44 protein-coding genes and 1 other RNA gene are annotated in these 47,311 nt (G+C 44.3%); 38 read left to right on the top strand and 7 right to left on the bottom strand.

All coding sequences use genetic code 11. From position 1 onward, the window contains the following. Positions 1-99: 99 nt before the first annotated feature. The 14 genes from RT269_RS17345 to RT269_RS17285 all read left to right on the top strand — a co-directional run bounded on the left by RT269_RS17345 (position 100) and on the right by RT269_RS17285 (position 13,424). Entirely contained in the window at positions 100-420 is a 321-nt protein-coding gene (locus tag RT269_RS17345; protein ID WP_313184437.1) for a hypothetical protein, read from the top strand. A 400-nt stretch (positions 421-820) separates the two neighbouring features. Next, entirely contained in the window at positions 821-1,963 is a 1,143-nt protein-coding gene (locus RT269_RS17340) for a tyrosine-type recombinase/integrase (RefSeq protein WP_313184435.1), read from the top strand. A gap of 91 nt (positions 1,964-2,054) precedes the next feature. After that, positions 2,055-2,732: an orotate phosphoribosyltransferase gene (gene pyrE / locus RT269_RS17335; protein WP_313184434.1), complete on the top strand. Its 678-nt coding sequence runs from the start codon at positions 2,055-2,057 to the stop codon at positions 2,730-2,732. 266 nt (positions 2,733-2,998) lie between these two features. After that, entirely contained in the window at positions 2,999-3,148 is a 150-nt protein-coding gene (locus RT269_RS17330; RefSeq protein ID WP_025232499.1) for a hypothetical protein, read from the top strand. 168 nt (positions 3,149-3,316) lie between these two features. Next, on the top strand, positions 3,317-3,814 hold the full coding sequence (locus RT269_RS17325; RefSeq protein ID WP_313184432.1) for a VanZ family protein: 498 nt from the start codon (positions 3,317-3,319) through the stop codon (positions 3,812-3,814). After that, on the top strand, positions 3,783-4,103 hold the full coding sequence (locus RT269_RS17320; RefSeq protein ID WP_313184430.1) for a calcium:proton exchanger: 321 nt from the start codon (positions 3,783-3,785) through the stop codon (positions 4,101-4,103). Before RT269_RS17325 ends, RT269_RS17320 begins: the two co-directional genes overlap by 32 nt. A gap of 5 nt (positions 4,104-4,108) precedes the next feature. Beyond that, on the top strand, positions 4,109-6,184 hold the full coding sequence (locus tag RT269_RS17315) for an aminopeptidase (RefSeq protein ID WP_313184429.1): 2,076 nt from the start codon (positions 4,109-4,111) through the stop codon (positions 6,182-6,184). A gap of 215 nt (positions 6,185-6,399) precedes the next feature. Continuing rightward, complete coding sequence (locus tag RT269_RS17310) at positions 6,400-8,217, top strand: methyl-accepting chemotaxis protein (protein WP_313184427.1); 1,818 nt, start codon at positions 6,400-6,402, stop codon at positions 8,215-8,217. A gap of 242 nt (positions 8,218-8,459) precedes the next feature. Continuing rightward, entirely contained in the window at positions 8,460-8,978 is a 519-nt protein-coding gene (purE, locus tag RT269_RS17305; protein WP_313184426.1) for a 5-(carboxyamino)imidazole ribonucleotide mutase, read from the top strand. Between the two features lie 24 nt (positions 8,979-9,002). Further along, the gene (gene purM / locus RT269_RS17300) at positions 9,003-10,028 is read left to right on the top strand and encodes a phosphoribosylformylglycinamidine cyclo-ligase (RefSeq protein ID WP_313184424.1); all 1,026 of its coding nucleotides are present in this window, start codon (positions 9,003-9,005) and stop codon (positions 10,026-10,028) included. Continuing rightward, positions 10,022-10,621, top strand: coding sequence for a phosphoribosylglycinamide formyltransferase (gene purN / locus RT269_RS17295; protein WP_313184422.1), 600 nt, complete (start codon positions 10,022-10,024; stop codon positions 10,619-10,621). Before purM ends, purN begins: the two co-directional genes overlap by 7 nt. Further along, positions 10,621-11,886, top strand: a complete 1,266-nt coding sequence (gene purD, locus RT269_RS17290) for a phosphoribosylamine--glycine ligase (protein ID WP_313184421.1) — start codon at positions 10,621-10,623, stop codon at positions 11,884-11,886. Before purN ends, purD begins: the two co-directional genes overlap by 1 nt. Before the next feature lie 400 nt (positions 11,887-12,286). Next, positions 12,287-12,373, top strand: coding sequence for a hypothetical protein (locus tag RT269_RS30435; protein WP_442913828.1), 87 nt, complete (start codon positions 12,287-12,289; stop codon positions 12,371-12,373). 13 nt (positions 12,374-12,386) lie between these two features. Beyond that, entirely contained in the window at positions 12,387-13,424 is a 1,038-nt protein-coding gene (locus RT269_RS17285) for an aldo/keto reductase (protein WP_313184419.1), read from the top strand. Positions 13,425-13,512: 88 nt separating this feature from the next. On the opposite strand, the gene RT269_RS17280 is transcribed toward RT269_RS17285, so the two are convergent. From RT269_RS17280 to RT269_RS17265, 4 genes are all read right to left on the bottom strand, one after another. Then, positions 13,513-14,382, bottom strand: coding sequence for a helix-turn-helix transcriptional regulator (locus RT269_RS17280; RefSeq protein WP_313184417.1), 870 nt, complete (start codon positions 14,380-14,382; stop codon positions 13,513-13,515). Positions 14,383-14,492: 110 nt separating this feature from the next. Then, positions 14,493-15,326, bottom strand: a complete 834-nt coding sequence (locus tag RT269_RS17275) for a pentapeptide repeat-containing protein (protein ID WP_313184416.1) — start codon at positions 15,324-15,326, stop codon at positions 14,493-14,495. Between the two features lie 182 nt (positions 15,327-15,508). Continuing rightward, positions 15,509-15,916: an arsenate reductase ArsC gene (locus RT269_RS17270; RefSeq protein WP_313184414.1), complete on the bottom strand. Its 408-nt coding sequence runs from the start codon at positions 15,914-15,916 to the stop codon at positions 15,509-15,511. 27 nt (positions 15,917-15,943) lie between these two features. Beyond that, entirely contained in the window at positions 15,944-17,248 is a 1,305-nt protein-coding gene (locus tag RT269_RS17265; protein WP_313184412.1) for an MFS transporter, read from the bottom strand. A gap of 443 nt (positions 17,249-17,691) precedes the next feature. Here RT269_RS17265 and RT269_RS17260 point away from each other — a divergent pair, with 443 nt between their 5' ends. The 8 genes from RT269_RS17260 (at position 17,692) to rd (ending at position 25,135) form a co-directional block, all read left to right on the top strand. Further along, on the top strand, positions 17,692-18,057 hold the full coding sequence (locus RT269_RS17260; RefSeq protein WP_025232512.1) for a DUF2294 domain-containing protein: 366 nt from the start codon (positions 17,692-17,694) through the stop codon (positions 18,055-18,057). A 346-nt stretch (positions 18,058-18,403) separates the two neighbouring features. Then, positions 18,404-20,281 (top strand): DUF4914 family protein, encoded by a 1,878-nt coding sequence (locus tag RT269_RS17255; RefSeq protein WP_313184410.1) that lies wholly within the window; start codon positions 18,404-18,406, stop codon positions 20,279-20,281. A 116-nt stretch (positions 20,282-20,397) separates the two neighbouring features. After that, positions 20,398-21,072: a GntR family transcriptional regulator gene (locus RT269_RS17250; protein WP_313184408.1), complete on the top strand. Its 675-nt coding sequence runs from the start codon at positions 20,398-20,400 to the stop codon at positions 21,070-21,072. Positions 21,073-21,337: 265 nt separating this feature from the next. Continuing rightward, positions 21,338-22,420 (top strand): mannonate dehydratase, encoded by a 1,083-nt coding sequence (gene uxuA / locus RT269_RS17245; RefSeq protein ID WP_313184406.1) that lies wholly within the window; start codon positions 21,338-21,340, stop codon positions 22,418-22,420. A gap of 13 nt (positions 22,421-22,433) precedes the next feature. Further along, entirely contained in the window at positions 22,434-24,047 is a 1,614-nt protein-coding gene (locus tag RT269_RS17240; RefSeq protein WP_313184404.1) for a mannitol dehydrogenase family protein, read from the top strand. A 98-nt stretch (positions 24,048-24,145) separates the two neighbouring features. After that, on the top strand, positions 24,146-24,487 hold the full coding sequence (locus RT269_RS17235) for an arsenate reductase family protein (protein ID WP_313184403.1): 342 nt from the start codon (positions 24,146-24,148) through the stop codon (positions 24,485-24,487). A gap of 34 nt (positions 24,488-24,521) precedes the next feature. Continuing rightward, a complete protein-coding gene (locus tag RT269_RS17230) occupies positions 24,522-24,866 on the top strand; it encodes a cupin domain-containing protein (RefSeq protein ID WP_313184439.1) in 345 nt (114 codons plus the stop codon). Between the two features lie 110 nt (positions 24,867-24,976). After that, positions 24,977-25,135 carry a rubredoxin gene (gene rd, locus RT269_RS17225; RefSeq protein ID WP_013272313.1) on the top strand — a complete coding sequence of 53 codons (159 nt, stop codon included), beginning with the start codon at positions 24,977-24,979 and terminating at the stop codon, positions 25,133-25,135. Positions 25,136-25,235: 100 nt separating this feature from the next. Here rd and RT269_RS17220 read toward each other — a convergent pair whose 3' ends face one another. Beyond that, the gene (locus tag RT269_RS17220) at positions 25,236-27,320 is read right to left on the bottom strand and encodes a sodium-translocating pyrophosphatase (RefSeq protein ID WP_313184401.1); all 2,085 of its coding nucleotides are present in this window, start codon (positions 27,318-27,320) and stop codon (positions 25,236-25,238) included. Positions 27,321-27,719: 399 nt separating this feature from the next. Then, positions 27,720-28,670, bottom strand: coding sequence for an N-acetylmuramoyl-L-alanine amidase family protein (locus RT269_RS17215; protein ID WP_313184399.1), 951 nt, complete (start codon positions 28,668-28,670; stop codon positions 27,720-27,722). Positions 28,671-28,810: 140 nt separating this feature from the next. Between RT269_RS17215 and RT269_RS17210 the strand changes: the two genes are divergently transcribed. From RT269_RS17210 to ssrA, 11 genes are all read left to right on the top strand, one after another. Continuing rightward, positions 28,811-29,773, top strand: coding sequence for a tRNA dihydrouridine synthase (locus RT269_RS17210; RefSeq protein WP_313184397.1), 963 nt, complete (start codon positions 28,811-28,813; stop codon positions 29,771-29,773). A 158-nt stretch (positions 29,774-29,931) separates the two neighbouring features. After that, positions 29,932-31,326, top strand: coding sequence for an amidohydrolase (locus tag RT269_RS17205; RefSeq protein WP_313184395.1), 1,395 nt, complete (start codon positions 29,932-29,934; stop codon positions 31,324-31,326). Between the two features lie 33 nt (positions 31,327-31,359). After that, positions 31,360-32,121 (top strand): MerR family transcriptional regulator, encoded by a 762-nt coding sequence (locus tag RT269_RS17200; RefSeq protein ID WP_313184393.1) that lies wholly within the window; start codon positions 31,360-31,362, stop codon positions 32,119-32,121. 36 nt (positions 32,122-32,157) lie between these two features. After that, the gene (locus RT269_RS17195) at positions 32,158-33,240 is read left to right on the top strand and encodes a BMP family protein (protein WP_313184391.1); all 1,083 of its coding nucleotides are present in this window, start codon (positions 32,158-32,160) and stop codon (positions 33,238-33,240) included. A gap of 11 nt (positions 33,241-33,251) precedes the next feature. Continuing rightward, entirely contained in the window at positions 33,252-34,781 is a 1,530-nt protein-coding gene (locus RT269_RS17190) for an ABC transporter ATP-binding protein (protein WP_313184390.1), read from the top strand. Further along, on the top strand, positions 34,778-35,812 hold the full coding sequence (locus RT269_RS17185) for an ABC transporter permease (RefSeq protein ID WP_313184388.1): 1,035 nt from the start codon (positions 34,778-34,780) through the stop codon (positions 35,810-35,812). Before RT269_RS17190 ends, RT269_RS17185 begins: the two co-directional genes overlap by 4 nt. Continuing rightward, positions 35,813-36,754 carry an ABC transporter permease gene (locus tag RT269_RS17180; protein WP_313184386.1) on the top strand — a complete coding sequence of 314 codons (942 nt, stop codon included), beginning with the start codon at positions 35,813-35,815 and terminating at the stop codon, positions 36,752-36,754. It begins immediately after the preceding gene. A 236-nt stretch (positions 36,755-36,990) separates the two neighbouring features. Then, the gene (locus RT269_RS17175) at positions 36,991-39,249 is read left to right on the top strand and encodes a ribonucleoside-diphosphate reductase subunit alpha (protein WP_313184384.1); all 2,259 of its coding nucleotides are present in this window, start codon (positions 36,991-36,993) and stop codon (positions 39,247-39,249) included. 46 nt (positions 39,250-39,295) lie between these two features. Next, positions 39,296-40,339, top strand: a complete 1,044-nt coding sequence (locus RT269_RS17170) for a ribonucleotide-diphosphate reductase subunit beta (protein WP_100043772.1) — start codon at positions 39,296-39,298, stop codon at positions 40,337-40,339. Between the two features lie 106 nt (positions 40,340-40,445). Next, complete coding sequence (gene nox, locus RT269_RS17165) at positions 40,446-41,780, top strand: H2O-forming NADH oxidase (RefSeq protein ID WP_313184382.1); 1,335 nt, start codon at positions 40,446-40,448, stop codon at positions 41,778-41,780. Positions 41,781-41,963: 183 nt separating this feature from the next. After that, positions 41,964-42,306: a transfer-messenger RNA gene (gene ssrA / locus RT269_RS17160) on the top strand. 628 nt (positions 42,307-42,934) lie between these two features. Here the strand turns inward: ssrA and RT269_RS30430 are convergent. Further along, the gene (locus tag RT269_RS30430) at positions 42,935-43,114 is read right to left on the bottom strand and encodes a TraX family protein (protein WP_442913827.1); all 180 of its coding nucleotides are present in this window, start codon (positions 43,112-43,114) and stop codon (positions 42,935-42,937) included. 285 nt (positions 43,115-43,399) lie between these two features. Here RT269_RS30430 and RT269_RS17155 point away from each other — a divergent pair, with 285 nt between their 5' ends. The 5 genes from RT269_RS17155 to RT269_RS17135 all read left to right on the top strand — a co-directional run. Then, positions 43,400-43,951: an AAA family ATPase gene (locus tag RT269_RS17155; protein ID WP_313184380.1), complete on the top strand. Its 552-nt coding sequence runs from the start codon at positions 43,400-43,402 to the stop codon at positions 43,949-43,951. Positions 43,952-44,281: 330 nt separating this feature from the next. Continuing rightward, entirely contained in the window at positions 44,282-44,503 is a 222-nt protein-coding gene (locus tag RT269_RS17150; RefSeq protein WP_313184379.1) for a hypothetical protein, read from the top strand. Positions 44,504-44,617: 114 nt separating this feature from the next. Continuing rightward, on the top strand, positions 44,618-45,241 hold the full coding sequence (locus tag RT269_RS17145; protein WP_313184377.1) for a hypothetical protein: 624 nt from the start codon (positions 44,618-44,620) through the stop codon (positions 45,239-45,241). 190 nt (positions 45,242-45,431) lie between these two features. Beyond that, on the top strand, positions 45,432-45,935 hold the full coding sequence (locus tag RT269_RS17140) for a MarR family winged helix-turn-helix transcriptional regulator (RefSeq protein WP_313184375.1): 504 nt from the start codon (positions 45,432-45,434) through the stop codon (positions 45,933-45,935). A 4-nt stretch (positions 45,936-45,939) separates the two neighbouring features. Further along, a partial coding sequence (locus RT269_RS17135; protein ID WP_313184373.1) for an ABC transporter ATP-binding protein occupies positions 45,940-47,311 on the top strand: 1,372 nt, incomplete at its 3' end.

Here is a 47,311-nt window from a genome sequence, read left to right as displayed (position 1 = left end):
CTCTGTTACAAGACAAATCCAGGGTGAATGCCCTGGATTTTGTCTACAGTCTGAGAGGACTCCTTTGAGTCCTCTTTATTAAGAAAAGGTGGTGTTTATTTGAATTTCCAAGAAGTTTATAAAAGGATAGCCGAAGATATTAATTACTTATTTACAAGCAAGGAAGATGCATTGAGATATGACAGGACTTTTCGGGCAAAAGTTATCAGCCAGGAAACAAATGATAAATATACAATATTATACAAAAATAAAAAATACATAGCAAAATCCGATATTAATCTGGATATTGATGATTTGGTATGGGTATGTGCGCCTCAAAACAACTGGGATTCGCTTTATATACAAAATACTAATTCAATGAGAAATTATGAGTTTCGGGCAGATGGAATATATTTGAATGGTGTAAAAATTACTAAATAGGTGAAGAATATTAGGCCCTATATAATAATATGTATTAAAAATTATCCAAAGAGCGAACGGTTTAAGCTGTTTGCTCTTTTTGCATACAAAAATGGAAGGTAGGAGATAGTTATAAACACAAAAATATCATCAACAATGGAACGAGCATTGTTAGATTTACAGAGCTTTTGTGAGTATTTGTCTATAAAGCCAACTAAGGCGAGGGAACTGTTACATGACCCCCAAAATGGATTTACTGTTCGGATTGGTAATAGATTGTATGCTCATAAGGGCAGATTAGATTCATGGTTGTTAAATCAAATTATGTAATTGAAAATATATGGTAATTATGCTAAAATCAAGGGTGAATGTTCTAATTTAGATTCTTTCCCTCCGATTTTTGCATAGGAAGGAGTAAGTGATGGGTAAGTCACTCAATGGGAAAGAGCTAGGCAAAGGTATTTTGCAACGTAAGGACGGTATGTATCTGGCAAGGTTTACAAATAGATTCGGAAAAAGACAGATAATTTATGCAAAAACTCAGTCTGATATCTCGAAAAAGTTGAGCGAAGAGCAGTATCATGACGAAAAGCAGATTAATGTAACAAGAAAAGACATGACGCTTGACGAGTGGTACAATGTTTGGTTAAGTACGTGCAAAAAAAACTGCAGAAATTCAACCAAGGAAACCTATGCGACACGTTACAAGCGTATAAAAGATGAATTGGGTTGGAGAAAATTAACTAAACTTAATCTTATCACTATGCAAGAAGCCATTAATAAATTAAATTCTGATAACGAGCGAAGCAATTCTAAGAAAATATTGGTTGATATACTTAATAAGGCATTGGATAGTGATTTAATTGTAAAGAATGTAGCAAAACAGATAAATACGGTCATAACCAAAGAAGATAAAAAAGAAAAAAGAGTGCTGACAAGAGAAGAAACTGAAACATTCTTGTCTATGGCAGAGGGGCGTTTCTATTACAATCTATTTGAATTGGCTCTTGAAACTGGTATGCGAATTGGTGAGTTATGCGCACTACAGTGGTCTGATGTTGACTTAAAGGGAAAAGCTTTAAGCGTACAACATACCCTATGTTATTTCTGTAAAGATGGTAAATATGTGTTCGAAATGCATGATACGAAAACTAACAACGGTAGAAGGGTTATTCCTCTGACAGCAAAGGCAATACTTGCTCTGAAAAGACAGATGGCACAAAAACAGGAAATTATGCTTGCCGGGAAAGAACCCCTAAGTGGTTATGAAAATCTTGTATTTGTTACGAGGAATAATCAGCCTACACAATTATTTTTGGTCAAAGAGTGTCTTGGTGTCATTATAAAAAACATACAAAAAGTGAATGCTAATTTTAAGCATTTCACACCGCACACCCTGAGACATACTTTCGCAACACGGGCAATCGAAAATGGAGTACAACCGAAAACGCTACAACGAATTCTTGGACATGGAACTCTTAAAATGACGATGGATTTATATTGTCATGTGACTGAGGATACGCTATTTGCAGAGATGAAGAAAATGGAACAGAAAGAGGCATGATTTTTAAAATGGTACAAAAATGGTACAAAACGCCTTAATCACTACATAGAAAAACGCTGTAAAGCGCATAAAATAAGGAGAAAATGACAATATGGAACAGTATAAGCAGGAATTTATTGAATTCATGGTAGACAGCAATGTCCTTAAATTTGGCGACTTCACATTGAAGAGCGGAAGAAAATCCCCGTTTTTTATGAATGCAGGTTCTTATGTGACAGGAGCACAGCTTAAAAAGCTGGGTGAATACTATGCAAAGGCCATCCACGATAATTTTGGAGATGATTTTGATGTTCTGTTCGGGCCGGCTTATAAGGGAATCCCCTTAAGCGTTACCACCGCCATCGCTTTTCACGAGCTGTATGGAAAGGAAATCAAGTACTGCTCAAACAGAAAAGAGGAGAAGGACCACGGCGGTGATGCAGGGATCCTCCTGGGAAGCCCCATAAAGGCTGGAGACCGGGTGGTGATCATTGAGGATGTGACTACTTCCGGAAAATCCATTGAAGAGACCTTCCCCATTATTAAGGCTCAGGGAAATGTGGAGATTTTAGGCCTTATGGTTTCCTTAAACCGCATGGAAAAGGGAAAAGGGGACAAAGGAGCTTTGGATGAGATCCATGAAAAGTATGGATTTAAAGCCGCCGCCATCGTTTCCATGGCAGAAGTCATTGAATATCTGCATAACAGGGAGTATAATGGAAAAGTTATTATTAATGATGGTATAAAAGAGGCCATTGACGCTTATTACGAAGTCTATGGCATAAAATAATCCCTTTCAGGGACTTTTATGCCCAGAGAACATGGGCGATAGAGGAACACCCTGCGGGTATACCTTAATGCCCAGAGAACATGGGCGATAGAGAAGAAACACCCTGTAGGTATACCTTAATGCCCAGAGAACATGGGCGATAGAGAGGAAACACCCTGCGGGTATACCTTAATGCCCAGAGAGCATGGGCAGGAGAGAAGAAACACCCTGCGGGTATACCTTAATGCCCAGAGAATATGGGCGAGAGAGATGAAAGGAGACTTGGTATGGAAAGAGTTTATAAAACGATGAGAAATATTGGAGCTTTAAGCATAGGTGTTGGTATTGTAGTGACAGTTATCGGAATTGCCGCCGGGACCATATCAATTATAAACGGAGCGTTCTTGTTGAAGAGAAAATCTGAAATTACATTTTAACTGTTATTATAGGAGAGGATGCTGGTGGAAAGGTGTGGCTTTAAGCAGCCTCTCTCTTTTTTGCGCGAGTAATGAGCGGAATGAATATGTTTGCATATTCATTTAGCGAATACCGCGGCAGCTAAGGAAAACTTGTTTTCCTTAGCGCCGCCTATAGATGGAGCTGTTATGATTAGAAATGCGACAAAACGGCAGAAGATGGGTTGGGTAATCTTTATATTTTACCTGATCTTTTTGGCATACTTTTTATTTTTTTCCGATTATTTCGGCAGGGGAAGCCATGCACGGCAGGAATATGCATACAACTTAACCCCGTTTAAAGAAATACGGCGCTTTATTATTTACCGCCATGTGGTCGGACTGAAGTCCTTTCTGCTGAACATTGTGGGAAACATCGTGGGCTTTATGCCCTGTGGTTTCTTTCTTCCGATCATCAGCCGCAGGAGCCGCTGCTGGTTTAATACGACGTTGTTAAGCTTTCTGTTCAGCTTATGCATTGAAACCATCCAGCTTATTTTCAAGGTGGGCTGCTTTGATGTAGATGACATGATACTGAATACGCTGGGGGGTATCCTGGGATACATCCTTTACAAAATTGTACAGTATACAAGAGTAAGAATAAGGAGGAAAAAGCGTGCAAAAGCAGAAAAAAGTGTCCTATATTAGGAAATCCTTTGCAAAGAGAAGCTTTCTATGCCTGGGACTTGCGGTTGGGGCACTTGTACTTGGAATTATTGGAATCATCAGCTCTGTAATGGCGGAAGGGCAGGCACAGCTTAATGTAGCGGCTGTTTGCTTCTGCAGTCTGTTGATTTCATTATTTTCAATGGTTTATGGTGTTTTCTCTTTCTTTGAAAAGGAAAAAAAATACATACTGTCTAAAGTGGGAATGGGGATCAGTCTGAGCCTTATCATTCTTTGGGCAGTTCTTATCATTATAGGAATGAAGGGGTAAGGATTATGGATTATCAAATGATGTTTCAGCAGGAAAATGAGAATATTAAGGAGCGCTTTGAACTGTCTATGGAGCGGATCGGCCATATGGTATCGGAACAAACCGTGCCGGAACCGTATCGTGATTATTTTGCCAGGACAGCATCCTTTATCACCATGATGGGGGAGTATCTCCGGCTCATTGAGTCCGGAGACCAGAAAGCAGCTTCAGCAGAGGTTTTAAGTGAATGGAACCAGAAGCTTTACCAGGATATTTTACCCGGTCATTATGAGGAGAGCTATGCAAACCCGGCGTATGCCGTATCAAAGCTGGGAGAGGGCTATGGCCAGCTTCTTTCGTATCTGTATAAGGAGATCCGGGGAGACATTGTTTTTGTCCACGAGTGGAGGCTTACGGATCTAACCATATTAAATGAAACGCTTATTGAAATTTACAACATATTTGAGGAGGAAATCCCTGAGGTTTCCCGAATAAAGGAAGTGATCTACTGGTTTGTCAGCGATTATACGGACCATACGGTTACTTTCCGGGTCAGAGAAGGGCTTGACCCGACGCTTTCCTTTGCAACGGATATCATCCGGGACAATGATTTAAATGATCTTCGGTATTTGTATTACTTTGGCGAGTATATTTCCGATTCAGAATTAAAAACCGCAGAGTTCTTAAATTCCCTTCCGGAGGAAACGGTGCGCCTTATGGCGGATACCTACACAGAAGGGTACCGCAAAGGCTTTGAGGTAATGGGAAGGGATTTAAAGAAAAAGGGAGCGGTGCAGATCCGCTATGAGCTGGGCTTTGAACGCATGGTGAAGTATGCCATGGAGAATTTTGAAAAGCTTGGCCTTCAAGTGATCCTTTGCCGTGCGGCTGTCTGGACAGTCAATACCAATGCCGGCCGGAAGAACGGTTACTACAGCACATCTCCCAACAGACAGTATGTTTACGATCATCGGTACGACGATGCTCTGTATCTGAATAAAGCGTTTAAAGACCGGAAAGCGGCTGTTTTGAAGGTGGCTTATGAAACCTACAAAGAACAGGCAGCAGCCTTTGCCGGCCCTGCGGTAATGGAAACCTTTGGAAAAGAAGGCTTTGAGCCGGTAAATAAGCCGGAAGCCAGCCGTCTGGATGCCAGACAGGAAAAGCTTTCAGCGGAAATGTCTAATGAAACCTCAAGAATTGTCAATCAATACGTACCAGGAGATGAGACCAGCTTTACGATTATAGCTTTCCCGGTACCGGAAATCGGAGAAGACTTTGAGAAGATATTTGAAGAGACCATTGCCATCAACACCCTTGATTACGAGAAATATAAGGCAATCCAGCAGGCGGTTATCGATGTTCTCGATGAGGCTGATTACGTGGAGGTAACGGGCAAGGGAAACAACAAGACCCACTTGAAAGTGGCCCTTCACCCGTTAAAAGACAGGGATAAGGAAACAAAATTTGAAAACTGTGTGGCTGATGTGAACATTCCTCTTGGAGAGGTGTTTACGTCCCCAAGACTTACGGGAACGGAAGGAACTTTGGCTGTCAGTACGGTATATATTACGGATTTCCAGTTTAAAGACCTTGTCATGACTTTTGAAAATGGTATGATAAAGGACTATTCCTGCAGCAATTTTGAGGATCAGGAGGAAGGAAAAGCACTTGTAAAACAGGTGATCTTAAAGAACCACGATACCCTTCCCATGGGAGAATTTGCCATAGGAACCAATACCACGGCTTATGCCATGGCACGTAAGTTCGGAATTCTCGATAAACTGCCTATCCTCATTGTGGAAAAGATGGGCCCCCACTTTGCAGTTGGTGACACCTGTTACAGCTGGGCGGAGGACAGCCCTGTTTATAATCCTAATGGGAAGGAGATCATCGCCAGAGATAATGAGGTTTCCATTCTCAGGAAAGAAGATGTATCAAAGGCCTATTTCAGCTGCCATACGGATATTACCATACCTTATGCGGAACTGGATAAGATCGAGGCTGTCACGGCTTCCGGAAAAAGGATTTTAATTATTGATGACGGCAGATTCGTATTAAAGGGCACAGAGGAATTAAATATTCCAATGGCAGGTCTATAATTGTTTAAAATAACGAAAAATATCCAAATATTTAATAAATTTTATTTAAAAAGCTTATAAAATAAAAGAACATGCCGATATGATATACAAAGGTTTAAGGTTGAAAGAAAAACTTCTTTCAACCTTGAATTTATGAATCAACGGAATATGAAATCATATCCCTTTGATTCATTCGTATACAAATATAGGATAGATAAAGTGAATGGAGGACAAAGGTGAAGAATTTAAAGATTGGTAAAAGAATTGGACTTGCTTTTGGAGCTATCCTCGTGCTGTTCTTATTAGTTTCCACAATCTCCGTGATAAGCCTAAGGCAAAATAACGGTAAGTTTGTAGAATTTTTTAACAACGGACACCAGATCGATGTACGGACACTTGAGATGAGACGTGATATTCAGTCTGCGGCTAAAAATGTGGGATATGCAACCATGAGCCTTGATTTAAAGACTACAGGGGAATATATTGATGCTGCGGAAGCGGATCTTCAAACGTTCCATGACAAGATACAATTTTTAAGGGAAAACTATCAGGGGGACCAGTCCCTGGTGGACAGCATCGAAAATACCTTAAATGAGGCTCAGCCTTATAAGGATCAGGTATTTGGTCTTGCAAGGGAAAATAAAACCAGACAGGCAGCGGATATATTCTTTGAATCGTTAAACCCTTATTTCACCAAGGTTCAGGAGGATCTGGTAAAGATCAGTGACTTCGTCGAGGGAGACGCCGATGCCAATTATAAGAACGCCCAGCAGATGGCGGGATTCACTCAGACGGTAGTGGTCGCTTTACAGCTCCTTGCTGTATTAGCTACCCTGGGCCTTTCGATTTTCACCACTAGGAGCATTGTTTCGCCGGTCAAAGAGATTGAGAAGGCGGCAGAAGAGATGTCAAAGGGAAGCCTTCATATCCAGTTAAATTACGAGTCAAAGGATGAGCTGGGCGTTCTGGCCGACAGCATGCGGACCACCATTTCCAAGATTGGAAACATAATTGACGATATCAGCAGCTTGCTGACATCATTGGCAATCGGTGATTTCCGGGTCAGCTCCAAGCACCAGGAACAATATGTCCAGGATTATGAGCCTATTCTTATGGCAATGCACGGAATCAGGAATAATTTAAGCGAAGCCCTTTTCCGCATTAACCAATCGGCGGATCTGGTAGCCAACGGATCGGAACAGGTATCCTCCGGTGCCCAGGCATTGTCCCAGGGATCAACGGAACAGGCTTCTTCCATTCAGGAGCTTGCAGCTGCTATAAGCGATATATCAAATCAGATAAATGTCAATGCCCAAAATGCAAAAGAGGCTCGTTCTACATCAGAGGAATCAACCAGGAATGTGGAAAAGAGCAGTGAGAAGATGTCGGAAATGAACCAGGCAATGATGGAGATCAGTAATAAGTCCAATGAAATCGGAAAGATTATAAAGACCATTGAGGATATCGCATTCCAGACCAATATCCTGGCATTGAATGCAGCCGTCGAAGCCGCCCGTGCCGGCGAAGCCGGAAAAGGCTTTGCAGTTGTGGCGGATGAAGTACGTAACCTGGCAAGCAAATCTGGAGAAGCCGCAAAGAACACCACGCTTCTCATCGGAGAAAGCATGCATGCCGTGGAAAACGGAACCAAGATTACTGCTGAGACAGCGAAAGCGATGCAGGCAGTCGTGGAAGGAAGCAGGCGCATTAACGCAATTATTGGAGAGATTGCATTGGCTTCTGACAAGCAGGCGGTGGCAGTTGATCAGGTGGCACAGGGAATTGACCAGATTTCCTGCGTGGTTCAGACGAACTCTGCCACAGCAGAACAAAGTGCTGCGGCAAGTGAAGAACTGTCAGGCCAGGCCCAGATTATGAAGGGACTTGTTGAAGGCTTTGACCTTTATGAGGGCGAGGAGGAAAAGGTGAAATCCTCAAAACCCAGAGATTCCCGGGCGGAAAAGCCGGTTTATGGAGAATCTCATGACGTCCCGGTTGTTAACATTGATCCGGTTTATTTTGAAGAACCCTCATTTGGAGGCGGAAAGTATTAAACATACATTGTCAGGCGGGAGACCGGAGAGAGTAAGATATCTTTCCGGTTCTCCCGCCCTTTTTGTACTCCCCATGAGCGATGGCAAAATTTTTAGAAAACCATTGACGAAGCAGAAAAAAACTTGTATTATAATTAATAAGTAAAGATAAAATAATAAGCTTCAATTATTAATTTATCTAATAAGTTGTATTACTGTAAATAATGAATCCTCATATCAAACAAAATAAAGGAGAATTTACTATGGCAAATGTATCGATTGTTATGGGAAGTGATTCTGATATGCCTGTTATGGCTCAGGCTGCAGATGTTTTGAAAAAATTGGGAGTGGAGTTTGAGATGACGGTGATCTCCGCCCACAGGGAACCGGATATATTTTTCGAATATGCGAAGACGGCAGAAGCAAGAGGCGTAAAGGTCATAATTGCAGGCGCAGGCAAGGCAGCTCATCTTCCGGGAATGTGTGCGGCCCTGTTTCCAATGCCGGTGATCGGCATTCCCATGAAGACTTCGGACCTTGGCGGAGTGGATTCTCTTTATTCTATTGTCCAGATGCCTTCCGGAGTTCCGGTTGCCACCGTTGCAATTGGCGGAGGAACTAACGCTGGAATCCTTGCAGCTAAGATTTTAGCGGTCAGTGACGAGGAGCTTTTAGGAAGGCTTAAAGAATACTCGGAAAACTTAAAAAATGAAGTAGCAGAAAAAGCGGAGAAATTAGATCAGATCGGCTATCAGGAATATTTATCCCAGATGAAGAAGTGAGAAAATCGGAGGCGAGGAGAAAAAATGGATTATAAGAATGCAGGAGTGGACATTGAAGCCGGATATAGATCGGTTGAATTAATGAAAAAGCATGTGCAGGAAACCATGAGACCTGAGGTTCTTGGAGGACTCGGGGGATTTTCCGGGGCATTTTCCATGTCAGCTTTTAAAAACATGGAGAAACCAACTCTGGTATCAGGAACCGACGGGGTAGGCACAAAGCTGAAGCTTGCATTTTTAATGGACAGGCATGATACCGTTGGAATCGACTGTGTGGCCATGTGTGTCAATGATATCGCCTGTGCAGGCGGGGAGCCTTTGTTCTTCCTGGATTATATTGCATGCGGCAGGAATTACCCGGAAAGAATCGCAGAGATCGTCAGCGGAGTTGCAAACGGCTGCAAGCAGGCCAATGCTGCTTTGATCGGCGGTGAGACAGCGGAGATGCCGGGGTTTTATCCTGAGGATGAATACGATCTGGCCGGTTTTGCAGTCGGTGTGGTGGATGAGAAGGATCTTATTACCGGGGCTGATGTGGGAGAGGGGGATGTACTCATTGGAATCGCCTCCTCCGGCATTCACAGCAATGGCTTTTCTCTGGTGCGCAAGGTGTTTGACATGACAAAAGAAAGCCTGGATACCTATTATGAAGAACTGGGAAAAACTCTTGGCGAAGTGCTGATCACTCCTACAAAAATTTATGTTAATGCATTAAAAAGCGTAAAAGACAGCGGAGCAGTGATCAAAGCCTGCAGCCACATTACCGGAGGCGGTTTTTATGAAAACATTCCCCGTATGCTTCCTGAGGGCATCCGGGCGGTGGTTGAAAAGAGCAGCTATCAAGTGCCTGCCATCTTTGGTCTGCTGGCGGATAAAGGCGGTATTGAGGAAGAGATCATGTACAATACCTATAATATGGGAATCGGAATGATTCTTGCAGTGAACCCGGCGGATGTGGATACGGCTATGGAAGCAATCCGAGGGGCCGGGGAGGTTCCCTATGTGATCGGCCACACGGAAAGAGGAGAAAAGGGCGTGGCCTTATGCTGAAAACCGGTATATTGGTTTCCGGCGGGGGAACCAACCTTCAGGCAGTCTTAGATGGGATAGATTGTGGAAGAATCACCAATGCAGAGGTAACGGTGGTCATCAGCAATAACCGGAACGCATATGCCCTGGAAAGGGCCAGAAATCATGGAATTGAGGCTCTCTGCATATCTCCTGTGGATTTTCAGGAGAGGGAGGACTTTTATGAAGCGCTTCTTTCAAAGATTGACCAGTACGGCCTTGATCTGATCGTTCTGGCCGGATATCTGGTTGCGATTCCGGTATCCATGATACAAAAGTACAGGAACCGGATCATCAACGTTCATCCGTCCCTTATCCCGTCTTTCTGCGGAAAGGGATATTATGGGCTTAAGGTTCATGAAGCTGCCCTGGCCCGTGGGGTGAAGGTTACGGGAGCAACGGTCCACTATGTAGATGAGGGGATGGATACGGGGCCGATTCTTTTACAGAAGGCGGTTGAGGTCCGGAAAGGAGATACGCCGGAGACTTTGCAGCGGCGTGTCATGGAAGAGGCGGAGTGGCTGATCCTTCCCCAGGCCATACAGATGATTGCGAACGGACAGGAGGAATCGTAATGAAGATTTTGATCATAGGCGGAGGCGGGCGTGAACATGCTATCGCATGGAAAATCTCCAGAAGCCCTAAGGTTGATAAAATATATTGCGCCCCTGGAAACGCAGGAATTGCAGAGATTGCAGAATGCGTGGATATAGGAGTCATGGATTTTGACAGGCAGGTGGTATTTGCCAGGGAAAAGGAAATCGATTTAACCATCATAGGACCGGATGATCCTCTGGTTGCCGGAGCTGTAGATGCATTTGAAGCAGCCGGCCTAAGGGTGTTCGGCCCGCAAAAACGCGGGGCTTTGCTGGAAGGTTCCAAGTCATTTTCCAAGGATTTAATGAAAAAGTATGGAATTCCTACAGCGGCATATGAAGTCTTTGATTCTCTGGAAGAGGCATTAAGTTATGTGAAAACAGCTCCAATGCCCATTGTGTTAAAGGCTGACGGCCTTGCTTTGGGAAAGGGAGTCCTGATCTGCAGTACAAGAGAAGAGGCGGAACACGGGGTCAGGGATTTAATGCTTGATAAGCGGTTTGGCTCCGCAGGAGACCGGATCGTGGTGGAAGAGTTTATGACGGGCCGGGAGGTATCGGTGCTTTCCTTTGTGGACGGAAAGACTGTTAAAATCATGACATCTGCCCAGGACCATAAGCGGGCAAAAGACGGAGACCAGGGCCTTAATACAGGTGGGATGGGAACTTTTTCTCCAAGTCCGTTTTATACGGAAGAAGTGGATAGATTTTGTAACCAATATATTTATCAGGCGACCGTGGATGCCATGAAAGCAGAGGACCGGGAATTTAAGGGTATTATATTCTTCGGACTGATGCTGACGGAAAAAGGCCCCAGAGTATTGGAATACAATGCCAGGTTTGGTGATCCTGAGACACAGGTGGTGCTTCCTCGGATGAAGAATGACATTGTAGAGGTTTTTGAGGCTTGCATTGACGGAACTCTGGATCAGATAGACCTGCAGTTTGAAGATAATGCGGCAGTCTGCGTGGTATTGGCATCAGAGGGCTATCCGGAGAAGTATGAAAAGGGGTACCCCATTGCCGGGCTGGAAGCATTTAAGGGACAGGAGAAATATTTTGCCTTTCATGCAGGAAGTAAGTTTGACGGCAGAGGAACAGTGGTGACCAATGGCGGAAGAGTGCTGGGAGTGACGGCAGTCGGAGAAGATTTAAGGGAAGCCAGAGAAAATGCCTATCAGGCGGCGGAATGGGTATCTTTTGAGAATAAGTATATGAGGCGGGATATTGGTAAAGGAATATAGGTTATTTTTCGCGGCTTTGGATGGAAATTGAAAGAAGCGGATTAGCTGTAGTGGCAAAGCGAAAGTAAAGCTTGCATTGGTGGAACGAAAGAGCTGTTGCGAAAAGAAGAATAAATATCTTCTTTTTTGCAGCAGCTCTTATACATTTTATGGTATTTTTAGATCCATAACCGGTCGCATGGAAATTTTTTTCCTTAGTTGTTCACTAAAATCTCAGTTAAACAGAATACTGGGGAAAAGACAGAAAGTTAAAAAATAAATGGAGAAGTATGAAAAAATATGATATGATTTTACCAGTGTCCTAGACAAAACAGAAGGATTTTGAGATGCCGGAAGACTGCGTGACGGTCAAGGCCAAAAGCTTAGACAGATTGCACAGTCTTGTGAAGATGTCCTATATATGCCTAATAAGTCCAGAGAAGAGGAAATGACCGTCAAGGCAGTACCTTATTTCTTATGGAACAACAGAGGCAAAGGGGAAATATGAGAGTGAGGTAACGATGAAAAAGCAAATATTAAAAGGAACGGAACTGGAACTTAGCGCCATGTGCCTGGGTACTGGAAATTTTGGTAGTAAGCTGGACTGCAGACAGTCATTTGAGCTGATGGATAGGTTTAAGGACATAGGGGGGAGCTTTATCGATACCGCAAATGTATACTGTAAGTGGATTCCCGGAATGAATAATTCCAGTGAACAGTATATAGGCGCATGGTTGAAGTCGAGAAGGGCCTACAATGATGTGGTGATTGCCACAAAAGGAGGGCACTATGATTTTTCTGCACCGGATGTCTCAAGGGTGAACCGGACGGATGTTGTTCATGATTTGAATGAAAGTCTGAGAACCCTGGGTTTGGATCACATCGACTTATATTGGCTGCACAGGGATGACGAAAACAAGGACATAGGTGAAATCCTGGAAATAATGGAAGAGCTTGTCAAAGAGGGAAAGATCCGGTATTATGGTGCTTCTAATTACAAAAGAAAACGCCTGGAGGAGGCCAGAAAATACGCAGCCAGTCATGGACTTAAGGGATTTTGCGCAGTGTCAAACCAGTGGAGCGGTGCCTGCATAAATCCGGGAAAAAATTTAAACCATGATGAAAGCATTGTGATAATGGATATGGAAATGTACCGATGGCATGAGGAATGGCAGGTTCCAATGGTTCCTTTCTCCTCATCTGCCTATGGGTTCTTTTCAAAGCTTAAAAAAGAAGGAGTCCCCATACCTAAGGGGGAGGTGACCAGGGAAGATGTCATGCAGGCATGGAACGATAGTACTATGCCTGAGAAAATGAAGGAAGCCTATATGAATGAAAGAAATTTAAGATTATACGGAGTATTATGCCGCGCAGCAGAAGATTATGGCGTGTCCGTATACTCCATGACCCAGGCATATTTCTTAAACAGGCCTATCCAGGTATTTCCTGTGGGAGCGGTATCTGGGACGGAACAGCTGGCGGACTTTTCGGCTGCTGGGGAACTGGAATTAGACGATCAGTTAATCAGGACATTTGAAGCGTTTGGCGTAGAAATATAAAACCATTGCCCTGCTGTATCACTGAATGATTCTCAGCTTATGACTAAAAGCACAAGACGGCTTGTTTAAGCCATCTTGTGCTTCTTTGTCATTTGATTGGCAGAAGTTCAATGTAACCTCTTGTGCCGACAGGCTCAAGCTGGATGCGGGGGGTTGATGAATCCCACTGTGCGTCAATGACAGCCGGATCGTATTTACTGATGGCTGTCTGCACATCTTCAATGGCCTTACAGTAATCCTCTTCAGCAAATGGCTCTCCTTTAAACATCAGGTATTTTGCGGCAGGAAGCACAATAACATCAAATCCATCAGGAACAACTCCATCATAAGTCACAGGCACTTCGGCTCCCTGCACATACTCCGAGGTACCGGGGGCAATTAATTTTGCAGGCAGCCACATACAAACCGGTTCGCCGCTGATGGATTTGATACTTTGCAAAAGCCCCCACACATCACAGCCAACCTCCTCACAATAAGCAAAATAGTCGGCAGCTTTTATCCCTCTTTTGATAAGTACCTTTCGTTCCGGCTTTTCAATCACCTGCACAAATACACTTTTTACAGTTTCCATCTGTTTCTCCTTTCTGAGTGTTCGATATTTGACTCCATAAGGCGTGAAAAGATAGAGCGGAACGGGGCTTTTCGCATACTCCCTGGGATTGCACCCAAACTCACGGAAAAACGCCCGCTGATAGCCGTCTACGCTGCCAAATCCTAGTTCCAAAGCAGTATCTAAAATTTTACAGGATTCATCCCGCAGCTTGATTGCTGACTTGGAGAGCCGCAGGCGCCGGATATAATCGGCTGGCGTCATGCTGGTATGCTGCAGGAACAGACGATAGGAGTACCACGGCGAATAATAGGAAACGCTTGATAAAGCAGTCAGTGTGATACTTTCTGATAAGTGCCCTGCAATATAATCCTGCATTCTCTGAACAGCCTCGATTTTTTCTCCCATTTTTTCACCACCTTATGCTCCTTATCTTACATTGACAGCGAGAGAAACTTCTCGACTATTTTTGCTAATCTGGTATAAGTTTACCACGTAACCATATCGGAAAAACCGGCTCATTTTTCCCATGTTGCCGGGCGGGTTAAATTTATGGGAATTTTTGTATTCGAATTTCCGATTGCGGAATTGATCTGCATTTGTGTTAAAAAGATGCTTTTACTCAAATCGGCATTTTTTATGTTTGCGTCACGGAGGTCAGCACCTAAAAAGTTCGTCTTCCTTAAGCTGCATCCTGATAAGTTTGCAGCGATCATGAATGACATACTGAAATTCTTTCTGTCAAGATTTGCTTTCTTGAAATTTTTCCCTAAATAGTTTGAACCGTGAAATTGATTTGATGAAGCAATTGGTGAAATATCCGAGCTTATCTGTTTCAATACGCTGTTCACGTTTGATCTGTATTCTGAGAGATCCAGCATTGCCATATGATCCATGGGCTGCTGTACCATTTGTTCATTTTCGGAGATAAGCAAATCAATCGTTGATTTTAGAAGTTCATCTGATGTCAAAGTAAATGCCTCAGCCAGGTACCATAGCATCTGATGCAGCTGATATACGATCATAAATATCTGAAAGAGTTTATCTTTCTGTTTAAAATTTGCTTTCCATGTTCCATCTGGTAAATATAGCTGAGTCGTTCTTTGTCCAGCTCCGAAACAGTCATAGGCCAGACAACCTTTGTAATTTTTGCCGGCCAGTTTGGAGTGGATTTTGCAGTAAAAATCTGAATCCAGATATTTGCATGGAGTTCCAGCTTCTTTATTGGCAGGAAAACCATCTGTTTTTGTGCAGTACAAAGCAACACAGCATAAGCCGCTGCATTTTTTACAATCAATTTTCAGCTTTCTTATCAAATCGTCATATTTATTATCTGCTTTATCCTTCGTCATAAGATCACCTCCTTAGAATTATTGATTAAATTCCTGCTATTAATAATGAGTAAACAATTTTTCCTTATCATTATCTTACCATATATGGAAGAAAATTTTAACCAGCTTTCACAGGCATGGACCGTATGATTGCCGAATGCAATAAAATAGCCGGCAAGTGCCAAAGCACCTGCCAGCCTCCTTTATAAAGTTCCGTTTTGGATACGATCTCTAAGGTTTAAAATTTTATCCCGGATATGGGTTATTGTTTCTAAAAATACAGTATCATCCATGCCGCTGGGATCGTTAAGTTCCCAATCTTCCCGGTATTTACAGGGCAGGAACGGACACTTTACATTACAGCCCATTGTTACAACAATATCAACCGGAGGAATCTCAGATAGGAGCTTGCTATGCTGGGTTAGCTCCATATCAATTCCATAAAGTCGATTCATAAGCTGTACTGCGTCCTGGTTGATTTGCGGTTTGGTCTCTGTCCCGGCAGAATAGCTTTCAAAGGTATCTGAGGCAAGGTGCTTGCCAAGAGCTTCGGCTATCTGGCTTCGGCAGGAATTATGAACGCATACAAACGCTACTTTTGGTTTATTCATATATAAACTACCCCCTGGTTTTATTTATTATAACGATTCCTCCAGTTTCCAAATATTTCTGTCCGCCCGAAACGGAAGACATGATAATGCACCCAAAAACCCGATCACAAAAAATAACATCGCTGCGCCGGAGCCTTTTCCTGTCCCAAACAGTGGGGTCCACAGACTGCCAGCCGTCTGCCCTGCCATAAACGGTTCAAACACCCGGTCTACCAAAATACCGCCGCAAAGATATCCCAGGGGAATGGTGAAAAACTGCAGGGTATTCCTTGCTGAATAGACGCGGCCCTGCATTTCAATAGGGATTTTTGTACGGAAAAGGACATCCATATTGGCGTTCATAACAGGGATAAACATCCAGCCAAGGATCGCGGCAAAACACCATACAGGAGTACTCCTGCCAAAAGCAAGGATAAAGTTCTCGGTACTCATGGAAAAAAGCAGGCAATTACAAATCACGCGAACCCGGCTTTTAGGCGGAGGCAGGATAGAAACCAAAATGCTTCCAGCCATCGTTGCGATTCCTGTAACGGTATTGATCATGCCAAGGACCAGTTCTCCGCCGCCGGCACGTGACAGTACCATAGCGGGCAGGGCGGCATTGAAGATGGAAGCAGTAAAATTGATAACAGCCAAAAACAGAATCAGATCCAGAATTCCCCGGTTATCTTTAAGATAACGCAAGCCGCTTTTGGCAGACTGCAATACCGTTTCCCTCTCTAAGCCGCGACCTTCTATGACCTGAGGGATCTTGACAAAGCATAACAGCGATAGGAACGCGATGGAAAATGTAATTAAATCGAACAGGATGACAAGACGGATGCTTCCAAAAGAAAGCAGGGCGGTAGCAAGCATAGGTGTCAGTACGGTAACCAACGAATTGGATAAGGAACGCATCCCGCTGACCTTCTGGTAATGCTTTTGCGGGGCCAACAGGCTGATGGACACATCCGACGCCGGCTGCTGTACCGTGTTCATCAATCCATTCAAGGTGTTGATCAAATACAGATGCCAAATCTGGAGTTTCCCAGTTGTCATCAGAATAAGCACGGAAACAGTACACAATGCCGCAAAGCTGTCACTGAGCAGCATCGTAGCCTTTTTGTTCCACCGGTCACTCAGCGCACCTGCAAAAATGCTCAAAAGGACATAGGGCGCATAAGAACAGATGGCCAATAACGAGGTGGTGAGAGCCGATCCCTGCTGTTGATAAGACCAGATCACCAGCGCGAAGTTGGTCATTGCACTGCCCAGGGACGAAAATGACTGTGTAATCCATAAAATCAGGAAATCACGAAGTTCCCCGATGTTTGTTATTAAATTTTTTAACATGACTTTGCTCCTTTTTCAAATAAAATCTTTATGATTTATTGAAAGTGCAAAGTCCAACGGACGAATTCAATCGACTCCGTGCAGTTTCGCCCGTTTCAGACTTTGCACGGAGCAGTGCCAATACAGAGCAGCATTCTTATTCTCCTTTATATCCCGGTTTACGTTTAGAATCAAAATTACCGAGAAGTGATTTTTTATATTCTACCATAAATAATATCAAAAATCCATAATAAAAATGATGCCGGGCATCACTGCTGCCGCAGCTTGTCAGAAGGGGCTTCCCTCCCTATTGACATAGCCTGCCCCGCTTGATCGGGCACAAGTAAGTCCCCGCCCGCAGCTTATACCTTTCCGGCATTGAAGCGGGGAGCTTACTTCATGAGGTTAAAAAAACATTGACAGGCCAAGGTTTTCATGATATTGTATCTGACAGGTGATGTAATATGACAAAAGGTCAGCTGGAAGCTAAAATCAGTGAAGTTGTCAGTAAATTTGAAGTTGAATATATGGGAAGGGGTCCAAAGACGATCCGCACCTATGTATTAAATGATATGATCATAGTCAGGTTGATTGGATTCTTAAGCCCTTCAGAGAAAAAACTGACGGAAAGCGCACAGGGGATTGAGCTGCTTAAGAAAGTCCGGACTTCCCTGTTCGAGGGTGGAAGAGAATATCTTGAGAAAATTTTAACAGATGTCATGGACGTGTCTATTATCAGCACTCACTCGGATATCAGCACGAAAACAGGTGAAAAGATCATTGTCATTACTGTTGATAGGAATTTGGAAGAGCTATATACAGCTAAATAACACCGGAAGACGTCACAAAGTAGAATTCATTCTAAGTTGTAAGTAAGCCGATATCCATAAATTGGATATCGGCTTTATATATATCGTAGGAGGGAGGCGATGAATGAATAGGAGAATATTTTAACACCGAAATAAGAAGGTATTCGGCATGATTTTGAAAAGGGCATTTGGAAAAACAGCAGAACAATCACATGCCTGGAATATTAAAATAGAAACTATGTAATACTTAATAAAATTGGGAAACAAAGGTTGAAGAAGATCATTATAACTACATGGTTTGCGCCTGCCCCACGTTTGGCGCGAACTTTAAATGTGCATAAGGGCTTGCGCAGGAACGGAGGAAAATATGCTGGAATGTTTACGTGATATGAATTTACCCGATTATGTAACGGATATATTGACTGAGTCAAAAGGTGTCGTTATTCCAAAGACCAGGGAAGATTTGCTGACGCTGGCAATGGGAAATTCTGAAAATACCGAGTTTTACATTGAATATGAAGTAGAAGGAAAAGGCAAGGTATTGGAAGCCACTGCTACGAAATGTAAAAACGGAGTCGTAGTCAATTATACGGACGATTACATGAGAAGACGTGATCCTGACTGTCTGTTAATTGCGGATAATAAGCCAACGGATAAACCCAGATACGAGGAGGTTTATCCGTCTGATTTTGAAACCCTGAGAACGGAAACCTTTGACTGGCTGAAAAAGCAGGAGCTGATTTTTTTCCCATTTAAGTCAGGCGGACTTGAGTATGGTTATGATTCAATCCTGATCGCCCCCTTAAACGCCGGTTTTTTCGCTGCCGGACTTGCAGATCTGCAGGGATTTTTAAATATTGACGAGATTTCTTCTGACTTTAATCCAAGAGCGGTTGTATTTCTGGCTCCTCCGTTTCGGCATACCCATTTTGACGGTAAGCAGATCGTGGTTCATAACCGTCTGGAGGAAATTCATGAAGTTTATTCCTATAATTTATATCCCGGCCCAAGCGCTAAAAAGGGCATCTATGGAGTTCTTCTCAATATTGGAGAAGAAGAAGGCTGGGTAACGGCACATGCATCAACGGTAAAAGTGATCACTCCTTATGACAATGAGATCGTCATCATGCACGAAGGTGCTTCCGGCGGCGGAAAAAGTGAAATGATCGAAGACATTCACAAGGAAATGGATGGCAGAGCCATATTAGGAAGAAATACGGTTACAGGTGAAAAGAACTATCTGGTATTAAGTGAAACCTGTGATCTGATACCGGTGACAGATGACATGGCATTATGCCACCCCAAGATGCAGAATGACAGCAAAAAGCTGGTGGTCAAGGATGCGGAATCCGCATGGTTTTTGCGCCTTGATAATATCAAGTGTTATGGTTCCTCTCCCCAATATGAGAAAATACTGATCCAGCCGGAAGAACCCCTTATCTTCTTAAACATGCAGGCAGTACCTGGTGCCACCTGTCTTGTTTGGGAACATACCCTGGATCAAAACGGAAAGCCCTGCCCCAACCCCCGTGTTGTTCTGCCAAGAAGACTGGTTCCCAAAGCCATTGATACTCCTGTGGAAGTAGACGTGAGAAGCTTTGGCGTGCGTACTCCGGCATGTACGAAGGAAAACCCGACATACGGAATTCTTGGTATTCTCCACATACTGCCTCCGGCACTGGCCTGGTTATGGCGTCTTGTGGCTCCAAGAGGATTCAATAATCCAAGTATTATCGATACCCTGGAAATGACCAGTGAAGGAGTCGGATCCTACTGGCCTTTTGCAACCGGTAAAAAGGTGACTCAGGCAAACCTTTTGCTGGACCAGATTTTAAATTCAACCAATACCCGGTATGTCCTGATCCCCAACCAGCATATCGGTGCGTATGAGGTGAGCTTTATGCCCCAGTGGGTTGCCAGAGAGTACATTGCCCGCCGAGGCAGCGCCAAGTTTAAACCGGAGCATCTCGTGGAAGCCCGCTGTCCTCTTCTCGGCTTTGGCCTTGATTCCTTAAAAATTGACGGACAGTACATCAGAAGAGCATTTTTAAGGCCGGAAACCCAGCAGGAAGTAGGCATTCAGGGATACGACGACGGAGCAAAAATCCTGACAGATTTCTTTAAGCAGGAGCTGATGAAATATTATACCGATGATTTAAATCCATTAGGAAAGCAGATCATAGATATGTTCCTGGCAGGTGCAACGGTTAAGGATTATTTAGAAATCATTCCAATGAGATATTAGGATTGTCCGGAGGCCGGAGGTTTCTGGTAACAGCGTACTTGTATACTAGTGCTTGACAATGAGATTGTTTTCGCTTATTCTAAGTATGAACAGAATTTGAGAAAAGAGGTCATGGTATGCGGCTGACAGAACGGTATTCCAAGGAGACAGGAAGGGAATATGCACTCCGGATGTTAAAGGATAATATCATACATCTTGATCTGGTTCCCGGGAGTATGCTGAGCGAAAATGAATTGTCCTCAGAAATGAATTTATCCCGGACTCCGGTGAGAGAAGCCCTGATTGAGCTGTCAAAGGTGAAAATCGTGGAAATTTATCCTCAAAAGGGAAGCGCAGTGACTTTGATCGATTATAAGCTGGTGGAAGAGGCGATTTTTATGCGCAATGTCCTGGAATGCGCAGTTGTGGAACTGGCCTGCAGAACGGCCGGGGAAGAAGCGGTCATGGAGCTTAAAGAGAATGTGAAGCTTCAGGAGTTTTATCTGGAAAATCGTTCTCCGGAGCGGCTTCTTAAGCTGGATGATGAATTTCACCGGCTGCTGTTTCACATAACCGGCAAGGACCAGGTTTATCAGCTCATGGACAGCATTACCATTCATTTTGACAGAATACGCAGCATGTCTCTGATTGCAGTAAAGGATCTAAAGACAATTTCCGACCATCAGGCCATTGTGGAAGCCATTGCTGCTAAGGACGGAAGCAAGGCAAAAGGATTGATGGAAAAGCATTTATCCAGATATAAAATCGATGAAGAAGCTTTGCGAAAGGAATATCCGGAGTATTTTCTGTGATGTTGGCTTTATGGTTTAAAATATAATATTAGCGGTAATAAGAGAAGGAAAGCCTCTATCTCTTATTACCGCTTTTTTGTGATCTGATGTCAGGCCGCCTGGAACGATCAACTTTATACATTATAAACAAAAAAAAAGAAGATATTTATGAAATATGCTGATTGAACTACTAGTATACTAGATATATACTTAAGTCAGGACTTAATAGTCACAAACAATTGCATTTAGAAAAGAATAAGGAGTAAGGAAACGGAGGTATTCAAACATGAAAATGATTATGCGTTGGTTTCCCTTTGGGGATGACAGCGTGACCCTTGACCAGATCCGCCAGACACCGGGGGTTTCCGGTGTGGCCACCTGCCTGCCCAAGGTACCCGTGGGACAAGTCTGGCCCCTGGAGACCTTAAAAGCCCTGAAAAAGGAGATCAATGAGGCCGGCCTTGAGATGGAGGTTATCGAAAGCGTCAATATCCATGAAGACATAAAGAAAGGCCTTTCTACCAGGGATGAGTATATTGATGCTTATGTAAAGACCCTGGAGCATTTAAGCCTTGTTGGGGTCAAATGTCTCTGCTATAATTTTATGCCTGTGATGGACTGGGCACGAAGTGATCTTGCTTATCAGACGGAAGACGGAAGCTATGTCATGGCTTACCGCCATGATGAGGTTTTACAGATGAATCCGGAAAAGATGGCAAAGGCCATGGAGGGAAAAGCCAGAGGATACTCCCTTCCGGGCTGGGAGCCGGAGCGGCTTTATGCCATGGCCCAGGACATTGAGTTTTATCAGTCCATGACACGGGAGCAATATTGGAATAATATGAAATATTTCCTGGATGCGGTAGTTCCTTATGCGGAGAAGTATGACATTAAGATGGCAATTCATCCAGATGATCCGCCATGGCCTCTTTATGGACTTCCAAAGGTCATTACCAATGCGGAAAATATCCGGACATTTCTTGATCTAAACAGCAATCCCTATAATGGACTGACCTTATGTACCGGCAGTCTTGGAAGCGATTTAAGCAATGACATTCCGGCCATGATGCGGGAGTTTGGAAACAGGAAGAGGATTCATTTTGCCCACATCAGGAATGTGCGTCATATTTCAGAAAAGGATTTTGATGAAGCGGCTCATCTTTCTTCCTGCGGGGATTTAGATATGTTTGCCATTGTAGAGGCTTTGTATGAATCTGGCTTTGAGGGATATATCCGTCCGGATCATGGCCGCATGATCTGGGGAGAACAGGCTCGTCCGGGATATGGTCTGTATGACCGTGCCATTGGAGCAAATTACCTGTTAGGTCTTTGGGAAGCCATTGATAAAACCCATAAAAATAGAAAATAGGAGGCATGGATTTATGAAACTGAATCGGTCCTGTTTAACAAACCGGGAAGCCTGGGAAAAGGCTTCCATAAAGCTGCCGGAATTTGACTGGGAAAAAATGAGGTCGACCACAGATAAGTCACCGAAATGGATCCATTTCGGAGCAGGGAATATTTTCCGGGGATTCATCGCAGTTCTGCAGCAGCGCCTGCTAAACGAAGGTCTTGAGGAAAGCGGCATCATCGCGGCAGATACCTTTGATTATGATATTATTGATAAAATATATACCCCCTTTGACAATATGACCATGATGGTCAGCTTAAAACCGGACGGTACCATGGACCGGGAGGTAGTGGCAAGCGTTGCCAGGGGCGTAAAGGCTGATGTGAGCAATGAAACAGATTTCGGATATCTGGTGCAGGCGTTTGAGAACCCTTCTCTTCAAATGGTAAGCTTTACCATCACTGAAAAGGGATATGCCCTTGCCAATTTCCGTGGAGAGCTTTTTCCTGTTGTGGAAAAGGATATGGAAGAAGGCCCGGAAAAAGCCAGCCATGCCATGAGCGTGGTGACAGCCCTTCTTCTTAAACGGTATCTTGCAGGAGGTACTCCTTTGGCACTGGTCAGCATGGACAATTGCAGCCATAACGGAGAAAAACTAAGGGACAGCATCGTATCCATCGCTGAAGCATGGACGAAAAAGGGTTATGCTTCCGAGAGTTTCCTTTCCTGGGTTCAGGATGAAAACATGGTTTCCTTCCCATGGTCCATGATCGATAAGATCACTCCGCGGCCGGCTGAAGTGGTGCAAAAAAATCTGGAGGAGGATGGGATCGAAGATATGGCGCCCATCATCACCAGCAAAAACACATACATTGCCCCATTTGTCAATGCAGAGATTCCTCAGTATTTAGTGGTGGAAGACCGCTTTCCAAACGGACGTCCGGCCCTTCATAAAGCCGGGGTATACATGACGGACCGGGATACGGTAAATAAGACAGAGCGTATGAAGGTTACCACCTGCTTAAATCCTCTGCACACGGCGCTGGCGGTATACGGCTGTCTGTTAGGATATAACAGCATTGCAGCAGAGATGAGAGATGAGGACTTAACAGCCCTTGTAGAGCGGATCGGCTACAAAGAAGGCCTTCCTGTGGTTACAGATCCGGGAATCTTAAGCCCTGAGGATTTTATCAGAGAGGTGATTGAATACCGCCTGCCAAATCCATTTATACCGGATGCCCCACAGAGAATTGCAACCGATACCAGCCAGAAGATCCCCATCCGTTTTGGAGAGACCATAAAGGCTTACCTGGCAGATGAAAATCTGGATGTGCAGACCTTAACTGCAATTCCGCTGGCCATAGCCGGCTGGCTCCGTTATCTCCTGGGTGTGGATGATGAGGGAAATGCCATGGAGATCAGCAGCGATCCCATGCTTTCAGAATTAAAAGAACAGTTAAAGGGAATCAGGCTGGGAGAAACGCCTGAAGGAAAAGAGAGACTTGAAGAGATCTTGTCCAATCCCGTTCTTTTTGGAACTGATCTGGTTAAAGCAGGTCTTTCCGGAAAGATTGAAGCCATGCTTTATGAAATGTTAGAAGGTCCCGGAGCAGTAAGAAAGACACTGCAGCGGTATGTAAAATAATACTATAAAATGGGGAATCCCTGGTTATTGAAACCGGGGGTTCCCTGTGTTATAATTGGCCTGTCAGGAAGAAAGTACCAGAAAGGTGGACAAGGCCCGTGAACATACAAATTTTTGGAACCGGAAAATGTTTTGAGACCAAGAAGGCAGAACGCTATTTTAAGGAACGCGGAATTAAATATCAGTTTATTGATATGAAAGAAAAGGGGCTGAGCAAAGGCGAGTACAATGGGGTCAAGCAGGCGGTAGGAGGACTGGACGCGATGCTTGATGAAGCTTGTAAGGATCAGGAAGCCCTTGCGCTCATCAGATACATTGCCGGTGAGGATAAAGATGAAAAGGTCTTAGAGAACCAGAAGGTACTGAAAACTCCCATTGTCAGAAACGGAAGGCTGGCTACCGTTGGTTACCGGCCGGAGGTATGGAAAAATTGGAGTTAGGCTTATAGAAAGAAAGGAGCAAGGAGAAGACATGATGAAAAAGCCAGAGAAAAATCAGATGTGGGTATTTAATAAGGATATAGAAGGAGTTCAGGCTTCCGAAGGCGTCGTCAGAAAGGTTCTGGCATACTGCGATGGAATGATGTGTGTGGAAAACCAGTTTGAAAAGGGAGCGATAGGAAACCTCCACAGCCACCCTCATACCCAGATCACCTATGTTGCCAGCGGAACGTTTGAGTTTACCATTGGAGATGAAAAGAAGGTCGTAGAGGCAGGAGATACTCTTTTAAAGCAGGATGGCATCGTCCATGGATGTGTCTGCCTGGAAAAGGGAATATTGGTAGATATTTTTACACCTATGAGAGAAGATTTCTTATAAATAACAGGCTTGGAGAAATAAATAAATAGGACATGTGAAATAAATCTATTGATAAAAATGGTATAATATGCTATAAAGAAAGCACAGTGAAGTTAAAGGAGGTGATAGGGATGGGAAAATATGTTTGTGAGCCATGCGGATATGTGTACGATCCTGAAATCGGTGATCCAGACTCTGGTATTGAGCCAGGTACTGCATTTGAAGATTTACCCGAAGATTGGGTATGCCCAGTTTGCGGCGTTGGTAAGGACATGTTTGTTGAAGAGTAAGATTGCGTACATTTGGACGTAAATTAAACCTTCAAGCTGTCGGCAGATGATCTGCCGGGCTTGAAGGTTTTTTTATTTTTTACGGATCAGTGTGTGTCCATTATAATAAATGGAAGGTCAGAACAAGTGACGCAAATACAATGGAAACCATGGAAGTAAGCTTTATGAGAATGTTGATCGATGGTCCGGAAGTATCCTTAAACGGATCACCCACCGTATCGCCTACAACAGCAGCTTTATGCTGGCTGCTGCCCTTTCCGCCATGTGCACCCTGTTCAATATACTTCTTTGCATTATCCCAAGCACCTCCGGAGTTAGCCATCATGACAGCAAGGACAAACCCTGTAACGGTATTGCCGGCAAGAAGAGCACATACGCCTTCCGGTCCTAATAATAAGCCAATGACAATCGGAATGACAACGGCTATCATGGCCGGTGCAATCATCAGCTTTTGTGCCGATTTTGTACACATGTCAACACAGGAAGCATAATCCGGTTCCGCTTTTCCTTCCATAATTCCGGCTATGGTCTTAAATTGACGGCGGACTTCCAATACGATGGATTGTGCGGCTTTGCCTACGGCCTCCATGGTGAGAGCTGCGAATAAGAACGGTAATACACCGCCGATAAACAATCCTACAAGTACTTTTGGATTGGTTATGGTTAAATCCAGGTTTAGATCCGGTTGGATCTGATGTATTTTATCAACATAAGAAGCAATCAGGGCAAGAGCGGTTAAGGCAGCAGAACCGATGGCAAATCCTTTTCCTGTTGCAGCTGTGGTATTGCCAAGGGAGTCCAGTGCGTCTGTTCTCTGTCTTACGGAAGCATCCATATGTGTCATCTCAGCAATGCCGCCGGCATTATCAGCGATCGGTCCGTAAGCATCCGTAGCCAGTGTAATCCCCAAAGTGGATAACATACCGACAGCAGATAAACCGATTCCATAAAGTCCCAGGTTAAAATCACTGGCACCTCCGGAACAATAGTAGCTTACAAGGACAGAAATACTTACGATTATGACCGGTGCGACAGTAGAAAGCATGCCAAGGGATAATCCGCTGATGATGACTGTTGCGGCTCCGGTTTCACTGGATTCTGCTAATTTTTTAGTTGGGCTATAAGTATCTGATGTGTAATATTCCGTAATGGCTCCGATTAAAACACCTGCAATTAGTCCTGAAAGAACGGCGGCATAAAGTCCCATATGACCGGGAAGCATCAGCTTTATTATAAAAAACGCTGCAATAACAATAATTGCCGCACTAATATAAGTACCGGTTCTAAGTGCTTTGAGAAGGTTCTTCTGAGAGGCACCTTCCTCTGTCTTGACAAAAAAGGTACCAATGACGGAAGCGATAACGCCCAGTGCTGCCAGCAGCATCGGTATGGACACGCCCTTGATTCCGTATCCTGCGGCAACAGCAAGAGCTGCTGTTGATACAATAGAACCTACATAGGATTCGTAGAGATCAGCGCCCATTCCGGCTACGTCACCTACATTGTCACCTACATTATCAGCTATAACAGCCGGATTACGCGGATCATCTTCTGGAATACCGGCTTCTACCTTACCGACAAGGTCAGCCCCCACATCTGCTGCCTTGGTAAAGATACCGCCGCCGACCCTGGCAAAGAGGGCCATACTGGAAGCGCCCATTCCAAAGGTCAGCATATTCGCTGTGATTTCCATAATACGTTGTTCTACCGGAAGATGCTGAAACGCTGCGTTTAAAATGAAATACCAAATAGAAAGATCCAGAAGACCAAGCCCGACTACCGTAAAGCCCATAACCGAACCGGCTGAAAATGCCACCTGGAGTCCTTTATTCAAGCTTTTTGAAGCTCCTTCTGCAGTTCTGCAGTTAGCCATAGTTGCGGTGCGCATACCTATGAAGCCGGAAAGACCTGAGAAAAAACCACCCGTTAAAAATGCAAACGGGGTAAAAAAGCTTAGGAAACCGTTAAATGCCATAATAAGTAAAATACAAAAAACAGCAATGAAAAATATGGCAACCCCTGAATACTGACGTCTCAAGTAGGCATTTGCCCCTTTTCTTACAGCTTCAGAGATCCGGACCATTTCTGAGGTACCCTCTGGTTGTTTTTTTACACGAAGGAACATGACCCAGGCAAAGATAATCCCCAACAATGACCCCATTGATACAAAATAAATTGCATCCATTACTTCATACCTCCAGTTTTATATTTTGATGATTTCATTATAGTACCAATTAATATATATTTTCAACAAATAAATGAATGAATTTACTAAAAAAAGGCGAGTTTTTACCAATAATTACGAAGAAATCTGGATTTGATTGTTATTTTTTAACACTTTCTTAACAGCGCTCCTTATATCTGTGATTATTTGGTTTCAGTGGATCTCTAATAATGATGATATTCGATTTCTAATGGATTATTATGGTAATATTATAATTTTATTATTTCTTTTGGACTTGATATTTTTGCAGGAACAGATTTTCCAACCAAAAAGAACTCCCTGCCCTCATGAATGAGGGGCAAGAAGTTCTTGCTGACATTGGCATTTTTCTTTCATTATCAGGTCATTGACTGTAAGCGCTTAGCTTACACCAGGCCCCTTGCTTTCGGAGACAGAGGGTGGAGCGACAGTACCGTCATTCTGGCTGTTGGTATTCTGGGCAGTCTGAGTGGTCTGGGCTGCCTGGACAAATGTAGATTTACCTGCTTTTTGCAGATATTCCATAATTCCTTTTGCATCCGCCTCCCCCAGTGCCTTATACTGTTCCTCTGTTGACAGAAACAGGGTCAAGTCGCTGGTATGGTTTAAAAATCCATGCTCAATGATAAAGCCTCTGATTCCATACATCTGTGAGTAACGGGGAATCGCATAGTAATCGGCCTGGCTTCCGTCGGGGAATAAGGTTCCGTTTTCCGAATCCCGGAGAATCAGTCCCCGGTTGTTAAGTCCCAGATTATTTAACTGCTTTAGGATGGTACTTGCGGCTTCCTGGGACTGGAGGGCCAGTTCGTTGTTAAAGCGGCCGGTTCTGGGGGCCATGGAGCTTACTCCAAAAGCATTTTTCACCGTACCGTTTCCCAAAGCCGAGTCTACATGCTGGCTTACGAAAAGATCTGCCTGCACAGAGGCGGCAAAGGCGGCCCGCTGATCCAGAGGAACGGTGACTTCCGCGCTGTCCTTGGTTAAATAAACCGTATAATTGGAAAACTGTTCCAGATACTGCTTTGTATAGGAAGCGATCTTCATGGTGATCTGATCTTCATAATAGGTGACTCCATTATATACAAAGTTGCAGCCGGAATAATGCCCGCCTGTCTTGCCGTGGCCCGGATCCAGGACCACGATAAAGTTGGAGCTGTTGCTTCGCATGCCCGGTCCTATTTCAGGTGTCATTGTCTTGGTTACCGGAGGTGCAAAGGCCGGCCCGGTTTCTTCTTCTGCCCATGAGACGGAAGAGGAGGTGGTAGAGATAAGAACGGCAAGTAAAAGGGCCTTGGCGGCTGCAGGCAGTAAGTTCTTTAAGTGTGTCATGATCGATCCTCCAGAATTATGGCGTTTTGCCTTATATTATAACACTCTTTGGCAGATTCTGTAAATGGCCTTCTATGAATTTGTCGCCTATTGTGGTAAAATGTACCGATATAGAAATAACAGAAAATGGAGACTGAAACATGAAGTATTATTTTGCCCCCATGGAGGGGATCACCGGCTACGTTTACCGGAACGCTCACCATAAGTTTTTTGATCAGGTAGATATCTATGTTACTCCTTTTATTGTGCCCACCCAGAACCGGAAATTTACCTCCAGGGAAAAGAATGACTTTCTGCCGGAGCATAACGTGGGATTGCATGTGATTCCTCAGATTCTCACCAATAAGGGGGAAGATTTTATATGGGCGGCAAAAGAACTGAAACAATTCGGATATGAAGAGGTGAATTTAAATCTGGGCTGCCCTTCTCCCACAGTGGTCACTAAGGGCCGGGGGTCCGGCTTTCTTGGAGAACCGGAGCTGCTTCAAATCTTTTTTGATCAGGTTTTTTCCGCCTTGGATATGAAAATTTCCGTAAAGACCAGGATCGGAAAGGACAGCCCGGAGGAATTTGGAAGGCTTATGGAAATTTATAACAAATATCCGATAGAGGAGCTGATCATCCATCCCAGGGTCCAGAAGGACCTCTATAAGAATGAACCTAATTGGGAGGTGATGAAGGAGGCAGTCTCTATAAGCAAAAACCCTCTGTGCTACAACGGAAACTTGTTTTCGGCCGAAGATTATAAGGAATTTACCATAGCCTTTCCTTCCATAGACCATATCATGCTTGGAAGGGGGATGGTGGCAAATCCCGGTCTTGCAGGGGAAATGAAAAACGGGGAGAAAATGGAAAAGGGTCAGCTTAAAGTCTTTCATGACGAGATCCTGAAAGGATATGAAGAAATCATATCAGGGGACCGCAATGTCCTGTTCAAGATGAAGGAACTGTGGGCATATATGATCCAGATGTTCGACGGCAGCGAAAAACATGGGAAAAAGATCAGAAAATCCCAGCACCTTGCAGATTACAGGGCAGTGGTTGACAGCCTGTTTGGAGAACTGGATTTAAAAGAATCGGGCGGGGCTTTTGGCGGCGTTTAAGAATGGAATGTACGCTTATAAGAAAATCACGAAATGATTATAAATTTTTTTAATGAATGAATGAGCGCTTCAAGCTTGAACCTATAGTCACTATAGGATATATAATGACCTCGATTTTAAATGACGGCATGGTGCCGTACTGAAAATGGAGGGATAACATGGCTTCAAAATTATTGATTAAGAATGCCAAAGCAATTATAACCTGCGATGAAAATGACCATGTGTACAAAGACACCGATATCCTCATTGAAGGGCCTAAGATTGTGTCAATAGGCCCTGGGATAAAGGGAGAAGGGGCACAGGTCATTGACGGATCAGGGAAATTTGTATACCCGGGACTAATCAACACCCATCATCACTTCTTTCAAACCTTTGTAAGGAATCTGATCACCATTGATTATCCGAATCTGACGGTCATGGACTGGATCGATAAGATCTACCGGATTTTTCAGATCGTTGATAATGATGTCATTTATTATTCCACTCTTACGGCTTTTGCCGATTTAATCAAACACGGCTGCACCTGCGCCTTTGACCACCAGTACTGTTATACGAAGAAAACCGGCAAGGATCCGGTGGACCGGCAGATGGAAGCAGCAAATCTTATGGGAATCCGTTATCATGCAGGGAGGGGCAGCAACACCCTTCCAAGGAGTGAGGGAAGCTCGATTCCAGATAATATGCTGGAGACCACAGATGAATTTTTAAAAGATTGCGAAAGGCTTATCCGTCTCTACCATGATCCAGGTCCTTATTCCATGCAGCAGATCGTCATGGCGCCCTGCCAGCCGATCAACTGCAGGCCGGATACATTTATTGAAACCGTTGCCGCAGCCAGAAGCATGGGCGTGCGGATGCACACCCATTTAGGAGAAGGGGAGACGGAAGGGATCAGGGCCCGCTATGGAAAGCGCACTCTGGAATGGTGCAGGGACATTGGCTTTATCGGAGAAGACGTCTGGTATGCCCATAACTGGGAAGTGCTGCCGGAAGAATACAGGCTGCTTGCCGAAACAGGAACCGGGATCTCCCATTGTCCTGCGCCGGCTGTGCTGGGCGGCTTCCCGATTCTTGATATCAAGGCCATGGAGGAGGCCGGAGTGCTTATAAGCCTTGGCTGTGACGGATCCGCGACCAATGACAGCTCCAATCTTCTTGATGCCCTTCGCTCGGCTTATCTAATGCAGACTTATCATGCAAAGGAAAGAGGCGGCTGTCCATCTGCCTATGATATGTTAAAGATCGCTACCGTAAATGGGGCAAAGACTCTGGGAAGACCGGATCTGGGTTCTCTGGAACCGGAAAAGGCAGCCGATCTGTTTATGATAGATGCAGAAGCCCTGGAGCTTGCAGGTGCAATCCATGATCCTAAAAATCTCCTTGCAAGGGTTGGCTTGACAGGAAACGTATGGCTCACTATGATTAATGGAAACGTGGTTTATAAGGATGGCGTGATCACCGGAGTGGACGAGAAACGGCTGGCTTCTGAGGGAGAGGCAGTCTGCACCAGAGTGATACGAAAGCCAAGCGAGGCATTCCGTCTGTTTTTATAAGCCGCCCGATCATAGAAAGTTGAGGAAAACGGTTTGAAGGAATTTTTATCCATTGGAGAGATGGGATCACTTTTCGGGCTGAATATACAGACCCTGTATTATTATGACAGCATAGACATATTTAAGCCAAGGATGCGGGACTTAAAAAACGGCAGGAGAAAATATGAGTTTGACCAGATTTATGAACTGGCAACCATTTGCTACATGCGAAAGCTTGGATACTCCCTGGAGGAAATCACCAGGCAGCGGAGAACACAGCATGCCGGTTCTGCTCTGGATTCCTTAAAGCAGCGATCAGAGGAGCTTCACAGGCAATGGATGGAGCTGATTTCCATTGATGAGGCCATTCAGAGAAAGCTTCGTTTTATTGAAGAAGAGATGGAAAATATCCGCACCGATGAGATCACCATCCGCCATTTTGAGGACAGGGCCTATCTTGCCATTGGAGAAGAAGAAATGATCTATCGGCAGAATTCCTTCTATTTTTATCCTACCATTGCCTTTTATCAGGGAGAAGGGAAATATTTCGGAGCTTATTTATATCCCTCTGGCGAACCGCTGCCGGAGACCATAAGAAAGGATCAGATCCGTAAAATTCCTGCCGGCGATTTTTTGTGCGGCTATCACCTGGGCTCTTATGAAACGGTTCCTGCTACCATAGAGAGGATCCGGAACGCAAGACCGGATCTGGAATTTGAAGACCTTACCATTAATTTTAACATTCTGGATCAGTTTGTGGAAAACCAAAGCTCCAATTACATTACCCATACCCAGATCCGGATATTGAATCCTTAACAACGGCGTAATCGACAACAAGAGAGGAGTATCATTATGAAAAACTTAAAAAAACTGGCAGCCCTGGTTCTTACTGCTTCCATGGCGGCCGCATCCTTAGCCGGATGCAGTAAAAACACAGAGACAAAAACGGAGACCCCTAAAACCGCTGAAACCCCTAAAACCGCTGAAACATCTGAAACACCTGAGACTTCTAAAACATCTGAGACCTCTAAAACTTTCAAAGTAGCACTTTGCCTTTCCGGTGCGGCCAATGACATGGGCTGGTGCCAGTCCGCTTATGATGGTTTAAAGCTTCTGGAATCCGATTATGGCTGTGAGACTGCCTATACGGAAAATCTGACTCCTGATGACATTGAAGCCGCATTTGCCGATTATGCCGCCAATGGCTTTGACGTAGTGATCGGCCACGGCTATGAGTTCGGTGATCCTGCTGTTGAAGTGGCAGAACAGTATCCGGATACAAAATTCATTGTAACTGAGGGAGAAGTTTCCGCTGACAATGTGGCTTCCTATGTCACCAAATGCGAAGAAGGCGGTTACATCATGGGAATGCTTGCAGCAGGGATGTCAAAAAGCAATAAGATTGGTTTTGTAGGCCCCATTCAGGGCGCTTCCCTTGTTAAAATCATGAATGGCTTTGAGGATGGTGCAAAGTCCGTAAAACCTGACATTGAAGTCCAGACTGCATGGACCGGTTCTTTTACGGATACGGCTCTGGGAAAAGAAGCTGCCCAGGCTATGATTGACAATGGAGCCGATGTCATCGGCCATTGTGCCAACGAATCCGGTACAGGAGCCATCAATGCGGCTAAGGAAGCAAAGGTTTATGCAACCGGAGATTCCTATGATCAGAATGGACTGGCTCCGGAAACTGTTCTTTCTTCTTCCGTATACCATATCCCCCAAGTGATCGAAGCAGCCTTTCAGACGGTGGCAGACGGAAGCTTTGCAGGAGGAATCTATGATCTGGGCATGAAGGAAGGCGCGGTGAGCATCGCTTCATACCATGAACTGGAGGCCAAAATCCCGGATGAGGTGAAGGCGGAGATCGAGAAAAAGGTATTAGCCATTGCAGCCGGAGAATTTACGGTAACATGTGATACAAAGATTAGATAGGGAGTATTCATATGCCATTATTGGAAATGAAACATATTACAAAGGCATTTTCCGGAGTGTATGCCAATGAGGATATAACCCTTTCCGTGGAAAAAGGGGAGATTCATGCCCTGCTTGGGGAGAACGGAGCCGGAAAGACCACGCTGATGAACATATTATTCGGCATTTACCAGGCTGATGGCGGGGAAATCTTCTACAAAGGGGAAGCGGTCCGGTTTAAGTCTCCAGCCGATGCCATAAGCCATGGAATCGGCATGGTCCATCAGCACTTTTCTCTTGTAAACCGGATGACAGTGCTTGAGAATATCATTCTGGGATCAGGCGGCAGGAAAGAGGTTCTTAACAGAAAAAAGGCCTCAGAAGAGATCTGCCTGCTGGCGGAAAAATACGGTCTTTTTGTAAAGCCTGATGAACCGGTTTATAGCCTTTCCGTAGGAGAACAGCAGAGGGTGGAGATTTTAAAAGCACTGTATCGAAAGGCGGACCTGCTCATTTTAGATGAACCCACAGGAGTTTTGACCCCTCAGGAAACAGAAAATTTCTTTCATGTATTAAGGCGGTTAAAGGCTGAAGGACATGGTATCATCATCATTACCCATCGCTTGAGTGAGATCATGGCGATCAGCGACAGAGTTACCATTTTAAGGGATGGGAAGGCGGTTAAGGATCTGGTCACATCAGATACCACGCCGGAGGAATTATCTGCCTTTATGATAGGCAGGCCCCTTTCCCCTAAAAAGGTAGACAGGAAAAAGACATCAAAGGAAGCAGCATTAAGACTTGAAGGCGTTTCTTTATCAAAAAAGCGGGCCGGAAAAAAGGCGTTAGATCATATCTGCCTTACGGTTTATAAAGGGGAGATCCTTGGAATTGCCGGAGTGGAAGGAAACGGACAAAAGGAGCTTGCCGAGGTGATCACGGGAATCCGTAAGCATACGGAGGGAACCATCGCATTTGATGGGAAAGCGATTGACAGCCGGTCTGTGAGAGAACGTTTTCATAATGGCATCTCCTACATATCCGATGACCGTCACATGGACAGTCTGGTTGTGGACATGACGGTAACAGAAAATATGATTCTGCGCACCTACAACCGTCTGCCTTTTTCAAAAAAATGGATTCTGGATTATAAAAAGGCGGAGGACCGGGCTTTAGAAGCCATTGAAGAGTATGGAATCCGCACATCGGGAAAAAGCGGGGCCAGGACGCCGGTCAAGCTTATGAGCGGGGGAAATCAGCAGAAGGTGATCTTGTCCCGTGAAATATCGAAAGAGGCCAGTCTCATTGTAGCCAGCCAGCCCACCAGAGGATTGGACATCGGAGCAACGGAATTTGTGCATCAGACTTTGATCAGGCAGAAGAATCAGGGAAAAAGTGTTTTGCTCATTTCAGCCGATTTAGATGAGATCCTTTCCTTAAGCGACCGGATTGCGGTGATGTTTGAAGGACGTATTATGGGGATCCTTAACAGGGATGAAGCGGATGTTTTTAAAATCGGACTTTATATGGGCGGAGTGACGGAAAAAGGAGGAAGGCCATGAACCACATAAAGAAATGGAAGGCAATGGAAGTGACGGAGATCGCGTTCCTTTCCATTGCAATGGCGGCCATCCTTATCATTTTATCAGGGGCCGATCCTCTTACGGCTGGACGGATGTTTTTTAATGGAATCTTCGGCAATGTGAGCGGCTTCGGGGAAGTGTTTGTAAAAGCAACTCCTTTGATTCTCACCGGACTTGGCTGCTCGGTGGCCTTTCGGACCGGCTTTTTTAATATCGGTGCAGAAGGACAATTCTACATAGGAGCTCTTGCGTCTGCCTGGGTGGCATTAAATACCACAGGGGTGACCGGGGTTTTTCGGATCCTCCTTGCCATTGGCTGCGGCTTTCTCTTTGGAGGTTTATGGGCTCTGATCGCAGCCCTATTAAAGGCAAAGCTTGGAATATCAGAAATCATATGCACCATTATGCTTAACTATATTTCCATGAATCTTTTAGGCATTGCAGTCCGCACCTTTCTCATGGATCCGGCGGGAAGCATTCCCCAATCTGAAAAGATAGATGCATCGGTCACGCTTTTGCGTTTCTTAAAGCCAACCAGAGTTCATACGGGCATCTTTATAGCCCTTGGAGCCGTGTTCTTTGTATGGTTTCTCATGGAAAAGACGACCTCAGGCTATGAATTCAAAGCGGTGGGTTTTAATAAACGGGCAGCAGCATGCAGCGGCATTTCTGTGGTGAAGAACATAATCCTGTCAGCGGTGTTAAGCGGAGGCCTTGCAGGAATTGCGGGAGCCGTGGAGGTATTGGGAGTCCAGAAAAAGCTGCTTGAAGGAATATCAGGAGGCTGCGGCTATACGGCAATCCTCATAACTCTTTTGGCCTTTAACCATCCGGGCGGCGTACTTTTGGTTTCCGTTTTATTTGCAGCCTTGGAAGTCGGGGCAAACTCCATGCAGAGGCAGATGGGAGTACCCTCTGCGATCGTAGATTTTCTGATTGGATTTATCGTACTGCTTATACTGGGCAGGGAGCTTCTGACTGGAAAAATGAGAGCAAAGGAGGAGAAATAGATGATGCATCAGATCTTAACCGTCAGCTTTCTGACTGCCTTTTTATCGGCAGCAGTGCGAATGGCTGTGCCTCTTGCCTATGCTGGGCTTGGGGAGACGATATCGGAAAAATGCGGAATACTGAACATCGGAATGGAGGGCGTCATGCTTTCCGGTGCTTTTTTCTCTTTTGCAGGCACATTTTTCTCAGGAAGCATTCTTGTAGGGCTTCTTTGCGGTATGGCGGGAGGAGCGGCTGTCAGCATGCTTCATGGATTCCTGTCTGTCAGGCTGTCCAAGGACCAGTCGGTCAGCGGGATCGCCATTAACATCTTTATACTTGGTGTTACCAGCTTCCTGTATAAACTGATGTCCGGCGGACAGTCCTACCAACAGATCGAGCCTTTGTTAAAAGTGCGGATACCGGTGCTTGCCGGCATTCCGCTCATCGGCAATGCTCTTTTTAATCAGGATATTCTAACTTATCTGATATATTTTCTGGTCATGGGAGTGTCATTTTTTTATAAGAAGACAAACACCGGGCTTTCCTTTGCCGCCATCGGTGAAAGTCCCCGTGCCGCGGATTCAGCCGGGATACCGGTTTACCGGTACCAGTATATCTCCATGGTGTTAAACGGAATTCTGGGCGGGATTGGGGGCGCTTATCTGGTTTTGGTGCAGGTAGGGAACTTTTCGGAAAATATGACCTCCGGACGAGGATATATCGCTCTGGCGGCTGTCATCTTAGGGCGCTATCTTCCCTTTGGAATGTTGGGAGCTGCCTTTTTGTTCGGTGCTGCCAATGCGCTGCAGATCCGTCTTCAGGCAGTGGGAGTTCCCCTTCCTTCCCAGGCATTGTCCATGCTGCCTTACCTGATCACATTAGCGGCCCTGCTGGGTTCCGCCCATAAGAATCATGGGCCGGAAAGCCTTGGAAAGCCTTATGTGCGCGGTGCAAGATAAAAATTTTCCTCTTATTGAAAACGCTTGAAATCTTACGTTGTAAGACTTTAAGCGTTTTTTTAATAATTAATTTTGAAGCAATCGTTTGGTAATAATAAAAACAGAAAGTCATTCGAAAACGAATATTTTGTGCCTTGGTAGTTGTAATTAACTATATGTTGTGGTATATTTTTACATATAAGATCCAATAACAGTTATTGATACTAATATAAAACATGGAATGGCAGGAATTATGAATGGACAAGACAGATGGAAAAAAGGAAATTCTGGAATATTTTAAAGAGGTGCCAGAGCTGGAAGAAGTTTTAGAGGGAATCCGGAAGGATTGGGGTTATGCACCATATGATTTGGAACACCTCTCCGTAAAATTCGCAGGGTTCTGTAAGAAAAGTATGAGCCTGGGAGAACGGTTTAAGGCGCTCATCCAGGCGGCTGTGGAGCTGACGACCCAGGAGGCGCCGAACTGGGAGTATATAGGGGCAAGGCTCTCCATGCTGCGTTATGAAACCAGGTTAAAGGAAGAGCTGGATCGCAGAAAGATTGGAAGCTTTTATGATAAAATCCGTTTTCTGACAGAGGATGGGCTTTATGGGGATTACATTCTGGAGAATTACAAGAAGGAAGAAATTGACCGGTATGAAAGCTATATGGCTCAGAGCAGAAATCATCTGTTTAATTATTCCGGGCTGGAATTGCTGCTTAACAGGTACGTGATCCGCAGCCGGCAGAATGCGCCTTTAGAGTCGCCCCAGGAAATGTTTCTTGGAATTGCCATGCATCTTGCCATGCTGGAAAGGGAGGACCGGGATACCTGGGTAAAACGGTTTTATGATATGCTCAGTACTTTGAAGGTCACCATGGCGACGCCCACCCTCTCAAACGCCAGAAAGCCTTACCATCAGCTTTCCTCCTGCTTTATCGATACCGTACCGGACAGTCTGGATGGCATTTACCGGAGCATAGACAGCTTTGCAAAGGTCAGTAAGTTCGGAGGAGGCATGGGCCTTTATTTCGGGAAGGTACGTGCCGCAGGGAGTGCGATCCGCGGCTTTAAGGGAGCTGCCGGGGGCGTGATCCGGTGGATCAAGCTGGCCAATGACACGGCTGTGGCAGTGGACCAGCTGGGAGTACGGCAGGGAGCCGTAGCGGTTTATTTGGATGTCTGGCACAAGGATCTTCCGGAGTTCCTTACTCTTAAGACCAATAACGGAGACGACCGCATGAAGGCCCATGATGTTTTTCCAGCCGTCTGCTATCCAAATCTGTTTTGGAAGCAGGCAAAGGAAAACATAGAAGGAGACTGGTATTTAATGTGCCCCCATGAGATCCTGACCATAAAGGGCTGGGCCTTGGAGGATTCCTATGGAGCCCAGTGGGAGGAACGATATCTGGACTGTGTGAATGACAGCCGTATCCACAAGCGGATCATTCCCATAAAAGATATCATCCGCCTGGTTTTAAAAAGCGCTGTGGAAACCGGAACCCCCTTTACCTTTAACCGGGATATCGTCAATGAAGCCAATCCAAACAGCCACAGCGGCATCATTTACTGCAGCAATCTGTGTACGGAAATAGCTCAGAATATGAGCGGGGTGGAACAGGTGGACCAGCAGATACAGACCGTGGACGGGGAGACCGTGGTGGTTACCGTTACAAAGCCGGGAGACTTTGTTGTGTGCAACCTGGCCAGTCTTTCCCTGGGGAATATTGATCTTAAGGATACCATAGAGCTTAAGGAGCTTACAAGAAGTGCGGTCCGTGCTTTGGACAATGTCATTGATTTGAATTTTTTCCCCGTACCCTATGCAGAGGTCACCAATCTCCGCTACCGTCCGGTGGGACTTGGAGTAAGCGGATATCATCATATGCTGGCAAAGAACGGGATCTCCTGGGAGTCAGAGGAGCATCTTGAATTTGCGGACAAGGTGTTTGAGGCAATCAATTATGCGGCAATTGAAGCAAGCTGTGATTTCGCCGGGGAAAAAGGAAGGTATGACCTGTATGAAGGAAGTGAATGGCAGACCGGGTCATATTTTGACAAACGGGGATATTGCTCTGAGAAGTGGAACCGCCTTCGGGAAAAGGTGGCAGCCCAGGGCATGAGAAATGGCTGGCTCATCGCCATAGCGCCTACCAGCAGCACCAGCATGATCGCCGGTACCACGGCAGGGCTGGACCCCGTCATGAACCGGTATTATCTGGAGGAAAAAAAGAACGGTCTTGTTCCGCGGGTAGCCCCGGACTTAACGCCGGAAACATTCTGGAAATATAAAAATGCCCATTATATTGACCAGAGATGGTCCGTAAGGGCGGCGGGAGTCCGCCAGCGCCATGTGGACCAGGCCCAGAGCATGAACCTTTATATAACCAATGATTACACCCTTCGTCAGGTGCTGGAGCTATATATCTTAGCCTGGGAAAAGGGTGTGAAAACCATTTACTACGTCCGATCCAAAAGCCTGGAAGTGGATGAATGCGAGGCCTGCTCCAGCTGACAAAACGGCCTGTAATAATAAAACAAGAGAGTGCGGAGAGAACGATATGGAACAATTAAAAAAAAGACCCCTTTTTCATCCGGATGGGGAGATCGAGGTAAGAAAACGGCGGATGATCAACGGTAACACCACAAACCTCAATGATTTTAACAATATGAAATACACCTGGGTCAGCGACTGGTACCGGCAGGCCATGAATAATTTCTGGATTCCAGAAGAAATTAATCTAAGCAGAGACAGGAAGGATTATCCCTTATTAAGTCCCCAGGAACGGAGGGCTTATGATAAGATATTATCCTTTCTGGTGTTTTTGGACAGCATCCAGACCGCGAATCTGCCGGCCCTTGGAGAATATGTGACTGCCAATGAGATCAATCTCTGTCTTTCCATTCAAACCTTTCAGGAGGCGGTGCACAGCCAGAGCTACAGTTATATGCTGGATACCATCTGCGAGCCTCAGACTCGGAATGAGGTGCTCTATCAGTGGAAGAGTGACCCTCATCTTCTTGCGCGCAATACCTTTATCGGGGACCTGTATAATGAATTCCAAAAGGACAAGAGCGCGTTTGCCTTTATGAAGGCGGTTGTGGCTAATTTTATCCTGGAAGGCGTGTATTTTTACAGCGGATTCATGTTTTTCTATAATCTTGGGCGGAATCATAAAATGACCGGCTCCTCCCAGGAGATCCGTTACATCAACAGAGATGAGAACACTCATTTATGGTTGTTCCGCAATATCATTCTGGAACTGGAAAAGGAAGAGCCGGAGCTGTTTACCAGGGAACGGATAGAAGTTTACCGCAGCATGATCAGGGAAGGCTGTGAGCAGGAGATCGCCTGGGGGTGTTATGCCATTGGGGATGAAGTTCCCGGACTTACAAAAGAAATGATTACGGACTATATCATGTATCTGGGGAACTTACGCTGCGCAAGCCTTGGCTGGGAGCGGATTTATGAGGGCCATGACAGAGAGCCGGAAAGCATGCTGTGGGTCAACCAGTACAGCAATGCCAATCTGATCAAAACGGATTTTTTTGAAGCGAAAAGCACTGCATATGCAAAAAGCAGCGCTCTGGTGGATGATCTATAGTAAGTAAAAGTCCGCCTAAAAAAAGTATGTAATTTCGATAATAATAATTGTTTTTATTTTAACGATGTGCTATAATTAAGAAAAACAATTCTTAAGGAGGCTATTTATGGAACGTATTGTAGTAATTGGAGCAAACCATGCAGGGACGGCTGCAATCAATACAATCTTAGATAATTATAAAGACAATAAAGTTGTTATATTTGATTCCAATGATAACATCAGTTTTCTGGGCTGCGGTATGGCTCTTTGGATCGGGGACCAGATTCATTCCTCTGACGGCCTGTTTTATTGCAGCAAAGATGTCTTTGAAAAAAAGGGCGCAAAGGTCTACATGGAAACCAAAGTGGAGCGCATTGATTATGATAAAAAGGTGGTTTTCGCTGAGGGAAAGTACGGCCAGAGATACCAGCAGGAATATGATAAACTGATTCTTGCAACCGGTTCTCTTCCAATTTCACCAGATATTGAAGGAAAAGAACTGGACAACGTTCAATTTGTAAAATTATTTCAGAATGCGCAAGATGTCATTGATAAACTGCATAACAATTCCCTGAAGGATATTGTGGTTGTAGGGGCAGGGTATATCGGCGTTGAACTGGCGGAAGCATTCCGCCGTGTCGGAAAGAATGTTACCTTAATTGACAATATGCACACCTGTCTGTCAAGCTATTACGATCAGGAATTTTCGGATATCATGTCCGAAAACTTATCAAGCCATGGCATTCAGCTGGTTTATAACGAAATCGTGACCAAGCTTGAAGGTAACGGTAAAGTGGAAAAAGTGGTCACTGACAAACATGGATATCATGCCGATATGGTGGTACTGGGAATCGGCTTTAAACCTAACAACCAGTTAGGCAAAGAGGATCTTGACTTGTTCTGCAACGGGGCGTTTCTGGTTGACAAACGGCAGCAGACCAGCCGGCCGGATGTATATGCCATCGGTGACTGTGCCACTGTTTTTGATAACTCCATCCAAAAGACAAACTACATTGCCCTGGCGACCAATGCTGTGCGGTCCGGAATCGTGGCAGCTCATAATGTCTGCGGAACACCCCTGGAATCCATTGGCGTTCAGGGATCCAATGGAATCTGCATCTGGAATCTGAAAATGGTTTCTACAGGAATCACCTATGCAAAAGCCAAAAAGCTGGGGTATGACGCGGCAGCAGTGGATTATGAGGATACTCAAAAACCGGCCTTTATTGATCATGACAATTACAAGGTGAAAATCAGGATCGTATACGATAAGAAGACCCGCATCGTTCTGGGAGCACAATTATGCTCGGAATATGATATTTCCATGGCAATACACATGTTCTCTCTTGCGATCCAGGAGCAGGTAACCATCGACCGGTTAAAGCTGACGGACATTTTCTTCCTGCCTCATTTTAACCAGCCGTATAATTATTTTACAATGGCTGCTTTGCAGGCGAAATAGACTGCAGCAGGCGTGTGCTTTTCCTGCTGTTAAAAAAGATTTTTGTTCTTAAACCAAAAAAAGGAATAAGGTGAATCTTCAGGCAGAATTGCCACAAGGTAATAGCAGCAGGAATTGCGCAGGTCTTGACAATTGATTTTTTTCATGTTAGTATGAGAATGCTCTCCAGAAGAGTACCAGTCAGGGGCAGTACTGGTTTCGACAGGGGCTATGCAGCTGGTGAAGCTATCCGCATGCGATGCGTTAAATGGCAAAACTAAATATAAACGCTAACAATAACGAATTAGCTTTAGCTGCTTAATGCAGCTTGTCGGCCTTAAGGCACTCACACTTTAAGATCCCGGCATCGACTATGTGAGAAACGACGTATGCAAAGCTTTGAGCATTCGGTCGTACTATGAAGCTACTGAAGCTGTCAGGGTGTTAGTTCCCGGGCGGTGGAGGGAATGTCAATAAACTAACTATGATAGTAGAAGAACAGGGAATTGGTTTTTGGACACGGGTTCAACTCCCGTCTGCTCCACTCAATGTAAAAAGCCGTTAAACGCCTTTAAATAAAGGGTTTACGGCTTTTTTATTTATGTAAAATATCCGTTTTGGCTGCTTCAGACCGTTAAAGAGCGCTGTAAAACGTTATATGGTGGGTAGAATTGTGGGTAAAGATGTATTTCGCATGGGTACGTGAGGCAAGAAAATGTAACAATAATTATGGTTGATTTATTCTATATTTTTGTTCTATGTATTTATTAAAAGTATTTATACCAAATGGAATAAACTTGTAGCTAAAGTAAAGATGTGGATTAAAATAATTTCTTCGTGTAATAATATTGCGATTGGAATCTGAGTTAGAAATTTTTGCTCAACCTTGGCTTGGTACACAATATCAAGTTAGGCACATAACATAACCAATAAGATATAAAATTACAATATGAACTGGATAAAATACATATAAAAAAGTGTTTATATCCTCTTCCTTTCTTTCCGTTATATAGTAATAGGGTGGGTAAAGCAGCCAGCATCATCCATTGATAGTTGTCAAATAGTATGTGCTCCAGATTTACTTTAGGAATTGAAAAGTCTGCTAATCGGCAAATTATCTATCTTAATTAATATAACATCAATAATCCCCATAATAATACTGGAAACATATAATCTTAATAGATATTTTTTTCTGTCTTTTGCATAATGCATTGCCAATGCACTGCAATAAAAAAAATGGGTGCTGATAATCTCCCAATCCATCGTAAATAAATAGGCATCCCTGGTATAAATTCTCCGATATGATCTATAGACATCAATATAGCCGCCAATATTTTTAAAGATGTGCTTGTCATTATGCCCCTTTTCCTGATGTTTAATTTATACATGTTTTTGACCATCATTATAAACTATTCCACAAATATGTAGTAATATTATAAAAAATAATATAAATTAAAGGACTCGATAAAGATGAAATTTTAACAGTAAATCAGAGAATTCATATGATTATTTACAAGAGTTCTGTAATTAGGTTTAAATGATATTATACACTGAAACTTAAAACCTTAATATTGATAGTTGGTAAACAAGGTGTTATTCTATTTAAAAAGTAGTTTATATCATACGGGGGGAATGAGTTTATGAAGGTTGTATTTATAATTGGAAGTGCGTCTGTTGGAAAAATGACAGTTGGGCAGGAATTGATGAAAATTACAGACTTACGTTTGTTCCATAATCATATGACAATTGAGCCAGTAATTGAAATTTTTGGTTCCTACAATGGAAGAATAACTTCTCGTTTAAGAGATGTGGTTTTTGAGGAATTTGCAGCATCAAATAATTATGGACTTATTTTTACTTACATGTGGGCGTTTGACCAGAAGTCCGATTGGGATTATATTGAACATGTCAAAGATATATTCAAACCATACAAAACTGAATTTTACTATGTTGAACTTGTCGCTTCAAGGGAAGTACGTTTGGAAAGAAATACAACGGAAAATAGATTGCGAAATAAGGCATCGAAACGGGATATTAATATTTCTAATCAGAGATTGATCGGTGATGATGGAAAATACCGTTTAGTAAGTAATGACGGGGAAATACCGTTTGATAATTACATAAAGATTGATAATTCATATATTTCACCTGATATTGTTGCTCAAAAAATAAAAACTCACTTTCAATTGTAGTACAAAACTTCAAAATTGAATCCACAAAAGCTACTAACGAAATTCTGGCTGGAAAATGCGGATTTGAGCCATATATTCGCACCGCTTGACAGTACCTCATGGTTTGCGGAAAATCTTGTAGCGGTATTTGCAGTTTGTTTCCTGCCGTCTATCTTTCTGGCTCTGAAACCGGCGGATTTCACACCTTGTCTATGTGTCCCATATAATATAGTACAATTAAAGAAAAGAGGGGTGTGAATATGTGCTGTTTTTTCGGAGGCTGCAGAAATAACTGCAGATTCTGCTGTGGATGCTGCAGATGCCGTAATTTCCGCGATCGTGATTGTGAAGGTGAACGTAACGAACGTGAAGAAGAAAGAAGAAGAGCATTCTGTGCTGGATTCAGAGCAGGTTGTAATGATCCAAGGTGCCACTGCTGTCGGCGTGACCGGGATCGGGATCGTGACCGCGATTGTGATCGTGATTTTGAACGTGATTTTGGAGAAGATTTTTGCGAATAGAGATTATAGAAGCGGGGGCCTGCACAAGATACAGGTCTCCGCTTTTACATAAATATCCGGCTGCAGAGGATTATCTATACCGGTCAGATAATGTTATAGACACAATTTCCGGAAATGGTGCATATACTGAATGATATGATAAAAATGTCAAAGGAAATTTGGTACAATGCGTGGGGAGAAAATGTGGCGGAACCGTCTGGCCGTTGAAGCGCAGTATGATCATGGGGTCATCAGGCCTCAGATAAAAGGAATGTACTGTTATATCAGGGCTGCGGAGTGTGAACCTAAAATTACAAGACAGGTCAGGGCAATGGCAGGGCGGGCAGGAATGGATATGGCAGGTGTAGAAAACCGCATAAAATCCAGGGATTCTTATTTTGAAAAGATTCAAAGGAAATACGGCCCTGGCTGCCAGGGATACGAGGTCAAGGACATATTGAGATATACCTATACAGCTCCGGCAGAAGAGCTTGCAGAGAAGGTTTTAATAGCCATGGAGCTTTATTGGGAAGCAGGCTTTCATACGGTTGAAATAAAAAATTACTGGCTTGAAAGGCAGAGTCCTTATAAGGGGATCAACACCACCTTATATTCGCCTTACGGCCAGATTTTTGAATTGCAGTATCATACACCGGAAAGTTTTTCTATAAAGAATGGGGAAATGCATGAATTATACGAAAGACAAAGGCCAATCAAGGACATGAGCAGCAAGGAGTACTTAGAGCTGGGGAATCAGATGATTATGCTGTCCAATGCCATGGAGATTCCCAGGGGCATAGAACGGGTGTAGAATCTTACAGGCAGAGTGGACACAAAAGTTTTTTGGACATGGAATGGAAGTATAAAAATAGGTTATGCTATTAAAAATTCACAAAATTTTCAAAATTTACCGGGTTGCAAACCGGGGAAAATGGTGATATACTGCTACATAGTTAATTAGCTAACTATTAGGAAGCTAACAGAAAGGGGAATGTTTGCAAATGAAACCAATGTGCCCATTCCGGGATAAGGGACTGAAGGGAGATTTTACACCGGCCCACGGCGTGATGGTAAGATATATGAGGATCATGAAGCTGCACCGGTATATTTTGGATGAACGTCTGAAGGAGACAGGGGTATACCGCAGCCAGCATCAGATTCTTATGATGCTTTCCGACCATTCCAATGTATCTCAGAAGGAGATTGCAGAACGCCTTTATGTGTCCACTGCCACCATAGCCGTATCGGTAAAGAAGCTGGAAAAAGGTGGGTACATCACCCGGGTGGTGGATCAGGAGGATAACCGGATGAATAAGCTTTGTCTGACGGAGAAGGGAAAACACACGGTAAAGCATAGCCGGGAATTTTTTCATAGTGTTGAAGAACGGATGTTCCGTGACTTTTCAGCGGAAGAAATGGCTGCTATGGGGCAATACCTGGACCGTGTATATGATAATCTATCTCATCTTCCATTAGAAAAGGACACGACAGAAAGAGAGGATTAATAACTTGAAACGATATTGGAAATATATCAGGCCGTATCTGGGAGCCTTTATACTGGCGCCCCTCTTAATGTTAACGGAAGTAGTTGGCGAGATCATGCTTCCCAGGCTGACGTCCCTGATCATTAACAACGGAGTTGCCACAAGAGATGTGGGATACATTTTAAAAATGGGAGGCAGAATGGTTGCCATCGCTGTTGTCATGGCAGCGGGAGGAATCGGAGCATCCTATTTTTCCTCCAAAGCATCTATTTGCTTTAGCACAGATTTGAGAAAGGATGTGTTTCATAAAGTCCAGCAGTTTTCCTTTAAGAATATTGATGATTTCAGCACAGGGTCATTGGTTACCAGGCTGACCAATGATATCCAGCAGATTCAAAATGTGGTCATGATGAGTCTGCGTCTGCTGTTTAGGGCTCCGGGACTGCTGATCGGCGGCCTTATTATGGCCTATCTCATGAACCGCCAGCTTATGGTAATACTTCTGGTGGTGATTCCTTTGCTGGTCTTTGGTATCTTCTTGATTTTAAAGGCGGCATTTCCTCGCTTTGAGGTAATGCAAAAGAAGATCGACCGCTTAAACTCCGGTGTGCAGGAAGCTTTGACCAATGTGCGCGTCATTAAGTCCTTTGTCAGGGAAGATTTTGAGGAAAAGAAATTTCAGGCCACTAACCGGGATTTAAAGGAAGGCAGCCTTGATGCCATGAAGATTGTTATAATCAGTATGCCGTTGATGATGCTTGCCATGAATGTCACGACCCTTGCTGTGGTCTGGTATGGGGGCAATCTCATTATCGCAGGTAAGATGCCCGTAGGTGATTTAACGGCATTTACCACCTACATCGTACAGATCCTCATGTCCCTGATGTTGTTATCCATGGTATTTTTGCAGGCTTCAAGGGCCATGGCTTCCTTAAGGCGTGTCAGAGAGGTTCTGGATACAGAGATCGATTTGACAGATGAACATGCTTCTGAATTATCAGCCCAGGTTACAAGCGGTAAGGTGGAATTTCGTAATGTTTCCTTCCAGTATGTAAAGGGAATGGATGAAATGGTTTTAAAACACATTAATTTTACTGCAGAGCCTGGAGAAACCATTGGAATCATTGGTTCTACAGGAAGCGGAAAGACTTCACTCGTGCAGATGATTCCCCGCCTTTACGATGCGGATGAAGGACAAGTTCTGGTGGATGGCATTGATGTAAGGGATTATTCCATCAGGAACCTTCGGGAAGGTGTCGGAATGGTTTTGCAGAAGAATGTCCTTTTTTCGGGAACCATTGAAGAAAATCTCCGCTGGGGTGATGAGAATGCCACCATGGAAGAAATCATCCTAATGGCGGAAAACGCCCAGGCCGATGGCTTTGTTTCTAATTGTA

Source organism: Lacrimispora sp. (assembly GCF_032078915.1).
Lineage (GTDB): Bacteria > Bacillota > Clostridia > Lachnospirales > Lachnospiraceae > Lacrimispora.
The sequence above is the reverse complement of the archived record's forward strand: the minus strand, read 5'-3'. Positions and strand labels throughout refer to the sequence as shown.

Excerpts from the sequence above, each read along its gene's own strand:
- RT269_RS17220 (WP_313184401.1), bottom strand. The coding sequence starts at position 27,320 with ATGGATGCAATTTATTTTGTATCAATGGGGTCATTGTTGGGGATTATC.
- RT269_RS17340 (WP_313184435.1), top strand. The coding sequence starts at position 821 with ATGGGTAAGTCACTCAATGGGAAAGAGCTAGGCAAAGGTATTTTGCAA.
- RT269_RS17280 (WP_313184417.1), bottom strand. The coding sequence starts at position 14,382 with ATGGGAGAAAAAATCGAGGCTGTTCAGAGAATGCAGGATTATATTGCA.
- RT269_RS30430 (WP_442913827.1), bottom strand. The coding sequence starts at position 43,114 with ATGACAAGCACATCTTTAAAAATATTGGCGGCTATATTGATGTCTATA.
- RT269_RS17145 (WP_313184377.1), top strand. The coding sequence starts at position 44,618 with ATGCGTGGGGAGAAAATGTGGCGGAACCGTCTGGCCGTTGAAGCGCAG.
- RT269_RS17175 (WP_313184384.1), top strand. The coding sequence starts at position 36,991 with ATGGACAAGACAGATGGAAAAAAGGAAATTCTGGAATATTTTAAAGAG.
- RT269_RS17260 (WP_025232512.1), top strand. The coding sequence starts at position 17,692 with ATGACAAAAGGTCAGCTGGAAGCTAAAATCAGTGAAGTTGTCAGTAAA.
- RT269_RS17170 (WP_100043772.1), top strand. The coding sequence starts at position 39,296 with ATGGAACAATTAAAAAAAAGACCCCTTTTTCATCCGGATGGGGAGATC.
- RT269_RS17275 (WP_313184416.1), bottom strand. The coding sequence starts at position 15,326 with ATGACGAAGGATAAAGCAGATAATAAATATGACGATTTGATAAGAAAG.
- RT269_RS17285 (WP_313184419.1), top strand. The coding sequence starts at position 12,387 with ATGAAAAAGCAAATATTAAAAGGAACGGAACTGGAACTTAGCGCCATG.
- RT269_RS17215 (WP_313184399.1), bottom strand. The coding sequence starts at position 28,670 with ATGACACACTTAAAGAACTTACTGCCTGCAGCCGCCAAGGCCCTTTTA.
- RT269_RS17155 (WP_313184380.1), top strand. The coding sequence starts at position 43,400 with ATGAAGGTTGTATTTATAATTGGAAGTGCGTCTGTTGGAAAAATGACA.
- RT269_RS17250 (WP_313184408.1), top strand. The coding sequence starts at position 20,398 with ATGCGGCTGACAGAACGGTATTCCAAGGAGACAGGAAGGGAATATGCA.
- nox (WP_313184382.1), top strand. The coding sequence starts at position 40,446 with ATGGAACGTATTGTAGTAATTGGAGCAAACCATGCAGGGACGGCTGCA.
- purE (WP_313184426.1), top strand. The coding sequence starts at position 8,460 with ATGGCAAATGTATCGATTGTTATGGGAAGTGATTCTGATATGCCTGTT.
- RT269_RS17230 (WP_313184439.1), top strand. The coding sequence starts at position 24,522 with ATGAAAAAGCCAGAGAAAAATCAGATGTGGGTATTTAATAAGGATATA.
- rd (WP_013272313.1), top strand. The coding sequence starts at position 24,977 with ATGGGAAAATATGTTTGTGAGCCATGCGGATATGTGTACGATCCTGAA.
- uxuA (WP_313184406.1), top strand. The coding sequence starts at position 21,338 with ATGAAAATGATTATGCGTTGGTTTCCCTTTGGGGATGACAGCGTGACC.
- purM (WP_313184424.1), top strand. The coding sequence starts at position 9,003 with ATGGATTATAAGAATGCAGGAGTGGACATTGAAGCCGGATATAGATCG.
- RT269_RS17205 (WP_313184395.1), top strand. The coding sequence starts at position 29,932 with ATGGCTTCAAAATTATTGATTAAGAATGCCAAAGCAATTATAACCTGC.
- RT269_RS17190 (WP_313184390.1), top strand. The coding sequence starts at position 33,252 with ATGCCATTATTGGAAATGAAACATATTACAAAGGCATTTTCCGGAGTG.
- RT269_RS17325 (WP_313184432.1), top strand. The coding sequence starts at position 3,317 with ATGATTAGAAATGCGACAAAACGGCAGAAGATGGGTTGGGTAATCTTT.
- RT269_RS17330 (WP_025232499.1), top strand. The coding sequence starts at position 2,999 with ATGGAAAGAGTTTATAAAACGATGAGAAATATTGGAGCTTTAAGCATA.
- RT269_RS17270 (WP_313184414.1), bottom strand. The coding sequence starts at position 15,916 with ATGAATAAACCAAAAGTAGCGTTTGTATGCGTTCATAATTCCTGCCGA.
- RT269_RS17265 (WP_313184412.1), bottom strand. The coding sequence starts at position 17,248 with ATGTTAAAAAATTTAATAACAAACATCGGGGAACTTCGTGATTTCCTG.
- RT269_RS17180 (WP_313184386.1), top strand. The coding sequence starts at position 35,813 with ATGATGCATCAGATCTTAACCGTCAGCTTTCTGACTGCCTTTTTATCG.
- purD (WP_313184421.1), top strand. The coding sequence starts at position 10,621 with ATGAAGATTTTGATCATAGGCGGAGGCGGGCGTGAACATGCTATCGCA.
- RT269_RS30435 (WP_442913828.1), top strand. The coding sequence starts at position 12,287 with ATGCCTAATAAGTCCAGAGAAGAGGAAATGACCGTCAAGGCAGTACCT.
- RT269_RS17185 (WP_313184388.1), top strand. The coding sequence starts at position 34,778 with ATGAACCACATAAAGAAATGGAAGGCAATGGAAGTGACGGAGATCGCG.
- RT269_RS17195 (WP_313184391.1), top strand. The coding sequence starts at position 32,158 with ATGAAAAACTTAAAAAAACTGGCAGCCCTGGTTCTTACTGCTTCCATG.
- RT269_RS17240 (WP_313184404.1), top strand. The coding sequence starts at position 22,434 with ATGAAACTGAATCGGTCCTGTTTAACAAACCGGGAAGCCTGGGAAAAG.
- pyrE (WP_313184434.1), top strand. The coding sequence starts at position 2,055 with ATGGAACAGTATAAGCAGGAATTTATTGAATTCATGGTAGACAGCAAT.
- RT269_RS17140 (WP_313184375.1), top strand. The coding sequence starts at position 45,432 with ATGAAACCAATGTGCCCATTCCGGGATAAGGGACTGAAGGGAGATTTT.
- RT269_RS17210 (WP_313184397.1), top strand. The coding sequence starts at position 28,811 with ATGAAGTATTATTTTGCCCCCATGGAGGGGATCACCGGCTACGTTTAC.
- RT269_RS17255 (WP_313184410.1), top strand. The coding sequence starts at position 18,404 with ATGCTGGAATGTTTACGTGATATGAATTTACCCGATTATGTAACGGAT.
- purN (WP_313184422.1), top strand. The coding sequence starts at position 10,022 with ATGCTGAAAACCGGTATATTGGTTTCCGGCGGGGGAACCAACCTTCAG.
- RT269_RS17315 (WP_313184429.1), top strand. The coding sequence starts at position 4,109 with ATGGATTATCAAATGATGTTTCAGCAGGAAAATGAGAATATTAAGGAG.